Here is a 46,712-nt window from a genome sequence, read left to right as displayed (position 1 = left end):
AGCCCGCCCCGCCCTGTTGCGGCGAGGCCAAACCGGCTAAAAGGCGGACCGACCGCACAGCCGGCGCAGCTGCTTCGCGCGACAAAGCGGCCCGGTGGCCGACCATCGAACGGCCTCAATGTGAACCAATCAGAGTGGCCATGAAGCTGATCCGCCCCCTCGCCGCGCTCGCCCTCCTCGCCGTAACAGCGCTTCCGGCCTTCGCCGCCGACGTCGTTTTCCCACCCGGCTTGCGTCTCGGCATGGTGCCGCTGATCGGCCTCAGCACGGCCAAGACCTTTCCGGGCTTCGAGAGCGAGGACGGCAACGTCAAGGTGTTGGTCACCGAGCTGCCGCCGGCCGCCTATGGCGAGGTCGTGAGCGCCTTCAATTCCAATCCCGGCGGGACCGGCGGCGTCAAGCAGGACAAGGTCGAGACCCCCGCTGGCCTTGCCTATTTCACCACCGAAAGCGGCAAGGCCGGCGATACCCCGGTGAAGCGGTATTCGATGATCGTGCCCGGCGCCGGCTTCTCCGGCTATGTCGCGGTACAGATCCCGGAGAATGCGACCAAGATCTACACGGACGAGGCGGTGCGACAGATGTTCGCGAGCGCCACCACCCGCAGGCAGGTCTCGGCCGAGGAGCAGATCGCGCTACTGCCGTTCAAGATCACCGATCTCGCCGACTTCAAGGACATCAAGACCCTGGCACCGGGCTCGAGCATCATCCTGGCCGACGGCGATGAGAGCGTGGGCTACGAGGCGAGGCCGTTCATGATCCTCGGCCTGATCGGCGCCACCCCGCAGGCCGCCGACGACCGCGCCCGCTTCGCCCAGGAGGCGGCGCTCCAGATTCCCGGCGTGCGCGAGTCGCGCATCACCATGTCCGAGCCGATCCGCATCAACGGCCAGCAAGGCTTCGAGACCCGGATCGACGGCGTCAGCGGCAAGGACAAGGTCCCGGTGACGGTGGTGCAGTGGATCCGCTTCTCGAGCGGCGGCGCATCATTGCGCATCATCGCCAGCGCCCCGCGCGACCAATGGCAAGCCGCCTTCACCCGCTTCCGCACCGTACGCGACGGGATTCAGCCGAAGGGGTAGGGCGCATCCACGCGCGAGGTGCGCTCCCTCCCCCCGCCTGCGGGGAGGGTTGGGGAGAGGGTGTCTCCGCAATCGAGAACCCCCAAGAGGAGAAAGCCCTCACCCGCCGCGAGAGCCCAACTGCTCATCAAGCCCGGCTGCATTTTCAGGCTTCTGTTCGTATACGAACGGAACTAGGCTTCCTCCCGTTGGATCATCCTGGAGGGGAGGTAGACATGCTGGTTCGGCGACAGGTCTTGGCGATGCTTGGAACGACGGCGCTGGCGACGCTCGCGCCAAGCGCGCTGTTCGCGGCCGCACCGATCAAGCCGGACGAAGCGTCCGCGCTGCTCGTGATCGACGTGCAGAACTGCTTCCTGCCCGGCGGCAGCCTCGCGGTGAAGGAAGGCGAGCAAGTGGTGCCGGTCATCAACAAGATCTCGAAGGCATTTGCGAATGTGGTGCTGACGCAGGACTGGCACACGCCGGGCCACGTTTCGTTTGCGTCGGTTCATTCCGGCAAGAAGCCGTTCGAAACGGTCGACCTGCCCTACGGCAAGCAGGTGCTGTGGCCGGACCATTGCGTGCAGGGCACCGAGGGCGCGGCGCTGTCGAAGGACCTGTCGATCCCGCACGCCGAGCTCATCATCCGCAAGGGATTTCACAAGAACGTCGACAGCTATTCGGCCTTCCTCGAGGCCGACGGCAAGACCTCGACCGGGCTCGCCGGCTACCTGAGGGGCCGCAAGATCAAGCGCGTCTTCGTCGCTGGTCTTGCGACAGACTTCTGCGTCGCCTGGACCGCGCTCGACGGGCGCAAGGCGGGCTTCGAGGTCTATGTGGTGGAAGACGCCTGCCGCGGCATCGACACGCAGGGCTCGCTCGCCAAGGCCTGGGCCGACATGGCCAAGGCGGGCGTGAAGCGGATTCAGTCTGCGGATATCGCGGTGAGCGCGTAGGCGGCGCGCCATCTTCCGTCATTCCGGGGCGCGCTTCAGCGCGAGCCCGGAATCCATTGTGCGGTTGTCTCTGCTGTTCGATGGATTCCGGGTTCTCGACTTCGTCGAGCCCCGGAATGACGCCAACACTCAGTTCGCCGCGCTGCTCGATTCGTTGTTGTTCGCCGCGGGCGCAGTCTTCGCGCCGCCCTTGGCGACGCCGACCAGCGCCGGGCGCAGCACGCGGTCACCGATGGTGTAGCCGGCCTGCATGATCTGCACCACGGTGCCCGACGGCACTGACGCGTCAGGCACTTCGTACATTGCCTGGTGGAAGTTCGGGTCGAACTTCTGGCCCTGAGGATCCAGCTTCTTCACGCCGTGTTTTTCCAGCGCGTTGAGCAGCGCGCGCTCCGTGAGCTCGACGCCCTCGATCAACGAGACCAGGCCGGGATCGGCCGCAGCACGCGCCTCCGCCGGAACGGCATCGAGTGCGCGCTGGAGATTGTCGGCGATGTCGAGCACGTCGCGCGCGAAGCCGGTGATGCCGTAGAGGCGGGCGTCGGCAACTTCCTTGGCGGTGCGCTTGCGCAAATTCTCCATCTCGGCCAGCGTCCGCAGCATGCGGTCGCGCGCTTCAGCCGCTTCCTTTTGCAGGGTTTCGACCGAACCCGGCTCGGGATCGTCGGGCATGATGTAGGGTTTCGACACCACGGGCTCGCCGGTCGCTGCAGTCGTGTCTTGGGGTTGCCGGTCTTGCTCGGTCATCGGCTCTGATCTCGAACTCGTTTCAGGGATGTTGGCCCGGATATCGTGCTTAAGCCCGCGAAAATCAAGCGCCCGTGATCGGCAGAAAGGCCGGTCAGCCCCCCAACAGGCGGCTGACGATGCGGGCGGCGTAGTCCACGGTCGGGATCACGCGGGCATAATTCAGCCGCGTCGGGCCGATCACGCCGAGAACGCCGACGATGTGGCCGGCGGCATCCCGATAGGGCGAGATGATGGTGGAGGACCCCGACAGTGAGAACAGCTTGTTCTCACTGCCGATGAAGATGCGCACGCCTTCGGCGGTCTCGGCCCGGCCGAGCAGATCGATCACGCCGCGCTTGGTCTCGAGGTCGTCGAACAACAGGCGAACGCGCTCCAGATCCTCCAGCGCGTGCAGATCTTCGAGCAGATTGGCGTGGCCGCGGACGATGAGCTGACGGTCCTCGCTCTCGCCGCCGGACCAGCTGGCGATGCCGGCCGAGATCACTTTCTGTGTCAGCTGATCGAGCTCGGCACGGGCCTCGCCGAGTGCGGTCTCGAGCTCGAGCCGCGCTTCGGCCAAGGTGCGGCCGCGGATCCGCGCATTGAGGAAATTGCCGGCCTCTGTCAGCGCCGAAGAGGGAACTCCGGGCGGCAGCGTCAACACGCGGTTTTCAACCTGGCCGTCTTCGCCGACCAGGATCACCAGCGCTTTTTCCGGTTCCAGGCGGACGAATTCGATGTGCTTCAGCCGCGCATTGGATTTCGGCGTCAGCACGACGGCGGCGGCCCGGGTCAGGCCGGAGAGCCGCATCAAGGCCTGGTCCAGCGCCGCCTCGACCGATTGCGCCTCGCCGACGGACGAGAGCTGGCTCTGGATCGCCTGCCGCTCGGCCTCGTTGAGGTCGCCGACCTGCATCAGGGCATCGACGAAGAAGCGCAGGCCCAGTTCCGTCGGCAGCCGGCCGGCGGAGGTGTGCGGGGCATAGATCAGGCCGAGCTGTTCCAGATCGGCCATGACGTTGCGCACAGATGCCGGCGACAGCGGCATCGCGATCAGGCGGGAAATGTTGCGCGAGCCGACCGGCTCACCGGTCGCGAGATAGCTTTCGACAATTTGACGAAAGATGTCGCGGGAACGCTCGTTGAGCTGGGCAAGGCCTGCGCGCGGCGCGATCAGATGGATCGGATCGTGATGGGCCACAGACGGTAACTCCTCTCAGATCCTTATAATTTGTCCATCCGGGCCGCGTCTGACAAGCGTGGCGTTTGCAGGCCGACGGTCAGGGGGTGAATAAGCCCTTGCCGCCCACCCCCGCCCCACCTACAAGCACCGCGAACAGCCTATTTCCGTGAGTTTTGGAGATTTCCCATGCGGCCAAGCCGCCGTGCGCCCGACGAATTGCGCCCCGTGACGCTGGAGCGCGGCGTGGTCAAATATGCGGAAGGCTCGTGCCTCGTTAAATTCGGCGACACCCATGTGCTGGTCACCGCCACGCTTGAGGACCGCCTGCCGCCGTGGCTGAAGGGGCAGGGCCGCGGCTGGGTCACCGCCGAATACGGCATGCTGCCGCGCGCGACCTCCGAACGCACCCGCCGCGAGGCCTCCGTCGGCAAGCAGAGCGGCCGCACGGTCGAGATCCAACGCCTGATCGGCCGCTCGCTTCGCACCATCGTCGATCTCGAAGCTCTCGGCGAGCGCCAGATCACGGTCGATTGCGACGTGCTCCAGGCCGACGGCGGCACGCGCACGGCCTCGATCACCGGCGCCTGGGTCGCGCTTGCCGATTGCCTCAACTGGATGAAGGCGCGCAACATGCTGAAGGCGAACGTGATGCGCGACAACGTCGCCGCGATCTCCTGCGGCATCTACAACGGCACGCCGGTGCTCGATCTCGACTATGCCGAGGATTCGGAAGCCGAGACCGACGCCAATTTCGTCATGACCGGCGATGGCCGCATCATCGAGGTGCAGGGCACCGCGGAACGCGAGCCGTTCACGCAGGACGAGTTCCTGAAGCTGATCGCCCTGGCGCAGAAGGGCATTGCCCGCCTGGTGGACTTGCAGAAACTGGCCGTGGCGTAGTCAATAGGCCCATGCACCGCCGAATCACCGACAAGCTCGTCATCGCCACCCACAATCCCGGCAAGCGCGCCGAGATGAGGGAGCTGCTCGCGCCGTACGGGATCGAGGCGGTGTCGGCCGGCGAGCTCGGCCTAGACGAGCCCGAGGAAACCGGCAACGATTTCCGCAGCAACGCCGCGATCAAGGCGATCGCCGCGGCGGAGGCGACCAAGCTGCCCTCCTTCGCCGACGATTCCGGCATCGTCGTCGACGCACTCGACGGTGCGCCGGGAATCTACAGCGCGCGCTGGGCCGGCCCGACCAAGGATTTCAACGCGGCGATGGCGCAGATCGAGCGCCTGCTGCAGGAGCGCGGCGCCACCACGCCGGACAAGCGCAAAGCCCACTTCGTCTCGGCGCTTTGCGTGGCCTGGCCCGACGATCATCGCGAGGAGGTCGAGGCGCGCGTCGACGGCACGCTGATCTGGCCACCGCGCGGCACAGCCGGCTTCGGCTACGACCCGATGTTCCTGCCGGACGGGCACAGCCGCACCTTCGGCGAGATGACCAGCATCGAGAAGCACGGCCTGCCGCCGCTCGGCCTCGGCCTGTCGCACCGCGCCCGCGCTTTTCGGAAACTGGCGGAGATCTGCCTTGAGCCGCGCTAACAAGGATGCGTTTGGCGTCTATGTGCACTGGCCGTTCTGCCTGTCGAAGTGCCCCTATTGCGACTTCAACAGCCATGTCCGCCATGCCGCGATCGACGAGACGCGCTTCGCCGCCGCCTTCGCGCGTGAGATCGCAACGACCGCCGAGCGCGCGCCCGGCCGCGAGGTCACCTCGATCTTCCTCGGCGGCGGCACGCCGTCACTGATGCAGCCCGCCACCGTCGGCGCGGTGTTAGACGCGATCGGCAAGCACTGGACCGTCGCAGGCGACGTCGAGGTAACGCTGGAAGCGAACCCGACCAGCGTCGAAGCCACGCGCTTTGCCGGTTATCGCATCGCCGGCGTCAACCGCGTCTCGCTCGGCGTGCAGGCGCTCGATGACGCCTCGCTCAAAGCGCTCGGCCGCATGCACAGCGCGCGCGAAGCGCTCGATGCCGTCGCCATCGCGCGCCGCGCGTTCGACCGCTATTCGTTCGACCTGATCTACGCCCGCCCCGACCAGACGCCGGCGATGTGGGCGGGCGAGCTGCGGCACGCCATCGATGAAGCGGCCGAGCATCTGTCGCTCTATCAATTGACCATCGAGGAAGGCACGCCCTTCTTCGGCCTGCACCAGGCCGGCAAGCTGAAGACGCCGGACGAAGCGGTCGCCCGCGCGCTCTACGACGTCACGCAGGAGACCTGCGACAAGCTCGGGCTGCCCGCTTACGAGATCTCCAATCACGCGCGGCGCGGCGCCGAATGCCGGCACAATCTGGTGTACTGGCGCGGCGAGGAATATGCCGGCATCGGCCCCGGCGCACATGGCCGTCTCGACATCGACGGCGTGCGCCACGCCACCGCCACCGAGAAGCGTCCCGAGGCCTGGCTGATGCGGGTCGAGACCAACGGCGACGGTGTCGTCAGCGACGAGCTCCTCAACAGCGAGGAACGCGCCGACGAATTCCTGCTGATGGGATTGCGGCTCGCCGAAGGCATCGATCCCGAACGCTACAAGGCCCTCGCCGGCCGCCCGCTCGACCCCCGCCGCATCGCGCTCTTGCGCGAGGAAGGCGCGATCACCGTGGATGCAACGGGACGGTTGCGCGTAACCAGCAGCGGTTTTCCGGTGCTGGATGCCGTGGTCGCGGATCTGGCGGCGTAAGGAACTCTCGTAGGGTGGGCAAAGCGACGCGTGCCCACGCAACTTTCATTATCGAAAGAGATGGTGGGCACGGCGCAAGCGTGCCTTTGCCCACCCTACTGCACCGAGCTACGCCCCAAAGCTCTTCGGCGAGCCCGCCACCGCAACGCCGCCGCCTTGCGTCACCTTCATCACGGCAAGTCCGCGTTCATTCGTGCCATCAGCACGGAAGCGGAACAGGCCATCGATGCCGGCGAAGCCTGAGGGGTTGGTGAGCACGTCGGAGGAGAAGCGCTGGCCGCCTTGCGTGCGCGCCAGCGCGGCAACGAGCGCGACCGCGTCATAGGAAAGGGTCGCGGTGCGGATCGGCTCCGCGCCGTATTTCGTGCGGTAGCGGCCGGAGAAGGCGCGGAAGCCGGCCGGATCGGGCGCGGCGTAAAGGCCGCCCTGCAGCGCGGCGCTGGCATAGACGCGCGGATTGTCCCACAGGCCGGTGCCGAGCAGCTGGATGTTGCGCAGGTTCGCGCCCGCGGCAGTCATGGCGTCCGCGACTGACACGACGGCATCGCCGTCATCGGCAATGAACAGCGCGTCCGCACTGCCGAGCTGCTGCGCCACGGTGCGCGCGGGCGTGGCGCGATCGGCACCGTATTTCTCGAACGCAACGATGCGCCCGCCGCGCCGCGGCACCGCCGCCTTCACCGCGGCCTCGACGACATTGCCATAGGCGTTGTCGGGCACCAGCACCGCGACGGAGCGCTTTCCGATGCCGGCGGAATACTCGACGATGCGGTTGACGTCGGACTCCGGCAGGAACGAGAGCAGATAGACGCCGCGTCCGGCGATGCTGGAATCCGTCGAGAAGGCGATGACGGAAATGCCGCGCGTACGCGCGACCTGCGCCACGGCCGGCACCGATTGCGCGAACAGCGGCCCGAGGATGATCTCGGCGCCTTCGTCGACCGCCTGCTGCGCGCCGGCCTGCGCGCCTTGCGGGCTGCCATTGTCGTCCTTGATCAGGAGCTGGATGTTCGGGTTCTGGAACTCGGCCAGCGCCATCTCGGCGGCGTTGCGCATCGATTGCGCGGCGAGCCCGGCATTGCCGGCAGCTGAGAGCGGCAGGATCAGGCCGACCTTCACGCCGCCGGTGCCGGCGGTTGTCGCCTGCTGCTGCGGGCCTGCCGGCTGCGCCGGCGGTGCGGAGCTCGAAAACGGGTTGGAGAACTGGCTGAGGCTTTGCTGCACGCCGGCGCAGGCCGACAACACGGGCGCACTTAGCAACAGGCCGAGCGCAGCCCGCCGGGTCGCCCCTGGCGATCGGGGCTCCGGAAGGTGAGACTTTGGATGACGCGGGCCGACCATGGCAGCTTCTCTTCCGACCCGCCGTTCGCCGGCCGATCACGACATTGCTTTCCGCGACGGGGGGCCGCGGATTCAGGTAGTGTGTCGGCAAATAGTTAACCAAAACAAAAGGATAACAATCGCTTAACGCGGCCGCAATCCCGTCCCGGCTACTCTTCGCCGTCACTCATTCACTCATCAAGGCGGCGTTTCCGTCGCGAATATGGCGCGAGGGCCCCTCCTGCCTCCCGGCGCGATCTCGACCGATCACATTCCCGTCCGTTCCTCGCCCCTCACCCGGATACGATCTTTGGGCACGATCTTTTTCGGCGAGCCGGTTCCCAGCCTTAGCGATCGTGCCTAAGTTGGCTCCATTATGCGCGCAAAGCCGGCCCCGATAAATACGCCTGAAGCTCAAGACGCCGCCTCGCGCGGTTTCTCCATCGATGCCCATCGGCTCGCGGCGCCGAAGGCCGCGCCCGGCCTCCATCTGGTCGCGACCCCGATCGGCAATCTCGGCGACATCACCCTGCGGGCGCTGCAGACGCTCGCCGGCGTCGACGTCATCGCCTGTGAGGACACCCGCATCACGCGCCGCCTGACCGAGCGCTATGCGATCAAGGCCCAGCTCAAGCCATATCACGAGCACAATGCGGAGGCCGCGCGTCCCAAAATCCTGGAAGCCCTGGGACAGGGCGGCTCGGTCGCGCTGGTGTCGGACGCCGGCACGCCGCTGATCTCCGATCCCGGCTTCAAGCTGGTGCGCGAGGTCTGCGCCGCCGGCCATGCGGTGTATGCGCTGCCCGGCCCGTCCTCGGTGCTGGCCGCGCTGTCGGTCGCCGCGCTGCCGACCGACCGCTTTTTCTTCGAAGGCTTCTTGCCGGCGAAATCAGCCGCGCGGCGCAGCCGTCTTACCGAGCTCGCCCGCATCGACGCGACGCTGGTGATGTTCGAGTCAGGCAACCGCGTGCAGGATACGCTGGCCGATCTCGCCGAGATCATGGGACCGCGCGAGGCCGCGATCTGCCGCGAGCTGACCAAGCTGCATGAGGAGATTTCGCGCGCAACGCTGAGCGAGCTGGCGCGCGAGGCTTCAACGCTGGAGACACGCGGCGAATTCGTGCTGGTGATCGCTCCGCCCGCGGCCGACGCCGAGGTTCTGACATCGGACGCGCTCGATAGTCTGTTGCGCGAGCAGCTTGCCGCGCACAGCGTCAAGGATGCCGTGGCGCACGCGGTCGCGTTGTCGGGCCGTCCGCGCCGCGAGGTCTATGCCCGCGCGCTCGAGCTCGCAAAGGACTCGCGGGGCAGCGATGGCAAAGACTGAGATTCCTGCGGAACCGAAGGTCGCGTCGCCCGAGCGCGTCGCAGCGTTCCAGACCGGTCTTTCCGCGGAGAGCCGTGCCGCCGCCTACCTCATGGCCAAGGGCTACCGCATTCTCGCCAAACGTTACCGCACCCCGCATGGCGAGATCGACATCGTGGCGCGGCGCCGCAACCTGATCGCCTTCGTCGAGGTCAAGGCCCGCGCCACGCTGGACGAGGCCGCATTCGCCGTGACGCCGCGCCAGCAGCAGCGCATCATCGGCGCCGCCCAAGGCTGGCTCGCAGCGCATCCCGAGCATGCCGAATTCGAATTGCGATTCGACGCCATGCTGATTGCGCCGCGCTCGCTTCCGCGCCATGTGTTGGCGGCATTCGACGCCTCGACCTGAAAGGCAGCCCATGAAACTGAACGTCGCCGTCCAGATGGACCCCATCGCCCGCATCAACATCAAGGGCGATTCCACCTTCGCGCTGCTCTTGGAGGCGCAGAAGCGCGGCCATGGCCTGTCCTATTACACGCCCGACAAGCTCTCGATGGTCGGCGAGGAGCTGGTCGCGCCGGTTCAGCTCCTGACCGTGCGCGACGAGCCAGGCGACCATTTCACCCTCGGCGAGCCCAGGCGCGAGGCGCTGAACGCCTTCGACGTGGTGCTGCTCCGCCAGGATCCGCCGTTCGACCTCGCCTACATCACCTCGACGCATTTCCTGGAGCGCATCCATCCGAAGACGCTAGTCGTCAACGATCCCGCCTCGGTGCGCAACGCGCCGGAAAAGCTGTTCGTGATGAATTTTCCGCAGCTGATGCCGCCGACGCTGATCTCGCGCGACCTGGATGAGATCAACGCGTTCCGCGACAAGTACGGCGCGGTGGTCATGAAGCCGCTGCACGGCCATGGCGGCGCGGCGGTGTTCCGCGTGATGCCGCAGGACATGAATTTCGGCTCGCTGTTCGACATGTTCTCGGTGACGTTCAGGGAGCCCTGGGTGATCCAGCAATTCATCCCCGAGGTGAAGCACGGCGACAAGCGCATCATCTTGGTCGACGGCGAGTTCGCCGGCGCCGTGAACCGCGTGCCGGCCGCCGACGACCTCCGCTCCAACATGGTGCGCGGCGGCGCGGCGCAGGAGACGGAGCTCACCCCGCGCGAGCGCGAGATCTGCGCCACGGTCGGCCCGGCGCTGCGCGAGCGCGGCCTGCTGTTCGTCGGCATCGACGTCATCAACGGCAATCTCACCGAGATCAACGTGACCTCACCGACCGGCATCCGCGCCATCGCACGGCTCGGCGGCCCGGATGTCGCGGCGAAGATCTGGGACGTGATCGAAGCGAAGCGGAAGAAGTAGAGCTCTGCGCGCAGCCCGGATGGCGCGTCAGCGAAATCCGGGACGCTCCCCACTCGCACCGGCCCCGGATTACGCTTGCACTCCATCCCAGCTACGGACGACGCTAGCGGCCACCTCGCGCGCTAACGACGTATTCACCATGACGCCGCGCGCCTCGTGCAAACGGACGTGCCCTCGTAGGTGAAACTACGGGGCCGTTGGCCGACCCAATAACGCCGCGTTCACCATCTGCCGAAAACCAGCGTCGCGGCCGGCGATCACGTTCGGCCTCGCAACACCCCTTATACTTTTGCTGCCTACTCATCGATGCGGGGGAACACGCCAGGTGCGGTTCGAGTGCCCCGCGTAAGAGTAGAAGCGTATGAATACCGCACGCATTGTCGTTCTCGTCATCGCTCTCGGCGCCGGCGGCGTCGCTGCATATCTGGCGAGCGGCTATCAGAATCCGCCCGCGGCCGTCCTGCCCGTCGCCGAGAAGCTGCCGACGGTCGAGGTCCTCATCGCCAAGAACGACATCCAGCTCGGCCAGGCCGTCAAGCGCGAGGACCTGCAATGGCAGGCCTGGCCCGCGGCAACCGCCAGCAGCGCCTTCATCCGCCGCGACAGCAGGCCCGAGGCACCGACCCAGATCGCAGGCTCGATCGCGCGCGTGCCGTTGATGCAGGGCGAGCCGATCCGCGAGCAGAAGCTGGTCAAGGCCGAAGGCTCCGGCTTCATGGCCGCGATCCTGCCGTCCGGGATGCGTGCCGTCTCCACCGAGATTTCAGCCGAAACCGGCGCCGGCGGCTTCATCCTGCCGAATGACCGCGTCGACATCGTCCTGACCCGCCGGCTGAAGAATCCGGACGGCGGCAACACCAACGGCCCGACCGGCGGCAACGACCTCATCCTGTCCGAGGTCATTCTCACCAACATCCGCGTGCTCGCGATCGACCAGGCCCCGAAGGAAAAGGAGGGCCAGAACGCGGTCGTCGGCAAGACCGTCACGCTCGAGCTGCGGCCCGACCAGATCGCCACGCTTTCGGCCGCACGGCAGGGCGGCACTCTGACACTCGCACTGCGCAGCATCGTCGATGCCAACGCAGTCGACGGCACGCCCGAGGACCAGGCGATCAAGCGCCCGGGCGGCGTGAACGTAATCCGTTACGGCGTCCAGGCACGGCAACTGACGTCACAGAAGTGATGGGGATAGCATGAACTACGGGGGTGATCGGACGGGCTTACGCATTCGAGGGAAGCGCGCGCGCTCGGTCCTGGCGGGGACGATGTTGGTGCTGGGACTGCTCGCGGCTTCCGGCGTCCTCGGTGCTGCGGAGGCGCCGGTCGGCGACCAGGCGCCGATGCAGGCGTCGGATCTCGGCTTGTCGTCGGTTGGGACGATCGCACCGGCGCGGTCGCGCTTTCTGTCGCTCGGCATCGGCAAGTCCGTCGTCATCGACCTGCCGCGCGAGGTCAAGGACGTGCTGGTGGCCGATCCCAAGATCGCCAATGCGGTGATCCGCTCGGCCCAGCGCGCCTATATCATCGGCGGCCAGGTCGGCCAGACCAACGTCGTGTTCTTCGCGGCCGATGGCCAGCAGGTCGCCTCCTATGACATCGCGGTGAAGCGCGACCTCAACGGCATGCGTTCGGCATTGCGCCAGTCGCTGCCGGGCGTCCAGATCGAGGGCGTCGGCGACAGCGTGATGCTGACCGGCTCGGTGTCGAGCCCGGTCGAGGCCCAGCAGGCCGGCGACGTCGCCGCAAAGCTGGTCGGCGGCGCGGACAAGGTCGTCAACAACATCGTCGTGCGCGGCCGCGACCAGGTCATGCTCAAGGTCGTGGTCGGCGAAGTCCGCCGCGACATCGTCAAGCAGCTCGGCGTCGATCTCAGCGCCAGCCTGAATGCCGGCACGGCGGTGGTGAATTTCAACAATTCCAATCCGTTCTCGGTCTCTGGCGGACCGATCGTCAGCAGCAATGGGCTCGGCGTCACCGGCCTCGCCAAGGGCGTCGCCACCGTCAACGCCACGATGCGGGCAATGGAAAGCGCCGGCGTCATGCGGACCCTGGCCGAACCGAGCCTGACCGCGATCTCGGGCGAATCCGCCACTTTCATCGCCGGCGGCGAATTCCCGATTCCCGGGGGCTACGCCTGCGATCCGGTCACTCACGTCTGTACCACCCAGGTCACCTACAAGAAGTTCGGCATCTCCCTGAACTTCACCCCGGTCGTGCTCAGCGAAGGCCGCATCAGCCTGCGCGTGATGACCGAGGTCTCGGAGCTGTCGAACACCAACTCGATCACGTTGACGCAGGCCGTGACCGGGTCCTCGACCAACTCGATCACCATTCCATCGATCCAGACCCGCCGCGCCGAAACGACGCTGGAAATTCCGTCGGGCGGCTCGATGGCGATGGCCGGCCTGATCCAGCAGCAGACCAAGCAGGCGATCAACGGACTGCCTGGTGTCGACCAGGTGCCGATCATCGGCGCGCTGTTCCGCAGCCAGGACTTCGTCAACAACGAGACCGAGCTGATGGTGATCGTGACGCCCTATGTGGTGCGCGCGGTTGCCCAGAAGGAATTGTCACGGCCCGACGACGGCTTCGCGCCGGCCTCGGACGCACAGAGGGCGCTGCTCGGCAGGGTCAACCGCCTCTACGGCATCGCGAGCCGTGTCGATCCGGTGGCCGGCACGCCGGGCGATTTCGGCTTCATCATCGACTGAGACGAACGGTTTGGGACCGGGCAAGGCAGGGGCAGGAGGGATCAGGGGATGAGGACAACATCAGCCGATCGACGTCGCAATTTGCGGCTCGCGCTGGCACTGACGGGCCTCTCCGTCATGCTCGGCGCCTGCAACACCACCGAGATCGTCACCCAGACGGTGCCGACCGATTATCGCCAGCGCCACCCGATCGCGGTGCAGGAAGGCAAGAAGTCGATCGTGATCTTCGTCGGCAAGAGCCGAGGCGGCCTCTCGGCTGCGCAGCATGCGGATGTCGCGGGCATCGCGCGGGACTGGATGCGCGAAGGCACCGGCTCGGTCGTCATCGATGTGCCGGTCGACACCGCCAATTCGCGCGCGGCCGCCGCAACCTATCAGGAGATCCGCTCGGTGCTCACGTCCGGCGGCGTGCCGTCGCGCGCCATCGTCCAGCGGCCCTATCGCCCTGATGATCCCGGGCTGCTGCCCACCATCCGCCTGAGCTATTCCAAGATCACCGCGGTCGCCGGCCCCTGCGGGCTGTGGCCCGAAGACGTCGGCCCCAACATCCTCAACCCCGGCTACACCGAGAACCGCCCCTATTTCAATCTGGGCTGCGCCAGCCAGCGCAATCTTGCCGCGATGATCGACAACCCGGCTGACCTCGAGCAACCGCGCGCCGAGACGCCCGCCTATACCGCACGGCGCGAGATCGCGTTCGATCGCTATCGCAAGGGCACAACGACGACGACCACCTATCCCGAATCCGACAAGGCCAAACTCAGCGATACCGCCAAATGACAGGCATCCACGACGAAGACGCGGACGATCCGCAGCATCCCGAGGAACACATCGCGCCGGTTCCTCGCATTTCGGTGCAAGCCTTCTGCGAGACCGAGCAGACGCTCAAGGCGGTGACGGCGGCTGGTCAGGACCGCCGGCTCGCCAAGGCCCATCTCAGCGCCAAGGATGGCGGCCTCGCCGCGGCGATCGAGGCCTATGAATCGATGCCGACGCCGAACGTGATCGTCATCGAGTCCGACGGCACGCGCGACATCCTCGAAGGACTGGACGACCTCGCCGGCGTCTGCGATCCCGGCACACGCGTGGTCGTGATCGGCAGCCCCAGCGACACCGCGCCCTATCGCGAGCTGGTGCGCCGCGGCGTCAACGATTACGTCGTCGGCCCGGTCGAGACCATCGACGTGGTCCGCTCGATCTGCAGCCTGTTCTCGGCCTCGGAAGCCATCATCACCGGCCGCGTCATCGCCGTGGTCGGCGCCAAAGGCGGCGTCGGCGCGTCCACCGTCGCGCATAATCTGGCCTGGACCATCGCCCGCGATCTCTCGCTCGATTCCGTCGTGATCGATCTCGACCTCGCCTTCGGCACCGCGGGCCTCGACTACAACCAGGATCCGGTGCAGGGCATCGCCAACGCGGTGCTGTCGCAGGACCGGCCGGACACGGCGCTGATGGAGCGCCTGCTCGCCAAATGCACCGATCGCCTGAGCCTCCTGGCAGCGCCCGCCACGCTCGACCGCGTCTACGATTTCGGTGCTGAAGCCTTCGATGCCGTGTTCGACACGCTGCGCATGACGACGCCCTGCATCGTGCTCGACGTGCCCCATCAATGGTCCGGCTGGACCCGGCGCGCGCTGGTGAACGCCGACGACATCGTGATCGTGGCCGAGCCCGATCTCGCCAATCTACGCAACACCAAGAACATGCTGAGCGTGCTGAAGGCGGCGCGACCGAACGACCGGCCGCCGCTGTACTGCCTCAACCAGGTCGGCATGCACAAGCGTGCGGAGATCGAGGTCAAGGCCTTCGCCAAGACCATGGAGAGCCAGCCGATCGCGGTGATCCCGTTCGATTCGAAACTGTTCTCGACCGCGGCCAATAACGGCCAGATGATCGCGGAGGTCTCCAGGACCCACCGCACCACCGTTCTGTTCCAGAATATGGCGAACCGCCTCGCCGGCCGCGGCGAGGTGAAGAAGCCGAAGCGCTCGCTGCTCGAGCCGCTTTTGAAGAAGCTGAAGGGCAAGTCGGGGCGCAGCTCGGCCCCGCATCGCAAGGCGTCGTAGGCGTGGCTTATTTGAGCATGATCTCCGCGCAAACGCCTTCCGCGTTTGTCGCGAGGGAAAACCGCTTCACACTTTGCGCTGACGCGGCCCTTCGGGTCCGGATCATGCTCTAGGGCGGACTACCTGTCCGCCCGCTGCTGCTTTTTCGCCAGCAGCTGCTTCAGCGCCGCGACTTTGGCCGCGGCCTGGTCCGGCGGCAAGTCTGCCTTGACGAGGATTTCGGCCTCGGCCTCGCGACGCTGCAATCCCAGCACGAGCGCCAGATTGGCGCGGACCCGCGCATCGTTCTGATTGCGCTGATGGGCGCGGCCGAGCACCTGTTCGGCCTTCGAGAGATTATTTTGCAGCATGTAGGACAGGCCGAGATTGGACAGCACGGTCGGCTCGTTCGGCACGATCTTCAACGCCGCGGCGTAATATTGCTGGGCTTCCTCGTTGCGGCCGAGCTGATCGAGCACAGCCCCTTGCGCCGACAGGATGCGCCAATCGGGATCCTCGGGCGAATGCGCCCGGCCGAGGACGTCGAAGGCCTGCTGGAAATTGCCGTTGTCGGCGAGCGCGCGGCCGTAGCCGGCGAGCAGCGCCTTGTTGCCGGGACGGGCGAGCACGGCCTGCTCCAGCACTGCGACCGCCTGCGCGCGCTGGCCGCTGCCACGCAGCGCCTTGCCGTATTCGAGAGCAATGGCGGGATCGCTCGGCTTGGCGCGATAACGCTCGCGAAGTGCGTCCATCTCCGGCGTGGGGTCGGCCTTGCTGTCGGACTTGCCTTCAAGCTTGGCGGCGGACTCCCGCTTGCCGCCGAGCGCACCGGTGACGTCGTCGATGCCGGCCGTCTGACAGCCGCCGAGCGCGAGGATCAGGACGGCGGAACACAGATATCCCGCCGGGGATAAGGCGAGGAACGAACGCTTGGGCATACTCTGATCACTCGGCAACTGATCAGAGATGCTTACCCATTAACGCTAAAGTCCCGTTAAGGGAGGGCGCGTGTTGAGGTTCAGTCGACGAACTCGGCGCCGAATTCGCAGCCGATGCGCCAGCGCAGGCGGCATTGGCGGGAATAATCAGGCGCGAAGATGATGGTGAATTGCGGCGGCACTTCCAGAAATTCCGCCACCACTTTCACGCCGCCATCCGAAATGTCCGTGATCGTGCAATCCCGCGGCAGCGAGCCCGCGCCAAAATGGATCTTGGCGAGGCGGCTGCACACCCGACGTTCGCTTCTCCGGCGATTTGCAAGCATTTGAACTGTTCACCCGTTAGACCACGGCCCATCCCGCAGCCCTAGGAGTAGCGGACATTCGTTGGAATGTGCTGAGGAGAGAAGGTGGCATTCGAGACGTAGTGTCTGGGCTGCGTTTACGATTGGTTAGGATTTGACCGGCCGCCAAGCGATTGTTCCCGTATTGTTCTTGCGGAAACGGCCGAGCTCTGCTACCCCTAATTGCAGCAATGGGCAGGCTGGTTCGGCATGGTTCAGCGGGTTTCTACCGTGGCCTTTGAGGGGATCGAGGCCCGTGCGGTCGACGTGCAGGTGCAGGTCGCGCCCGGCCTGCCCGCCTTTGCCATCGTCGGCCTGCCGGACAAGGCGGTGTCGGAGGCGCGCGAGCGGGTGCGCTCGGCGCTGATCGCCTCGGGGCTGGCGCTGCCGGCGCGGCGGATCATCGTCAATCTGGCCCCGGCCGACCTCCCGAAGGAGGGCAGCCATTACGACCTGCCGATTGCGCTTGGGCTGATGGCCGCGATAGGCGCCATCCCGCCCGATGCGCTGACCGGCTTCACCGTGCTCGGCGAGCTCGGCCTCGACGGCTCGATCGCGCCGGTGGCCGGCGTCCTTCCCGCCGCGATCGGCGCCAATATGCGCGAGGAAGGACTGATCTGCCCGGCGTCCTGCGGCTCCGAGGCGGCGTGGGCGAGCCCGGACATCCAGATCATTGCCGCACACTCGCTGATCCAGATCGCCAACCATTTCAAGGGCACCCAGGTGCTGTCGCGGCCGACGCCGAAGGTGCACGAGGCCGCCGCCTCGACCCTCGACCTGCGCGACATCAAGGGCCAGGAAAGCGCCAAGCGCGCGCTGGAGATCGCGGCGGCCGGCGGGCATCATCTGCTGATGATCGGCGCCCCGGGCGCCGGCAAATCGATGCTGGCGGCGCGGCTGCCCTCGATCCTGCCGCCGCTGTCGCCGGGCGAGCTGCTCGAAGTCTCCATGATCGCCTCGGTCGCCGGCGAGATCGAAGGCGGCGCGCTGACGGCGCGGCGCCCGTTCCGCTCGCCGCACCATTCCGCCAGCATGGCCGCGCTCACCGGCGGCGGCGCGCGCGCCAAGCCCGGCGAGATCTCGCTGGCGCATCAGGGCGTGCTGTTCCTCGACGAATTGCCGGAGTTCGATCCGCGCGTGCTGGATTCGCTGCGCCAGCCGCTCGAGAACGGCGAGGTCGCGGTGTCGCGCGCCAATCACCGCGTCACCTACCCTGCCCGCTTCATGCTGGTGGCGGCGATGAATCCTTGCCGCTGCGGCAATGCGTTCGAGCCCGGCTATGCCTGCAAGCGCGGCCGCATCGACCGCTGCACCAGCGATTACCAGGCGCGCATCTCCGGTCCTTTGATGGACCGCATCGATCTGCGCATCGAAGTGCCGGCGGTGACCGCCGCCGACCTGATCCTGCCGCGCCGGCGGAAGGATCGGCCGAGGTCGCCGCCCGCGTGGCGGCGGCGCGCGACATCCAGCTGGTGCGCTATGCCGATGCCGGCCTGCCCCATGTTCGCACCAACGCCGAAGCCCCCGCCTCCGTGCTGGAGCAGATCGCAAAGCCGGATGCGCAAGGCCAGAAGCTGCTGCGCGACGCCGCCGAGACCATGCGCCTGTCGGCGCGCGGCTATCACCGCGTGCTGCGGGTGGCGCGCACGCTGGCCGACCTCGACCATGCCGACAAGATCGGCCGGCTGCACCTCGCCGAAGCGCTGTCCTACCGCGCACTCGCGGAGGATGTGCGCCAGCTGGCTTGATCATTCCACGCATCAACCCGGCGGTAACGACTTTCCTTTACGCTCTGCAAACCATAAGGCCCGACGCGTTTCGGTTGTGAGTTCCCGGGGCCTAGCGAGTAGAGCGTCATGTTGCGTTTCAAGTTCCTGGCCTCGGCTGTTCCCCTGTTGGCGGCTGCGGTGTTCGCCCGCGCCGAGATCGGATCGGGGTCGCATCCCTGCATCGCGCTGGGCGACACATCGGTCGAGCTCACTTCGCTGTTCTGGACCGCCGGCGTGCATGTCGCCTTCACCGACGATCCCGCGCGGGCGACGGTGCGGGTCCAGATCACCGAGGATGCCAACACTGCGGATTTCGCCGTGGTCGACGACGGCCTCGGCTCCGAGCCTGACACCTGCCAGGCCAGCCCTTCGACGCGTCTCGTCTCGATCGCCGCCCAGCCGGTCGACGGCGGCCAGGTGGTCTATCTCTCCAGCGAAGGACCGGCGGATTACCGCATCTATGTGCGCTCAAAGACGTTCTCGCCGCGCGAGGCGGCGGCGCTGATCGTCGGCGCGCGCGGCGGCCATGGTCGCTTCCAGGCGGCTTCGCTTTAGATCTCTATTTTTGAGCATGATCTGATCGGAAAACCGCTACACACTTTTCCGGATCATGCTCTGACCCGTTAACGTCTCGTCAACCCTGTTCGGAGGCGGCGCCACCGCCGCAATTTGTTCGCAAGGTCGGCGGGCCATCGTCGCACGCGGCGGCGGGGTTTCAGGCAAGGGTCGGTTGCGATGGGTCGGACGTTCCGGATCAAGGTGCGCATGCGTCGTTTCAGGCGACGGCATCCGAGGCTCGCTTTCGCGATCCGCTCCTTCATGATCTTCTCGGCGACGTTCGGCGGCGCCTATGGTTTCGTCTCAGGCAGCCGGTCCGACAATTCCGGCTACGATCCCCACACCTTTGCGATCGGCGCCAGCTTCCTGTTCGCGCTCGCCTGCCTCGGCCTTGCGACGCTGAGCATGCGCCTGCGCTTCGTCAATAAGCGGCTGCGGACGCTCGCCGCCCACAATGAGGCCTTGATCGACCGCAATTGGGAGCTGAAGGAAGCGGAAGAGCGCGCCCGCAGCCTGTTCGAGCAGCAGGGCGACCTGATCGTGCTGCGCGCTACCGACGGCCGCATCACCTTTGCCAACGAGGCCTATTGCGCGCTCGCAGGACAGGCGCGCAGCGCGCTGGTCGGCACGCGCTTCGATTTCGACGTGCTGGAGCAGGGCGACAGTGCCCGCGAGAGCAGCGGCACGCGCATCCACGACCAGAAGATCGCAACCCCGCTCGGCGCGCGCTGGATCGCCTGGCGCGAGGGCTATGTCCGCCTCGATGCCGGCCAGCCCGCCGAGTTGCAGAGCGTCGGACGCGACGTCACCGACCGCACCGAGACCGAGCGCGCATTGTCCGACGCGCGCGACCAGGCCGACGCCGCCAACCGCGCCAAGTCGCGCTTCCTGGCGATGGCCTCGCACGAGATCCGCACCCCCCTGAACGGCATCATCGGTATGGGCGGCCTGTTGCTCGACACCGATCTGACGCCGGAGCAGGCGACCTATGCCAGGGCGGTGAAAACCTCGGGCGAAGCCTTGATGGCGCTAATCGAGGAGCTGCTCGACTATTCCAAGATCGAGGCCGGCAAGCTCGACCTCGATCAACGTCCCTTCGCGCTCTCGACCCTGGTCGAGGAGATCACCGAGCTGCTCGCGCCGCGCGCGCAGGCGAAGTCGCTCGAGATCGCCGCCTATGTCGACGAGCGCCTGCCGCTCGAAGTGGTCGGCGACGCCGCGCGGCTGCGCCAGGTGCTGCTCAATCTCGCCGGCAACGCCATCAAGTTCACGAGCAGCGGCGGCGTGGCACTGATCGTCGAGCCCGGCATCTGGCCGAACGAGATCAGCTTCCTGGTTCGCGACACCGGCATCGGCATCGCAGCCGAAGCCCAGCAGCGCATCTTCCGCGAATTCGAGCAGGCCGACGAGCGCGTCGCCCGCACCTATGGCGGCACCGGACTTGGCCTCGCCATCAGCGAGCGCATCGTCAAGCGCATGGGCGGCCGGATCACGCTCACGAGCGAGCCGGGCAAGGGTTCGACCTTCGAGGTCGCGGTGCCGCTTCCGCCGTCGCAAGGCGGCGCCGGGCAGACCGCATTTCCGAGTCCCGACCTCACCGGCAAGTCGATGCTCCTCGTCGCCGACGGCATCGAAGCCTCGCTCATCGCGCGGCGCCTCGAACGCTGGGGCGGCCAGACCTGCCTGGTTGCAGATGCGGCGGTCGCCGAAGCATTGCTGCCGGAACGCTCCTGGCACACGGTGCTGATCGATCGGGCGATCGGCCCAGCCGCGGCCGATCAGCTCGGTGAGGCCGCCCGCGCGCATGCCTTGCAGCGCCTCGTTCTGCTGACGTCGAGCTCGCGCCACGAGAAGCTGTCGCCGGCTTTCACCGGCTTTCTGGTGAAGCCGCTGCGCGCGGCCTCGCTCGCCGCACGCCTTGCCCTGACGCCGGAGGTCGCCTCGCCCGATCTCGCTCCGGAGCCGCCGCCGGCCTTCGCCGGCCCCGCACCGGCGAAAGGCCTGTCGATCCTCGTCGCCGAGGACAACGAAATTAACGCCTTGCTGATGCGCTCGCTGCTGACCAAGCTCGGCCATCGCGTCGTCATTGCCGTCCATGGCGAGGCCGCGCTGGAATCCTGGCTCGCCGCCTCATCGGCCGGCACGCCCTACGATCTCGTGCTGATGGACATCCAGATGCCGCAGCTCGATGGCATCGAGGCGACAAAGCGCATCCGCGCGCACGAGGCCGCGCTGGGCGATTCCCAGACGTCGATCCTGGCGCTCACCGCCAACACGCTGGTGGAGGATCGTTATGCCTGCTTCGAGGCAGGCATGAACGGATTTCTGATCAAGCCGGTCGACCGTGAGAAGCTCGAGGAGGCGCTGGCGGGCTTTGCTGCGTCCCGGCACCAGACGGTTCCGGATCTCACGGGAACCTGATCTCGTCTGACGATCCCAATTGAAATCGAGCGCGTTGCGCGTCACGATCCCACCGGGGGCATTTTGCAACCAAAGGATTTTGCGCATGAACGTGATTTGCCGCCTCGCCATGATTGTTCTCCTGGCGGGAATCTCCCGCCACGCAGCCGCCGACACACCGGACCTCATCTCGTCCCTCAAGCAAGGCGGCTACGTCCTGATCTTCCGACACACCGCGACTGACGACAGCCAGAAGGATGTCTACCCCTTCAAGTTCGACGACATGAGTGCCCAGCGTCAGCTCAGCGAGAAGGGCAGGGACGCGGCGCGCCAGATCGGGACGGCGATCAAGGACCTCGCGATCCCTGTCGGTGACGTCTACACCAGCCGGCTGAACCGCGCGGTCGAGGCCGGCAAGCTGATCTCCGGCCGTGAGGTCAAGCCGGTCGATGCCCTGACCGACAGCAGCAACGCCAGCGCATCGGGAATGGCAAACCCGACCGGCGCCAATGCCAAGGCCGGGCAGGCCGTGCGTCAGCTCGTCGATGCGCCGCCGCAGGCCGGCACCAACACCGTCCTGGTCACCCACAAGACCAACATCGCCGATGCCTTCGGCAAGGACGCCGGCAACGTCGGGGAAGGCGAGGCCTTCGTCTACAAGGCCGGCAGCTCGGGCCCCGCCACCTTCGCAGGGCGCATCACGCTTTCGGATTGGATCGCGAAAGCGGGCAGGTGAGGACCTGCCGCTCCGCCACGATGTTGTGCTACGGACATCATCTGGCGAACGAGCGAAGAGCTGGCGAACACGTGAGAACATCGGAGAATCGTTCATTCCTCATCCTGCTCGGCGCGATCTCCGTCGCGTTCGTCTGGGTGCTTTGGCCGTTCTCCGGTGCCGTGTTGTGGGCCACGCTGCTGGCCATCATCTTCGCCCCGTTCTATCGACGGATCCTGAAATCCGTGCCCGAAAAGCACAACCTTGCCGCCCTCGTCACCGTCATCGTGGTGGTCGTCATGGTCCTGATCCCCGTGGCGATCATCATCGCGTCGCTCATCGACCAGGGCGGGGAGCTGTATCAGCGCGTTCAGAGCGGGGAGATCAGCCTCGTTCATCCCCTGCAGCAGCTGAAATCCGCGCTGCCCGCCTGGGCTGCATCGCTCGGGGACCGCCTGGCCAGCATCGATTTTTCGGCCCTGAGGGAACGCCTGTCGGGTCTAGTCGTCCCTGCAGGCCAACAGCTGGCCGGGCATGCGATCAACATCGGTCAGGTGACGCTGGAGTTCGTCGCAAGCCTGCTCGTGATGCTGTACCTGCTGTTCTTCCTGCTGCGCGACGGTGACGAGCTCAATGCCCGCATTCGCGAGGCGCTCCCGCTGAGCCCGAGCCATACCGCCGAAATTCTCGATGTCTTTACCCTGGCGGTTCGTGGAACGATCAAGGGGATCGTTCTCGTCGCTTTGATACAGGGAGCGCTCGGCGGGCTCATCTTCTGGCTGCTCGGCCTCGCAGGGCCGCTGCTGGCGGGCGCACTGATGGCGCTGCTCTCGCTGCTGCCGGTGCTCGGCTCCGCGCTGGTTTGGGTTCCGGTTGCGCTTTACCTGCTTGTTGCAGGTTCGGTCACGAAGGGCCTCATCCTGCTCGCTTTCGGCACCTTCGTGATCGGCCTTGCGGACAATTTTCTCCGCCCGATCCTGGTCGGCCAGTCGATCCAGATGCCGAGCTATGTCGTGCTGCTTGCCACGCTGGGCGGCCTTGCGACGTTCGGAGCGAACGGGTTCGTCATCGGCCCGCTCGTCGCCGCGATGTTTCTGACGACGTGGCACATCTTCGTCGGCTCAAAGTGGCGACAGGGGGCCCCGAAATAATCGTCATGCCGGGCCTGGAGCGGCCGATCCGGCCGACGCGGAATGTCATGCAGCAGAGGAAATAAAGCGCGGTGCGGACAGCCGGTCGGGCGTCGTCTGGCCTCGCCGGAAGACGGTGTTTGCCTGCGAAGCGCGCTTGCAATGCGGGCACACGAAGAGATGCGCAATGACCGGGGTCGGTTCGTCCGACAGCAGTTCCGAGCGGAACCACTTCATCTCGACATGGCAGTCCGGGCACATCGGAGCTTCCAGCTGCTCCGCAGCGCTCCTGAGACGATCAACCATGGTCTGCCCCCGCCGTTTTCCAAGGAATAGCGGAATACCCGTTGTTGGTCTGCATCAAAAGATACGCTGCCCGAGCGTTCAAGAATCCACGCTCACGGGGGCGCTTACAGCCGCCTGAGCGCCACGCTCTCCACCGTGTGGTCGGCGCCCTTCTTGAGGATCAACGTCGCACGGGGCCGGGTCGGCAGGATGTTGTCCTCGAGATTGGCGAGGTTGGTGCGCTCCCAGATCGCGATCGCGGTCGCGGTGGCTTCCTCGTCCGACAACAGCGCATAGCGGTTGAAGTATGATTTTGGATTGGTGAACGCGGTGTCGCGCAGCGCCAGGAAGCGCTTGATGTACCATTGCCGCAGCGCCGCCTCGTCGGCGTCGATATAGACCGAGAAATCGAAGAAGTCGGAAACCACCGGCACCGCCTTGCCATCGCGCGGCAGCTTGCCGGTCTGCAGCACGTTGACGCCTTCAACGATCAGGATGTCGGGCTGGTCGATCTCCGCCCATTGGTTCGGCACGATATCGTAGGTCAGATGCGAATAGACCGGCGCACGGACGTGGCGACGGCCAGCCTTGATGTCGGAGAGGAAGTTGAGCAACATCGGCAGATCGTAGCTCTCCGGAAAACCCTTCTTCTGCATGATGCCGTGCCGCTCGAGCACCGCATTGGGATAGAGAAATCCGTCCGTGGTGATCAGCTCGACTTTCGGCCGCGGCGACCAGCGCGCCAAGAGGGCCTGGAGCACGCGTGCCGTGGTGGATTTCCCGACCGCCACCGAGCCGGCGACGCCGATGATGTAGGGCACCTTGCGGTCCCTGATGTTGAGGAACTGGCGCTCGGCGTAATACAGCCGCTGCATGGCATCGACGTAGATCGACAACAGGCGCGACAGCGGCAGATAAATGTCCTCGACCTCCTGCAGGTCGAGGCGGTCGTGCAGCGAGCGCAGCCGGTCGAACTCGCCCGGCTCCAGGGTCATCGGCGTATCGTCGCGCAGTCGCGCCCATTCCTCGCGCGTATAAACGCGGTAGGGATTGTACTGCTGCTCGGGTGCGCGGATATCCATGACGCCGCCTTTCCGTTGCGATCTATTCGCCCTTGCCTAGCCGCCCTTGCGCGACGCCTTCTCTTCCAGCCCCGACATCGAGGTCCGCTTGTCCAGCGCGGCCTCAACCTCTTCCAGCTTTATGCCGCGTGCCTTCAGCAGCACAAGGAAATGATAGAGCAGGTCGGCACTTTCAGCGATCAGATGCGCGCGATCGTTTTCGACTGCAGCGATTACGGTTTCGACTGCTTCCTCGCCGAACTTCTTGGCGCAATGCTCGGGGCCTTTGTCGAGCAGCTTGCGGGTATAGGATGCTTCGCCGCCGGACGCTGCGCGGGCGTCGATGGTTTCGGCCAGATCATGGATCGTGAAACGCGGCATCGGACTCACTTGGAAACACGCTTGAAAGCAAGCTTGGCAACAGATTTGGCCACGGCGGCCATCCCCGTCCGCCAATGTTAGCATCGTTACGAACCGGAGTCGTCAGGCATCCAGGCGCATCGGCAGCCCACGCCGCGCCATGTGCTCCTTGGCCTCACGAATGGTGAATTCCCCGAAATGGAAGATCGAAGCCGCCAGCACCGCGGTGGCGTGCCCGTCGCGGATACCGTCGACGAGATGGTCGAGATTGCCGACGCCGCCCGAGGCGATCACGGGAACGGGAACGCTGTCGGCGATCGCGCGGGTCAGCGGAATGTCGAATCCCTGCCGCGTGCCGTCGCGGTCCATCGAGGTGAGCAGGATTTCACCGGCGCCGAGCGAAACCACCTCCTGCGCGTATTCGATCGCGTCGATGCCGGTCGAGTTGCGCCCGCCATGGGTGAAGATCTCCCAGCGGTCGCCGCCCGGACGCTTGACGCGCTTGGCATCGATCGCGACCACCACGCACTGCTCGCCGAATTTTTCAGCGGCTTCCTTGACGAATTCGCGCCGCGACACCGCGGCGCTGTTGATCGACACCTTGTCGGCGCCGGCGCGCAGCAGCGTCTTGATGTCGTTGACCTCGCGCACGCCGCCGCCGACGGTGACAGGCATGAAGCAGGCTTCCGCCGTGCGCCGGACCACGTCCAGCATGATGCCGCGGTTCTCGTGGGTCGCGGTGATGTCGAGGAAGGTGAGCTCGTCGGCGCCGGCGGCGTCATAGGCGATGGCGGCTTCGACGGGATCGCCGGCATCCCTGAGATCGACGAAGTTGACGCCCTTGACGACGCGGCCGTCCTTGACGTCGAGGCAGGGGATCACGCGCACCTTGAACATGGGTCAGCTCCTGCGCGTGTCGCGGATCAAGGTGAGGGCGGCGGCGGGATCGAGCCGGCCGTCATAGAGCGCGCGGCCGGCGATCGCGCCGGCGAGCTTCTTCGCGCGCGGCGTCAGCATGGCTTTCACGTCCTCGATCGAGGCGAGGCCGCCGGAGGCGATCACGGGAATCGAGATGGCATCGGCGAGCGCGATGGTCGCCTCTAAGTTCAAGCCCTTGAGCAGGCCGTCGCGCGCGATGTCGGTGAAGATGATGGCGGCAACGCCGGCATCCTCGAAGCGCTTGGCGATCTCGAGCACCGTGACCTGCGACGTCTCGGCCCAGCCCTCGACCGCGACCTTGCCGTCGCGCGCGTCGAGCCCGACCGCGACGCGGCCGGGGAATGTCTTCGCGGCGGACTTCACCAGCTCGGGATCGCGCACCGCGGCGGTGCCGATGATGACGCGGGTGATGCCCTTGTCGAGCCAGGCTTCGACGGTCGCGAGATCGCGAATGCCGCCGCCGAGCTGCACCGGAATCTTGATCGTCTTCAACATCGCCTCGACCGCCCCGGCATTCACCGGCTTGCCGGCGAAGGCACCGTCGAGGTCGACGACGTGGAGATATTCAAAACCCTGGGCGGCAAAGCTCTGCGCCTGGGCTGCGGGATCGAGGTTGAACACGGTCGCGCGCGCCATGTCGCCTTGCTCGAGGCGCACGCACTGGCCGTTCTTGAGGTCGATCGCGGGAAAGAGAATCACGGTTTCCATCGCAAGAAGTTCGAGATCAGGGCCAGCCCGAAGCGCTGGCTCTTCTCGGGGTGAAACTGCGTGCCGATGGCGGTGTCCTTGCCGACGATCGCGGTGACGGGCCCGCCGTAATCGGCGCGCGCAAGCACGTCCGCCTCGCTGGCGGCGTTGAGATGATAGGAGTGCACGAAATAAGCGTGCTGGCCCTTGGGACCGAGCGGCAGCTTGTTCAACACCGGATGCTCCTGCAGCAGGTCCAGCGTATTCCAGCCCATGTGCGGGATCTTCAGGCTTTCATCACGCGGCGTGATCTTCTCGACGTCGCCGCCGATCCAGTTCAGGCCTTCGGTGATGACGTGCTCCTTGCCGCGGCTCGCCATCAGCTGCATGCCGACGCAGATGCCGAAGAACGGCCGCGCCTTGACGCGCACCGCTTCGGTGATGGCCTCGACCATGCCGTTGACGGCATCGAGCCCGCGCCGGCAATCGGCGAAGGCCCCGACGCCCGGGAGCACCAGGCGGTCAGCCTCGTAAGCCTGATCGGGATCACTGGTGACAAAGACCTTTTGCGGGCTCTCGAGGCTGCGCGCGGCGCGCTCGAAGGCTTTCGCGGCTGAATGCAGATTGCCGGAACCGTAATCGATGATGGCGACGCTCATCTTGACCCTCCCGGTTCTGGAAACAACCCAATGATGCCGCCGGCCGGAATCGGCGGCGGGTTCGAGAATGGCTGACCCGGCACATTCCGGGTCGGCGGCGGGCCGCCGCGATCGACGGCCCATTGATCGCCAGCGATGCCGTTCTGCTTCTGGCTCCAGCGCTCGAAGAAGCGGCGCTCCGCAGTATCGCTGTCGTCGGCGACCACGATGTCGAGCTGCCGCCATTTGCCGCGCGACAAGGTCCAGCGGCGCAGGCTCGAAGCCTCGAGGCCCATCAGCAGCGCGACGATGCAATCGGCGAAAAAGATAGAGGAGCGCCCGACGCCGAGGCTCGACAGTCCCGCGTTGAACGCGGCCAGGAAGATCAGATAGCCAATCAGCGCCAGCCACAGCCGATTCCACAACAGCCAGAACGGACCGAAGATCATCGCCCAGAAATGAAAGCCGTCGCGCACGAACACGAACTTGTCGGTCGCGCGCGGGTCGGCTCCTGCGGGTGAGGGAGCGTGAACTGTGTAGACAGGCATGGTGATGCCCCGTTCTCGAAAGTCAGTGATGCCGCCAGCAGCGTTCGCCGCAAGACGGAAGATGTCAGCCGCCGAGCGAGCCCTTGGTCGACGGGATTTCGCCCGCCGCCTTCGGATCGATCGCCACGGCCGTGCGCAGCGCCCGCGCCAGACCCTTGAAGCAGGACTCGGCGATATGATGGCTGTTATCGCCATATAGGGTCTCGACGTGGAGAGTCACGCCGGCGTTGATGGCAAAAGCCTGGAACCACTCGCGCACCAGCTCGGTGTCGAACTCACCGATCTTGTGCCGGGGGAAGTCGGCCTTGAACACCAGGAACGGGCGGCCCGAGATGTCGATCACCACGCGCGTCAGCGTCTCGTCCATGGGCATGTGCACGCCGGCATAGCGGGTGATGCCCGCCATGTTGCCGAGCGCCTGCTTGACCGCCTGGCCAAGCGCGATGCCGGTGTCTTCGGTGGTATGGTGATAATCAATGTGCAGGTCGCCCACCGCCTTGACCGTGAGGTCGATGCGGGAATGGCGGGCGAGGAGATCGAGCATATGGTCGAAAAAGCCGATGCCGGTCGCGATATTGGCCACGCCGGTGCCATCGAGGTTCACGGAGACCTCGATGTCGGTTTCCTTGGTCTTGCGCTTGATCGTCGCGGTGCGCATTGAAATGCGGTTTCCATTCTAGCTTAGGAGCCGAAAACGCCAGTCTCTTAACAGCCAAATGACACCTTCGCTACTGCGGGAAGGGCTGGCCGGGCCTCTACTTCTGCCTATGGTGAGCGAAATTCGGCCCGGAACGGCCCGTTGTGCCCTTGGTCTCGACCGCCTAAATCAAGCCGGACAGTGAGGTATTCATGCAGGACTCCCAGAACAGCTCGCCGGGCTGGCACGGCACCACGATTCTAACGGTCCGCAAGGGCGGCAAGGTGGTGGTCGGCGGCGACGGCCAGGTCTCGATCGGCCAGACCGTGATCAAGTCCAACGCCAAGAAGGTCCGCAAGCTCGGCAAGGGCGACGTGATCGGCGGCTTTGCCGGCGCCACGGCTGACGCCTTCACGCTGTTCGAGCGGCTCGAATCCAAGCTCGAGCAATATCCGGGGCAGCTGACCCGGGCGGCGGTGGAGCTCGCCAAGGACTGGCGCACCGACCGCTATCTTCGGCGGCTGGAGGCCATGATGATCGTGGCTGACAGGGACGTCTCCCTCGTGCTGACAGGCACCGGCGACGTGCTCGAACCCGAGGCCGGCGTGATGGCGATCGGCTCCGGCGGCAATTACGCGCTGGCGGCGGCCCGGGCCCTGCTCGACACCGACAAGGACGCCGAGACCATCGTCCGCCGCTCCCTCGACATCGCCGCGGACATCTGCGTCTACACCAACCGGAATCTGACGATCGAGAGCCTGGCGACGGGATAGGTCATGGCGCCTGCCTACGCCTTCCGTCCCATGACCGCGGCCGACATGCCGCTGATCCGGCGCTGGCTCGCCGCACCGCATGTTGCCGAATGGTGGCATGATCCGGAGACGCTTGAATTCGTCGGCGGCGACCTCGATCATCCTGACCTGGCGCAGTTCATCGTCAGCCTTGACGGCCGGCCTTTCGCCTACCTGCAGTGCTACCGGCTCGGCGATTGGCATATCAGCTTCGGCCCGCAGCCCGTGGGCACTCGCGGCCTCGATCAGTTCATCGGCGAGGCCGACATGCTCGGACGCGGCCATGGCTCCGCTTTCATCCGCGCCTTCATCGACCAGCTCTTCGCGCGCGGTGTGCCGCGCATCGTGATAGACCCGAGTCCTTCCAATGCGCGCGCGATTCGTGCCTATGAGAAAGCTGGCTTCGTGCCGCGGCACGAGATCGTCACGCCCGATGGTCCCGCACTCCTGATGATCCGAGACCCATGACGCTCGCCGCAAGCCCCGCCGCCAAGACCACATTCCCGCCGCTCGCCTGGGTCGGCACCGCGCTGTTGCTGTTGGCGCTGCAGGCCGCGATCCTGCTGGCGATGGGGCGGGTGCCGATCTGCGCCTGCGGCACGATCAAGCTGTGGCACGGCGTGGTGAACAGCTCGGAGAATTCTCAGCAGATTGCAGACTGGTACACGTTCTCACACGTCCTGCACGGCTTCCTGTTCTACGGCCTGACCTGGCTGCTGTTTGCACGGTTTCCCTTGCTGCCTCTCTCCTGGCCCGCACGGCTGATCATCGCGATGCTGATCGAAGGCGCCTGGGAGATCGTCGAGAACTCGCCCTTCATCATCGAGCGCTACCGCGCCGGCACGATCTCGCTGGATTATTACGGCGACAGCATCCTCAATTCGGTCTCGGACAATCTGGCCATGATCTTGGGGTTCCTGGCCGCTCGCGCGCTGCCTGTCACCGCGACCGTGCTGCTGGGCATCGCCTTCGAGATCGTGCTGGCGCTCCACATTCGCGACAATCTGACGCTCAATATACTGATGCTGATCCATCCGATCGAGGCCGTGAAGCAGTGGCAATCCGGCCCGCCGATCATCTGACCCAAAATGCGGCTTGTCCTTGGCCGCCTCCCGCCCTAGCTAAGCAGACATGACAGACTTCTCGCCCCGCGAAATCGTTTCCGAACTCGACCGTTTCATCGTCGGCCAGGCCGACGCCAAGCGCGCCGTCTCGATCGCGCTGCGCAACCGCTGGCGCCGGCAACAGCTCGAAGGCTCACTTCGCGAGGAGGTGCTGCCGAAGAACATCCTGATGATCGGCCCGACCGGCGTCGGCAAGACCGAGATCGCGCGGCGGCTCGCCAAGCTCGCGAATGCGCCGTTCCTGAAGGTGGAAGCGACCAAGTTCACCGAGGTCGGCTATGTCGGCCGGGACGTCGAGCAGATCATCCGAGATCTCGTCGAGGTCGCAATCGCGCAAGTGCGCGAGCGGAAGCGCAAGGACGTGCAGGCGCGCGCCCAGCTCGCCGCCGAGGAGCGTGTTCTCGATGCGCTGGTCGGCGCCAATGCGAGCTCGGCGACACGGGAATCCTTCCGCAAGAAGCTGCGCGCCGGCGAGCTCAACGACAAGGAAATCGAGATCGAGACGCAGTCGTCGGGCGGCGGCATGCCGATGTTCGAGATCCCGGGCATGCCGGGCGCGCAGATGGGCGCGATCTCGCTCGGCGACATCTTTGGCAAGCTCGGCAGCCGCAGCAAGACGCGCCGGCTGACGGTGGAGAGCTCGCACGAGATCCTCGTCAACGAGGAATCCGACAAGCTCTTGGACACCGAGCAGCTGACGCTGGAAGCGATCAGCGCGGTCGAGAACAACGGCATCGTGTTCCTCGACGAGATCGACAAGATCTGCGCTCGCGACGGCCGCGTCGGCGGCGACGTCTCGCGCGAGGGCGTGCAGCGCGATCTCCTGCCGCTGATCGAAGGCACCACGGTCTCGACCAAGCACGGCGCGGTCAAGACCGACCACATCCTCTTCATCGCCTCCGGCGCCTTCCATGTCGCCAAGCCGTCCGACCTGTTGCCGGAATTGCAGGGCCGCCTGCCGATCCGGGTCGAATTGCAGGCTCTGACCCGTGACGACATGCGCCGCATCCTGACCGAGCCCGAGGCCTCGCTGATCAAGCAATATGTGGCCCTGATGCAGACCGAGGGCGTGACGCTCGACATCACCGACGGCGCCATCGACGCGCTCGCCGACATCGCGGTCGCCGTCAATTCCACCGTCGAGAACATCGGCGCAAGGCGGCTGCAGACCGTGATGGAGCGGGTGCTGGACGAGATCTCCTTCACCGCCCCCGACCGCAACGGCGAGACCGTCCGGCTCGATGCGGATTACGTGCAAAAGCACATCGGCGACCTCGCCAAGAATGCGGATCTGAGCCGCTTCATTTTGTGATTCGCAGCGGTCACGCTATTGATGCGGCGTGACCGTACGCATCCTGCAAAATCCCTGGCGGCTCCTGCTCGCGATCAACGCGGCGGTCATCGTTGGCGTCTTTCTTCACAAGATCCAGCTGCCGCCTTACGTCCCCTACATCCATCTCCTGGTCGATTATCATTTCGGCTTCATCAAGCGCGCGCTGATCGGGGCAATCGTCGCGCTGTTCACCGACAAGGTGCCGGTCTGGCTGGTGTTCGCGCTCGGCGGGGCGACGTGGCTTGCAACGCTGGGCCTCTATGCCAGGCTCTTCCAGAACACGTTCGGCTTCTCTGCGAAAACGCTGCCTCTGTTCGTCTTCATCGCGGGTTCGCCGTTCTTCCTGAAGAACTTCATGCACACGCTCGGCCATTTCGATATCTATGGCTGCGCGCTGGCGATCATCCTGCTGCTGATGCCGGCGGGCTCGCTGGTCTTCGTGGCCATGGCTGCGCTGTTCTCGATCGTTCTCGTGCTGATCCACCACATTCATCTCTTGATGTACGTGCCGACGATCATCACCATCGTCGTGATCCGGCATTACCTTGCTTACGGTTGTGACCGCAGCAATGTTGTCTTCGGCGGGGTCGCTCTCGCCATTGTCTCCGCGCTGTTCTTCGCCGCGCAGTTTCTGGGAACGATGCCGGTCCCCGAAGCGGACTTCGTCGCCTACCTCAAAAGCCGGATGGCCGATCCTGCGCGCATCGACCTCTTGCAATTCGCCTACATCTGGTACCAGCCGCTGGCGAAGGAGGTTGCCGACACTTGGGGCCGCCTGCCGCACAACATCCTCGGCGTGCCCGTGTTCGCGCTTCTGATCTGGCTGCACGCGCCGCTGTGGCGCTTCTTTGCCAGCCTGATCGGCGCGCTCGCCAGCGATCTGCACAAGCGGCTCGTCATCGCAGCACTGGTCGGCATCAGTGTCGCCTATCTCGTGATGTTCGCGATGGTGTTCGACTATTCACGCTGGATCTCGAACTGGGCAGTCTGCATGTTCCTGATCCTGCACGCGGTGAAGATGCTGCCGGCCGCACGGGAGACAGCGCTGATCCCGGCGGAGGATCGGAAGACAAATATCTTCGGTTTGATCCTCACGCTGATCCCGCGCGTCGGAATCATCCGGCCGTTTTAGCGCTCTGCTTAGGCGGCATCGGAGGTGCGCTCCCTCTCCCGCAAGCTTTGTGGGAGAGATGTAGTGCCATTACCCTCTCGCCCGCCTGATCCGCACATAGAGCGCCCCCTCGCCGCCGTGGCCGATCGCGGCTTCCTCGAAGCCGACCACGAAGGCGCGGAATTCCGGCAGGCTGAGCCATTCCGGCACTTGGCGGCGGAGCACGCCGCTTTCGCCGCCGCTGCGTCCCTTGCCGGTGATGACGAGCACGAAGGTGAGGCCGTCCTGATGGGCGCGGTGCAGGAAGCCGGCCAGCGCGCGATGGGCGCGCATCTGGGTCATGCCGTGCAGATCGAGCCGCGCCTCGATCTCGCTGCGGCCGCGCGACAGCTTGGTCCGCTCGCGCTTGCCGAGCGGCGCTAGCGGCGGAATCGACGGCTTTGCAACGCGCGGCGCCGGTGCAGCGGCAACCGGCCTTGACGGTGGCGAAGTCCTCGTCACCTGGGACCCGGGCGAAGATTCGGCGCGCGGGGTAGCATGCGCCTTGGCCGCGCGATGCTTCCGCAGCGGCTTGACATGCTTTGCGACGAGATCCCACAGCTCGCGCTCCTCCTCGCTCAGCGCGCGACGGCGCGGCGAGGGGCGAGGCTCCAGCACGGGCGGACGGGACGGCCGTTTCATTGCGGGCGATGAGGACGATTCTTTGCCGGACGGCGCGGCTCAGGGGCAGGCTCGATCGCGGGACGCGGCACCGGCAGCGGAACCGGGCCGGCGACGGCAATCGTTTCGGTCTTGCCTTGCGCCGCCGCGGCGACGGGCGTGCCGGTCTTTGCCGGATCGGTCTGCGGAAACAGCTTTGCGATCTTCTCGGCGGGCCTTGGGTCCGGGATCGGCAGCTTTGCGGCGCGCGGGGCGGGATCGAGGCTCTTCGGCACCAGCATCACGAATTGCATGGGGTGGCGCAGCCGGCCGGAGACACGGCCGGCATCCGCGCCGGCGCCGAAAAACAGATCGGCCCGTGCGGGCCCGATGATGGCAGAGCCGGTGTCCTGCGCGATCATCAGCCGGCGGAACGGCGTCTTGGCGCGTTCTGACTCGATCGGAAGCTCGCCCTCGATGAAGAACGGCGTGCCGTAGACATGCAGCGATTTGTCGACCGCGATGGAGCGCCCCGCGGTCAAGGGAATGCCTTGCGCGCCGACTGCCTCCTCCTTGTCGGAGAGGTTGACCTCGCGGAAGAAGATGTAGGCGCGGTTCGCGCGGCGCAGCTCCTTGGCGCCGTCGGGGTTCTGCGCCATCCACTCCCTGATCTTCTGCATCGACATCTCCTCTCTCGGGATGATGCCGCGCTCGATCAGGATGCGACCGACCGCCGTGTAGGGATAGCCGTTATAGGCGTCGTAATTGAGTCGAACCGAGCTGCCGTCGTCGAACTTGATGCGGGCCGAGCCCTGGATCTGCGCGAACAACAGATCGGTCGGATCCTTCAGCCAGGCGATCTCGAGCCCCCGGCCGGCGATCTTGCCGTCCTCGATCTCGCCGCGGTCGTAATAGGGCACCAGCTTGCGGCGGCCGATCTTGCGATAGACCGGGCCCTTGTTGGGCAGGCTGAGCGAATCCTGCTTGTAGCCGCGCACGAACAGGTTCGAGGGACGGCGATAGACCGGCACGTTGTAGACATCGGTCTGCGTGCGCGACCCCTCCAGCACCGGCTCGTAATAGCCGGTGACGAAGCCTTCGGGCTCGCCGAGCCGCGAGATCCGCAGCGGCGTGAAGTTTTCCTCGAAGAAGGTCTTCGCTTTGCCGTCGTCGGCGAGATCGAGGGTTTTGGCAACCCGGCAGGGCTCGCCCAGCGAGGCGCCCAAAGCTTTGGGCTCGGCCTTGGATTCGGCCTTGGCTTCGCCGTTCTGCGCATTGATCGGCTTGCAGCTGGCGCGGAAGGTCTTGTACGCGGCGAGATGATTGTCGTCGCCCCACCCCTTCACGTCCGCCCAGGCCAGCGGCAGATATTGCGCGCCGGGAATTTCGAACGGCAGGGAGAGCTGCGGATAGGGCAAGGCCCGCGGCGGAGCGGCAGGCGTTCGCGGCAGATGGTGGTGGTGGCTGCGATGGTGACGCCGCGCCGCCTCGGCACCGAGCGAAAACGACGACAGCGCGACGGCGGCTGCGCAAAGCGCCGTCGCGCCGTTCTTCAGGAAGATCTTAATTCGCGCTTCCGGTGCCAACCAGCTTCCAGTTCGGATCGCGAGAGGAGGTGTCGCGGGCGAAAGTCCAGATATCGGTGATGTCGGCGACCGTGTCGGCGCTGCCGTCGACGATGTTGCCGGCCTTGTCGCGGGTGGCCGAGATCATCTGCGAGACGAAGCGCACGGTGAGCTGCGCACTGCGATCGCGCAACTCGGCGCCGACGAGCTCGGCCTTGTCGATCGACACGAACCGCGTCTCGGTCTTCTGCTCGTTCTTCTCCCGCTCCTTGATCGCGGCGTCGAAGCTGTCATAGACGTCCGACGACAACAGATCGCGCAGCGCGCGGCGGTCGCCATTGGCAAAAGCCAGCACGATCATCTCGTAGGCGCCGCGCGCGCCCGAGAGGAAATGGCGCGGGTCGAAGCTGGAATCCTTCTCGACGATGGCATCGAGACCCTGCGCCAGCGGCGTGCCCGGCTCGGTCAGCCCCTTCCAGCGATCGGCCGGCGCGGTCGGCTCGGCCGTCGGCGCCAGCGGCGCCTGGTCGATCACCTTGCCCGGCATGGTCACGACGTTGTTGTCCTGGGCGCCTCCGAGCGCGTTGCGGGCGGCGGTGCGATCGAACGGCGGCCGCTCGTTGCCGGTGCGCTGCCCCAGCACGCTACGCAGCCGCAAGAAGATGAAGACGGCCAGCGCCAGGAATATGATGGTGTAGATGTCCACGTCGTATTCGCTTTCTGGTCTTTGCAGGGCTCGTTGCCGGGAAAATCAATCCGGCCAGTAGACCGTTCCTTACGGAAACGGCAAGTCTACATCACCATTTTGGGTCCACGTCAGGTCCGTGGGATGTAGGCACGAAATCTGGCCCGGCCAATGGCGCCTTTTGGCACAGCGTCAAGTGTAGCGCGTTTTATGCTTAAGGGGAAACCCGATCCTGCCCGGAAATGGCGCATCTTCAATCGTTTAAGGCGAAATTTCGCGGAAAAGGCAGGAGGAACGTCAAAGGCGCGATTGCGGCCCGAATTCCCGGTCCGGGACCGTTCGTCCTTGTGGAACGAGCCGGCCCTATGTTAGCCAACCGCCGCGAAATTCAGCCCCAATCGGGTAAGGAGACACTTCATGACCAACGGTAACGGCACCCCTCCCGAGGCGGCCCAGGCTCCCCAGCTCAACGTGCTGGCGCAATACACCAAGGACCTCTCGTTCGAAAATCCCAACGCGCCGAGCTCGCTGCAGCCGCAGAGCCAGCCGCCGCAGATCAACATCCAGATCAACGTCAACGCCAACAATCTCAGTGAACAGGAATTCGAGGTGACGTTGTCGGTCGAGGGCAAGGCCGAGACCGCCGGTAAAGTGATGTTCTCGTTCGAGCTCGCCTATGCCGGCGTGTTCCGGATCGTCAACGTGCCCAAGGAGAACCTGCACCCGCTGGTCATGATCGAGTGCCCGCGCCTGTTGTTCCCGTTCGCACGCGAGATCATTGCGACGGCGGTGCGCGATGGCGGGTTCCCGCCGCTGATGCTGGATCCGGTCGACTTCGTCGGTCTCTACCGCCAGAACATGGAGCGGCAAATGGCCGCTCAGGGCGGACAGGCCGGTCAGGCCTGAGCCGCAGCCAGCGCGGCTGGAGCGGGCAGGTACTCGTTCCAGATCGCCTTGTCGCCGAGCGTTGCGATGAAGGCCCGATGGGCCTCGCGCTCGGCTTCGGAAATCCGCGGCGCGAGCGGCACCGGGCGTTGCCGCCGCGGCGCGTCGCCGGCGCTATTGACCCTGATCTCCTCGGCGTCCGAGGCCAGCAGCAGCTGCGACTGCCGCGCTCCAACCAGATCGACATAGACCTCGGCGAGCAGCTCGGCATCCAGCAGCGCGCCGTGCTTGGTACGGTGTGAATTGTCGATCGAATAGCGCGAGCAGAGATCGTCGAGCCGGTTGGACACGCCGGGATGCTTGCGACGCGCCAGCAGCAGCGTATCGACCAGACGCTCGCGCGGGATCGCAGCGCGCTTGATGCGGTCGAGCTCGGCATTGATGAAGCCGATGTCGAACGAGGCGTTGTGGATCACCAGCGGGGCGTCGCCGATGAAGGCGAGAAAGTCGTCGGCGACCTCATGGAACAACGGCTTGGTCGCCAGGAATTCGGACGACAATCCGTGCACCGCAAACGCTTCCGCCGGCATGTCCCGCTCGGGATTGATGTAGACGTGATACGTCTGTCCGGTCGGCATGCGGTTGAAGATCTCGACGCAGCCGATCTCGACCAACCGATCGCCGCGCAGCGGATCGAGGCCGGTGGTTTCGGTGTCGAGGACGATTTCGCGCATGTCTCTTGGAAGCCGTGTGAGGCGGCGAATCAGGTCCGCCGCTGCGGCATCTTAACGACCTCGGCCAGGATGTGCGCGATTTGGGCCCGCACGGGGTCAAGTCCGTGTGAGGTATCCACCACGAAATCGGCCCGCTTGCGCTTCTCGGCATCCGGCATCTGCTTGGCGATGATGGCATCGAGCTTGGCCTCGTCCATCGTGCCGCGCGCCAGCACTCGCTGGCGCTGCAGCTCGGGCGAGGTCGAGACCACGACCACGGCATCGACCCGCTTCTCGCCGCCGGTCTCGAACAGCAGCGGGATGTCCAGCACCACGACCGGCGCCTTGGCGGCCTCGGCGTCGGCAAAGAATTTCTGCCGGGAAGCGCCGAGCATGGGATGAACGATCTGCTCGAGCTGCTTGATCGCGGCGGGATCGTGCACGACACGCGCCGACAGCTTTTGCCGGTCGACCTTGCCATTCGCGGTGGTGCCGGGGAAAGCGGCCTCGATCGCGGGGGCGGCCTCGCCCTCATAGAGCTGATGCACGGCGGCATCGGCGTCGTAGACGGGGACGCCGGCCTCCGCGAACAATTTCGCGGTGGTGGATTTGCCCATCCCGATCGAGCCGGTCAGTCCGAGAATCCGCATCAGCACCCAGCCTTCTCTCGCATCTACACCGCAATTAGCTGCTCGCGGCGCAGATACGCAAGCAGCGGCAGCAGCGGCAGGCCGAGAATGGTGAAATGGTCGCCCTCGATGCGCTCGAACAGATGGATGCCGAGGCCCTCGAGCTGATAGGCGCCGACGCTTCTGGTCACAGCGTCGCCCGCGGCGTCGAGATAGGCCGAAAGCTCGGCTTCGCTCATTCCCCGCATGGTCATGCGCGCCACGGAAACGTCCTCGAAGAGAATCCTGCCATCCTGCGCCACGGCGACGGCGGAATTCAGCTCGTGCGTCTGACCGGCGAGATCGCGCAATTGCGCCAGCGCCTGGGTGCGGCCTGCCGGCTTGTTGAAGAGACGGCTCCCGAGCGCCAGCGTCTGGTCGGCGCCGATCACATAATGTCCGGGATAACAGGCAGAAACAGCCTTGGCCTTTTCGCGGGCCAGCAGCAGGGCAATCTCGCGCGGGTTGGAGAGCTTTGACGCGGCCTGGATGCCACGCTCGTCGATATCAGCGGTGACGGCTTCGAATTCGAGCCCGGCATTGGCCAGCAGCATTTTGCGCGCGCTGCTTTGCGAGGCCAAGATCAACGGACTTTTGCCGCGCCACAGACTCATCGGCGAAACTTACTCGGACGGCCGGTTGCGCTGGCGATCGCTATACAGCTTCATGATCGCCGCCGCGGTTTCCTCGATGGAGCGGCGCGTGACGTCCAGCAGCGGCCAGTCATGCTTGGCGCTCAGCTTGCGCGCGAACGCGACCTCCTCCGTGACCGACTGCTTGTCGGTGTAGGTATCGCTGCCGCTGCTGGACTCGGCGCCCATGGACAGCAGGCGGTTCTGCCGGATCTGAATCAGGCGTTCCGGCGTCGCGTGCAGGCTGACCACCAGCGGCCGCGTCAGCGTCTCCAATTGCGGGGGCACCGGAATGCCCGGCACCAGCGGCACGTTGGCGGTGCGAATGCCGCGATTGGCGAGATAGATCGATGTCGGCGTCTTCGATGTCCGGGACACCCCAACCAGTACCACGTCGGCCTCGTCGAGACCTTCGACGTGCTGACCGTCGTCATGGATCATCGTGTAGTTCAAGGCATCGATGCGCTTGAAATATTCCGCGTTGAGCACGTGCTGGGCGCCGACACGGCCGGTGGTCGCTGCTCCCAGATAGGCCTCGAACAGCTGCATCACCGGCCCGATGATCGACAGGCTCGGAACATTGATCTGCTTGCACTTATCCTCGAGTCTGGCGACCAGATCCTTCTCGAGCAGCGTGAACAGCACGATCCCTGGCGCTTCCTCGATCTCATCGAGCACGCGGTCGAGCTGCTTCTGGCTGCGCACCAGCGGATAGACGTGCTCGACCGGCGTCACGTTGGCGTATTGGGCTGCGACCGCGCGCGCCACGGTGATGAGCGTCTCACCCGTGGAGTCCGAGACCAGGTGGAGATGGAAATAATTGTTCGAGGTCGGCACAAAAACCCTTTGAATTTCGTTGGGGTGGTTTGTGGATTTCTGTGGAGCTTAACCTCTCGGAAAGGGATGTGCGACACCAGGGGCGGGACAAGGCGTGATTTTCTTCACACCGCTGCCGGTCAGGACAAATCCGACGCCCCGCCGAGAGGGAAGCGGGATTGCGCGGACAAGTCCCTTGATAAGCTGCCGATACAATCGCGCAAGCCTTTGAAGCCGGCTGACTTATCGGAAGTCGACAAAGGCTGTCCGGAATATGTGGATGGATGTGAACAAGCGCGCGTGAACGCGCGGACGGACTTGCGTGAGTCCAATCCACGGTCACATAGACTCAAACCTTAAGAATCTAAGATTCTAGATTTGAGGAAGGCGCTACGGAGGGATATGTGTGCGGGGTAAGACCTTAACGGGTTCTTACTATCCCCAGCGTTCCCCGCGCTGGGCAGCAAGCCGGACCCCCGAAAATGTTCGAAGACGTCTATCTCTGGATCAAGGCGCTGCACGTGATCGCCGTCATCTCCTGGATGGCCGGCATGCTCTACCTACCGCGGCTGTTCGTCTATCACTGCGAGGCCGAAATCGGCTCGAAGCAGTCGGAGACGTTCAAGGTGATGGAACGCCGGGTGCTCAAGGCAATCATCAACCCCGCGATGATGGTCACCTGGCTCGCCGGGCTCTATCTCGCCTGGTCCGGCCATTGGTTCTCGTTCGGCTGGCTGCACGTCAAACTGGCACTGGTCCTAGTGCTCTCGGCGGTCCACGGCTATTTTTCACGCTGGGTCAAGGATTTCGCCGCCGATCGCCGCCCGCGAAGCCAGAAATTCTATCGGATTATCAACGAGGTGCCGACCGTCCTGATGATTTTCATCGTTATCATGGTGATCGTGAAGCCGTTCTAGGCAGACTGCGCGACGATTCGCTCAGCGCTTCGGCTTGCGGAGCGCTAGGCGATTTTCTATATTATCGATATCCCACCCAACGCAGGCGGATGTGGTTGTGTCCGAGCCTTCCAGAGGCCGGACCCCGCATCAGGATTGAAGCCTCACCGGCGTTCACCTTGCCAGACCTGCGGACCTTACCTGCACCTGCTCGCGTCCGCATTTCAGAGCCTCCTCGCACCCCCTCTTTTCAGGTTACCCCACAGGACCACCCCAATGCGGGAAATCAAACTCGAAGACCTCAAGTCCAAAACGCCGGCCGAGCTCGTCTCGTTCGCGGAGGAGAATGGGGTCGAGAATGCCAGCACCATGCGCAAGCAGGAGCTGCTGTTCGCCATCCTCAAGCAGCTGGCGCTCGCCGAGACCGATATTGTCGGCCAGGGCGTCGTCGAAGTTCTCTCTGACGGCTTCGGCTTTCTCCGCTCGCCCGACGCGAATTATCTGCCGGGCCCTGACGACATCTACGTGTCGCCCTCGCAGATCCGCCGTTTCGGCCTGCGCACCGGCGACACCATCGAAGGTCATATTCGCAGCCCGAAAGAGGGCGAACGCTACTTCGCGCTGCTGAAGGTCAACACGCTCAATTTCGAGGATCCGGAAAAGGCCAAGCACAAGGTCAATTTCGACAACCTCACGCCGCTGTTTCCGAATCAGCGTTTCCGCATGGAGATCGATGATCCCACGCGGAAAGACCTGTCTGCACGCGTGATCGACATCGTCGCGCCCATCGGCAAGGGCCAGCGCGCCTTGATCGTGGCGCCGCCGCGCACCGGTAAAACCGTGCTGATGCAGAACATCGCGCATTCGATCACGCACAATCACCCCGAATGCTATTTGATCGTGCTCTTGATCGACGAGCGTCCGGAAGAAGTCACGGACATGCAGCGCTCGGTGAAGGGCGAGGTCGTGTCCTCGACCTTCGATGAGCCGGCGGTCCGCCACGTTCAGGTCGCCGAGATGGTGATCGAGAAGGCAAAACGCCTGGTCGAGCACGGCCGCGACGTCGTGATCCTGCTCGATTCGATCACGCGCCTCGGCCGCGCCTACAACACCGTGGTGCCGTCATCCGGCAAGGTGCTGACCGGCGGTGTCGACGCCAACGCGCTGCAGCGTCCGAAGCGCTTCTTCGGCGCGGCCCGCAACATCGAAGAGGGCGGCTCGCTGACCATCATCGCGACCGCGCTGGTCGATACCGGCAGCCGCATGGACGAAGTCATCTTCGAAGAGTTCAAGGGCACCGGTAATTCCGAACTGATCCTGGACCGCAAGGTCTCGGACAAGCGCACCTTCCCGGCGATCGATATCTCGCGCTCCGGCACCCGCAAGGAGGAGCTCATCACCGATCCGCAGGTGCTCAAGAAGATGTACGTGCTCCGCCGCATCCTCAATCCGATGGGGACGATGGACGCGATCGACTTCCTGCTCGACAAGCTGCGCTCGACCAAGAGCAATTCGGAGTTCTTCGACTCCATGAACACCTGAGTGCACTGCAATAAAGAATTTGGGGGCGCCTTCGGGCGCCCTTTTTGTTGCGGGTTTGCTGCAGCGAAGGTGCAGCATGAGCAGCAGCCGGTGCCCGACCTTGGTCGCTTATTAAGCTATTGAGATTAAAAATTAATCGCTTAAATTCTGGTCGGCCTCTCCGTTTCCGGTCAGGCAATCTGCAGCGAAATGCTGCGGTTGTGTTGCAATGCAACATTGGATTTGCTGCAGAGTCTGGTGCAGCGAAACCTGGTTGGCTCGATTGCGAGAAACGGACGTTTGCGTTTTCGGCCGCAGCCGGACAAATAGGCTATGCATCCGCGAGACCAGACCATTTTCGCGCTGTCGTCCGGGCGGGCACCCAGCGCGATCGCCGTGGTCCGCGTCTCCGGCGCGCAAGCCGGCCTCGTGCTGATCGCGCTTGCGGGCCGGCTGCCGGCGCCCCGACAGGCGAGCCGTCGGCTGCTTCGGGACGGCGCGGGCCAGCCGATCGACGATGCGGTCGTGCTCTGGTTTCCAGGACCGGCCAGCGCCACCGGCGAGGATGTTGCCGAGTTTCACGTTCATGGCGGCCGGGCGGTGCTGGCGGCGCTCTTCGCTGCAATTTCCGATATCCCGAATACGCGTGCGGCCGACCCCGGCGAGTTCACGCGCCGCGCCTTCGAGAATGGCAAGCTCGACCTGACCGAGGCCGAGGGGCTCGACGACCTCATTCACGCCGACACCGACCGCCAGCGCCGCCAAGCGCTGCGCCAATTGCAGGGCCTGCTTGGCGACCGCGCGCGCGACTGGCGCGAGCGCATCATCGAGGCCTCCGCGCTGATCGAGGCCGGCATCGATTTTTCCGATGAAGGCGACGTGCCGGCGGAGCTGCGGGCGCCGGCGGTGAAAGCGATCAGAGCGCTTCACGACGAAATCACGAAAGTGCTTGCGGCACAGGGGCATTCTGAACGGCTGCGCGAGGGCCTTGTAGTTGCCATCGCCGGCGAGCCGAATGTCGGCAAGTCGACGCTGATCAACCAGCTCGCGCGCCGCGAGGTCGCGATCGTCTCGCCGCATGCCGGCACCACGCGCGACGTGATCGAGGTGCAGCTCGATCTCGACGGCTATCCCGTCACGGTCATCGACACCGCTGGCATCCGCGAGACCGACGATCCGGTCGAGCAGGAAGGCGTGCGACGCGCCCGCGCGCGCGCCGAGGACGCCGACCTGGTGCTGTGGCTGGTGGAGGGCGGACAAGCCGTCGATCCAGATACAATTCGCTCGCGCGGGACATCGGCGGACGGCGCTGCTTCGCCCGGCGGCTCAGTCTGGATCGTGCGCAACAAGATCGATCTCGGCAGGGGCGAAGGAGCCAGGCCGAGCGAGTTCGGGATCTCGGCAAGCCGGGGCGACGGCATCCCCGACCTGATCGAGGCGCTGGTGAAATTCGCTTCGGAGTTCTTCGGAACCACTGAGGGCGCCATGGTGACCCGGGCCCGCCAGCGCGAATTGTTGAGCCGGGCCTCAGACAGCTTGCGCCGGAGTCTGGACCTTGTCGACCACGGCGAGGAGCTCGCGGCCGAAGAGCTGCGGGCGGCCGCCTATGCCTTGGGCCGGCTCTTGGGCCGGGTGGACGTCGAGGACGTCCTCGGGGCCATCTTCCAGAAGTTCTGCATCGGAAAGTAGCGCTAGTTCGTTATTGTAGAACTAGCGCTTGTTCCAATTCTTCTGTTTCACGTGAAACGGGGGCTTCGGTCCGCGCGGTGTTTCTGGTTGTTTCACGTGAAACAGCGTAGGGGCCCAGTGTCGGCCGGCCGCTCCGATCTACAGAGAGAGCGCCAAGGCGACGACAGCTTCGAATCTCGTCATTCCGAGGAGCCCTTGCGACGAAGCAATCCAGACTGTCTCTGCCACGAGATTCTGGATTGCTTCGCTGCGCTCGCAATGACGGAGTATGGTGCGGTTCCCCCCGCGTTCGACTGGCAGCTCGGGTAACCAGGCAAGGGGCACGTGATAGGGCACGTGTGCTTGGCCATCTCGCCGCCGTGAGCTCCCGATCGTGTTTCACGTGAAACACCATATGGGTCAGTGCCCCTCCTACTGTGCATGGGGTTGTTTTCGCAAAAGTGCTGCCGCCCTGGGCCCGCTTGTTCACGTGAAACAGGGCCCACAGAGTTTCCACTTCCGGCTTTCTCACCGCTAAGCTAGAAGTCCGTCCATGCGAACAGAGCGAGAGAGCTTCGACGTCATCGTTATCGGCGGCGGCCACGCCGGCTGTGAGGCCGCGGCTGCTTCTGCCCGGATGGGTGCGACCACCGCTCTGGTAACGCACCGTTTCTCGACCGTTGGCGCGATGTCCTGCAATCCCGCCATCGGCGGGCTCGGCAAAGGCCATCTGGTCCGCGAGGTCGATGCGCTCGACGGCCTGATGGGCCGTGTGGGCGATGCCGGCGGCATCCAGTTTCGCGTTCTCAATCGTCGGAAAGGTCCTGCCGTCCGCGGTCCGCGGGCCCAGGCCGACCGCAAGCTCTATGCGGCGGCGATGCAGGCCGCGATCCGCCAGACCGAAGGTCTTTCCGTCATCGAGGGCGAAGCCGATGAGCTGGTCGTAGTCGATGGCCGGGTGACCGGGCTTCGCCTGGCCGACGGCCGGGAGCTGCGGGCAGGGGCCGTTGTCGTGACCACCGGCACCTTCCTCCGCGGTCTCATCCATCTCGGCGAGAAGAACTGGCCCGCCGGACGCGTCGGCGAGGCGCCTGCGATGGGCCTTTCCAGCTCCTTCGAGCGCGCCGGCTTCATTCTTGGACGTCTCAAGACCGGGACGCCGCCGCGTCTCGACGGCACCACCATCGACTGGTCCGCAGTCGAGATGCAGCCCGGCGACGAGCCGCCGGAGCCGTTCTCGGTGATGACCGAGCGGATCACGACGCCGCAGATCCAGTGCGGGATCACCCGGACCGCGCCCATCACCCATGAGGTGATCCGGGCCAATGTCCATCGCTCCCCGATGTACTCCGGCCAGATCAAGAGCTCCGGTCCGCGCTATTGCCCCTCGATCGAGGACAAGATCGTCCGCTTCGGAGACCGCGACGGTCACCAGATCTTCCTGGAGCCGGAAGGGCTCGACGACACGACCGTCTATCCCAACGGCATCTCGACCTCGCTCCCCGAGGAGGTCCAGCTCGCGATCCTCGCCAGCATCCCCGGCCTGGAGCGGGTGAGGATGGTCCGCCCCGGCTACGCCATCGAATACGACCACATCGATCCCCGCGAGCTTGACCCGACCCTCCAGACCAAGCGTCTGCGCGGTCTTTTCCTGGCCGGGCAGATCAATGGCACCACCGGATATGAGGAAGCCGCCGGGCAGGGCATCGTCGCCGGTCTGAATGCCGCGCTCTCCGCCAGCGGTGCCGCGCTCACCGTGTTCGACCGTGCCGACGGCTATCTCGGTGTGATGATCGACGACCTCGTCACCCGCGGGATCAGCGAGCCCTATCGCATGTTCACCTCCAGGGCCGAGTACCGTCTGACCCTGCGGGCCGACAATGCCGACCAGCGTCTGACCGAGAAAGGGATCGCTCTGGGATGTGTCGGCAGCGCCCGGATCAGGCATCATCGCGCCAAGATGGACGCGCTGAACGCTGCCCGGACGTTGTCGAAGTCCCTGACCATCACCCCGAACGAAGCCATCAAGCACGGGCTGTCGCTGAACCGGGACGGCCAACGCCGCTCGGCGTTCGAGCTGATGGCCTATCCGGAGATCGGCTGGAGCCAAGTCCGCGCGATCTGGCCTGAGCTGTCGGCCATCGATCCCGTCATCGCCACCCATCTCGAGATCGACGCCAAATACGACGTCTACCTGGAGCGCCAGAGCGCCGACGTCGAAGCCTTCCGGCGAGACGAGGGCATGGTGCTGGCGGATGTCGATTACCAGCTCGTTCCCGGTCTCTCCAATGAAGTGCGCGCCAAGCTGCAGAAGGCACGACCGTTCACCGTCGGCCAGGCCGGCCGGATCGACGGGATGACGCCGGCGGCGCTCGGCATTCTCGCGGCGTATCTCCGCCGCGAGGCACGAAAGACTTCCAAAGCAATCGCATAGGCGTTTCACGTGAAACAGCGCGGATCGGGCGGCGATCGACCGCCATCGCGACGACCCGGAGCGGGCGAGGGTGCCGGGCGGCGAACTGGACCTGGAGCGGCCAGCCCAAAGATCAGCAAAGCTGAGGCCAACGACAGGGCGCTCGATTCCATCATCGCCGCTGACAAGACCGCCGCTATGAGGCTCGCTCCCGTTTCACGTGAAACCGAGGAGCGGCTTGATCGCTACATCGCGCTGCTGCGGGAATGGCAGGCCAAGACCAATCTCGTCGCGCCCTCAACCCTGCCAAACCTCTGGACCCGGCACATCGCCGACTCGCTCCAGCTGGTCGATCTCGCGCCGATCGCAAAACGCTGGGCCGACTTGGGGAGCGGCGGCGGCTTTCCCGGAATCGTGCTCGCCTGCGCCATGGCCGGCACCCCTGGCGCGAGCGTCCATCTCGTGGAGCGAATCGCCAAGAAGGCCGCCTTTTTGCGCGAAGCGATCCGCGTCACCACATCTCCGGGAGTCGTACATCTCGCTGAGATCGGGGATAATGTGGATAGAATCACCGGCCCCGTCGATTGCGTCACCGCGCGTGCGCTGGCTCCGCTACATCAACTCATCGGCTTTGCGGAGCCGCTGATGCGCGAGGGCGCGAAGGCGTTATTTCTCAAGGGTCAAGATGTAGAGGCTGAATTGACCGAAGCCGCTAAATATTGGAATATTCGGCCGCAGCTCCACCAAAGCCGCACGGGCGACGGCTGGATCGTGGAGCTCGATGCCGCCGAACGGCGCAGCTGAGGCGTTGAGGGGTGAGTGGGGAATTGCGATGAGCGTGATTGACGAACCGCAGCAAGAACAGACGGCCCAA

The 46,712-nt window shown here is 65.3% G+C and carries 48 protein-coding genes and 1 pseudogene (1 of these 49 running past the window's edge); 29 read left to right on the top strand and 20 right to left on the bottom strand.

Features of this window, described 5'->3' with window-relative positions; translation table 11 throughout:
• Nucleotides 1–140: 140 nt before the first annotated feature.
• A complete protein-coding gene (locus I6F17_RS27355) occupies nt 141–1,082 on the top strand; it encodes a hypothetical protein (protein WP_225132269.1) in 942 nt (313 codons plus the stop codon).
• Nucleotides 1,083–1,297: 215 nt separating this feature from the next.
• Nucleotides 1,298–2,020, top strand: coding sequence for a bifunctional nicotinamidase/pyrazinamidase (gene pncA, locus I6F17_RS27350; RefSeq protein WP_036003240.1), 723 nt, complete (start codon nt 1,298–1,300; stop codon nt 2,018–2,020).
• Nucleotides 2,021–2,149: 129 nt separating this feature from the next.
• Here the strand turns inward: pncA and grpE are convergent, their stop codons facing one another.
• Nucleotides 2,150–2,767 (bottom strand): nucleotide exchange factor GrpE, encoded by a 618-nt coding sequence (gene grpE, locus I6F17_RS27345; RefSeq protein WP_036003237.1) that lies wholly within the window; start codon nt 2,765–2,767, stop codon nt 2,150–2,152.
• Between the two features lie 94 nt (nt 2,768–2,861).
• Nucleotides 2,862–3,950, bottom strand: coding sequence for a heat-inducible transcriptional repressor HrcA (gene hrcA, locus I6F17_RS27340; protein WP_036003234.1), 1,089 nt, complete (start codon nt 3,948–3,950; stop codon nt 2,862–2,864).
• Nucleotides 3,951–4,118: 168 nt separating this feature from the next.
• Between hrcA and rph the strand changes: the two genes are divergently transcribed.
• The 3 genes from rph to hemW are packed head-to-tail and all read left to right on the top strand — an operon-like array spanning nt 4,119 to nt 6,623.
• Nucleotides 4,119–4,832, top strand: coding sequence for a ribonuclease PH (rph, locus tag I6F17_RS27335; RefSeq protein WP_225127311.1), 714 nt, complete (start codon nt 4,119–4,121; stop codon nt 4,830–4,832).
• An 11-nt stretch (nt 4,833–4,843) separates the two neighbouring features.
• Nucleotides 4,844–5,479 carry an RdgB/HAM1 family non-canonical purine NTP pyrophosphatase gene (gene rdgB / locus I6F17_RS27330; protein WP_225127314.1) on the top strand — a complete coding sequence of 212 codons (636 nt, stop codon included), beginning with the start codon at nt 4,844–4,846 and terminating at the stop codon, nt 5,477–5,479.
• Nucleotides 5,466–6,623: a radical SAM family heme chaperone HemW gene (hemW, locus tag I6F17_RS27325; protein ID WP_036024335.1), complete on the top strand. Its 1,158-nt coding sequence runs from the start codon at nt 5,466–5,468 to the stop codon at nt 6,621–6,623. Before rdgB ends, hemW begins: the two co-directional genes overlap by 14 nt.
• Before the next feature lie 108 nt (nt 6,624–6,731).
• On the opposite strand, the gene I6F17_RS27320 is transcribed toward hemW, so the two are convergent.
• Complete coding sequence (locus I6F17_RS27320) at nt 6,732–7,964, bottom strand: penicillin-binding protein activator (protein ID WP_225127316.1); 1,233 nt, start codon at nt 7,962–7,964, stop codon at nt 6,732–6,734.
• Between the two features lie 355 nt (nt 7,965–8,319).
• Here I6F17_RS27320 and rsmI point away from each other — a divergent pair, with 355 nt between their 5' ends.
• The 7 genes from rsmI to I6F17_RS27285 all read left to right on the top strand — a co-directional run bounded on the left by rsmI (nt 8,320) and on the right by I6F17_RS27285 (nt 15,390).
• Complete coding sequence (rsmI, locus tag I6F17_RS27315) at nt 8,320–9,270, top strand: 16S rRNA (cytidine(1402)-2'-O)-methyltransferase (RefSeq protein ID WP_225127318.1); 951 nt, start codon at nt 8,320–8,322, stop codon at nt 9,268–9,270.
• Nucleotides 9,257–9,658 carry a YraN family protein gene (locus tag I6F17_RS27310; RefSeq protein ID WP_225127320.1) on the top strand — a complete coding sequence of 134 codons (402 nt, stop codon included), beginning with the start codon at nt 9,257–9,259 and terminating at the stop codon, nt 9,656–9,658. The genes rsmI and I6F17_RS27310 overlap by 14 nt, the downstream gene beginning before the upstream one ends.
• Nucleotides 9,659–9,668: 10 nt before the next feature.
• Nucleotides 9,669–10,613 carry a glutathione synthase gene (gshB, locus tag I6F17_RS27305; RefSeq protein WP_036045008.1) on the top strand — a complete coding sequence of 315 codons (945 nt, stop codon included), beginning with the start codon at nt 9,669–9,671 and terminating at the stop codon, nt 10,611–10,613.
• 361 nt (nt 10,614–10,974) lie between these two features.
• Nucleotides 10,975–11,796 carry a Flp pilus assembly protein CpaB gene (gene cpaB / locus I6F17_RS27300; RefSeq protein WP_036045006.1) on the top strand — a complete coding sequence of 274 codons (822 nt, stop codon included), beginning with the start codon at nt 10,975–10,977 and terminating at the stop codon, nt 11,794–11,796.
• Nucleotides 11,797–11,806: 10 nt separating this feature from the next.
• Nucleotides 11,807–13,324, top strand: a complete 1,518-nt coding sequence (locus I6F17_RS27295) for a type II and III secretion system protein family protein (RefSeq protein WP_036045005.1) — start codon at nt 11,807–11,809, stop codon at nt 13,322–13,324.
• 48 nt (nt 13,325–13,372) lie between these two features.
• Nucleotides 13,373–14,104: a CpaD family pilus assembly protein gene (locus I6F17_RS27290; RefSeq protein WP_036045003.1), complete on the top strand. Its 732-nt coding sequence runs from the start codon at nt 13,373–13,375 to the stop codon at nt 14,102–14,104.
• A complete protein-coding gene (locus tag I6F17_RS27285) occupies nt 14,101–15,390 on the top strand; it encodes an AAA family ATPase (protein WP_036003204.1) in 1,290 nt (429 codons plus the stop codon). Before I6F17_RS27290 ends, I6F17_RS27285 begins: the two co-directional genes overlap by 4 nt.
• 119 nt (nt 15,391–15,509) lie before the next feature.
• On the opposite strand, the gene I6F17_RS27280 is transcribed toward I6F17_RS27285, so the two are convergent.
• Nucleotides 15,510–16,307 (bottom strand): tetratricopeptide repeat protein, encoded by a 798-nt coding sequence (locus I6F17_RS27280; RefSeq protein WP_225127322.1) that lies wholly within the window; start codon nt 16,305–16,307, stop codon nt 15,510–15,512.
• Nucleotides 16,308–16,387: 80 nt separating this feature from the next.
• A complete protein-coding gene (locus I6F17_RS27275) occupies nt 16,388–16,633 on the bottom strand; it encodes a PilZ domain-containing protein (RefSeq protein ID WP_018644993.1) in 246 nt (81 codons plus the stop codon).
• A gap of 228 nt (nt 16,634–16,861) precedes the next feature.
• On the opposite strand from I6F17_RS27275, the pseudogene I6F17_RS27270 reads away from it, so the two are divergent.
• From I6F17_RS27270 to I6F17_RS27250, 5 genes and pseudogenes are all read left to right on the top strand, one after another.
• Nucleotides 16,862–18,399: pseudogene (locus I6F17_RS27270) on the top strand (YifB family Mg chelatase-like AAA ATPase).
• Nucleotides 18,400–18,507: 108 nt separating this feature from the next.
• The gene (locus tag I6F17_RS27265) at nt 18,508–18,975 is read left to right on the top strand and encodes a hypothetical protein (protein WP_225127333.1); all 468 of its coding nucleotides are present in this window, start codon (nt 18,508–18,510) and stop codon (nt 18,973–18,975) included.
• 180 nt (nt 18,976–19,155) lie between these two features.
• Nucleotides 19,156–21,399, top strand: coding sequence for a PAS domain-containing hybrid sensor histidine kinase/response regulator (locus I6F17_RS27260; protein ID WP_225127335.1), 2,244 nt, complete (start codon nt 19,156–19,158; stop codon nt 21,397–21,399).
• An 85-nt stretch (nt 21,400–21,484) separates the two neighbouring features.
• The gene (locus tag I6F17_RS27255) at nt 21,485–22,114 is read left to right on the top strand and encodes a histidine phosphatase family protein (RefSeq protein ID WP_225127337.1); all 630 of its coding nucleotides are present in this window, start codon (nt 21,485–21,487) and stop codon (nt 22,112–22,114) included.
• Between the two features lie 71 nt (nt 22,115–22,185).
• Complete coding sequence (locus tag I6F17_RS27250) at nt 22,186–23,244, top strand: AI-2E family transporter (protein WP_225127339.1); 1,059 nt, start codon at nt 22,186–22,188, stop codon at nt 23,242–23,244.
• Between the two features lie 45 nt (nt 23,245–23,289).
• On the opposite strand, the gene I6F17_RS27245 is transcribed toward I6F17_RS27250, so the two are convergent.
• The 8 genes from I6F17_RS27245 to hisB form a co-directional block, all read right to left on the bottom strand.
• Nucleotides 23,290–23,529 (bottom strand): hypothetical protein, encoded by a 240-nt coding sequence (locus I6F17_RS27245; protein ID WP_036044995.1) that lies wholly within the window; start codon nt 23,527–23,529, stop codon nt 23,290–23,292.
• Nucleotides 23,530–23,633: 104 nt separating this feature from the next.
• Nucleotides 23,634–24,590 (bottom strand): type I pantothenate kinase, encoded by a 957-nt coding sequence (gene coaA / locus I6F17_RS27240; protein WP_036003185.1) that lies wholly within the window; start codon nt 24,588–24,590, stop codon nt 23,634–23,636.
• Between the two features lie 36 nt (nt 24,591–24,626).
• Entirely contained in the window at nt 24,627–24,950 is a 324-nt protein-coding gene (locus I6F17_RS27235) for a phosphoribosyl-ATP diphosphatase (protein WP_036044993.1), read from the bottom strand.
• A gap of 102 nt (nt 24,951–25,052) precedes the next feature.
• The gene (gene hisF, locus I6F17_RS27230; RefSeq protein ID WP_018646048.1) at nt 25,053–25,826 is read right to left on the bottom strand and encodes an imidazole glycerol phosphate synthase subunit HisF; all 774 of its coding nucleotides are present in this window, start codon (nt 25,824–25,826) and stop codon (nt 25,053–25,055) included.
• Nucleotides 25,827–25,829: 3 nt separating this feature from the next.
• On the bottom strand, nt 25,830–26,576 hold the full coding sequence (gene hisA, locus I6F17_RS27225) for a 1-(5-phosphoribosyl)-5-[(5-phosphoribosylamino)methylideneamino]imidazole-4-carboxamide isomerase (RefSeq protein ID WP_225127341.1): 747 nt from the start codon (nt 26,574–26,576) through the stop codon (nt 25,830–25,832).
• On the bottom strand, nt 26,564–27,214 hold the full coding sequence (gene hisH / locus I6F17_RS27220) for an imidazole glycerol phosphate synthase subunit HisH (RefSeq protein WP_036044991.1): 651 nt from the start codon (nt 27,212–27,214) through the stop codon (nt 26,564–26,566). The genes hisA and hisH overlap by 13 nt, the downstream gene beginning before the upstream one ends.
• Nucleotides 27,211–27,741 (bottom strand): DUF2628 domain-containing protein, encoded by a 531-nt coding sequence (locus tag I6F17_RS27215; RefSeq protein WP_036044989.1) that lies wholly within the window; start codon nt 27,739–27,741, stop codon nt 27,211–27,213. Before I6F17_RS27215 ends, hisH begins: the two co-directional genes overlap by 4 nt.
• A 64-nt stretch (nt 27,742–27,805) precedes the next feature.
• Nucleotides 27,806–28,399, bottom strand: coding sequence for an imidazoleglycerol-phosphate dehydratase HisB (gene hisB, locus I6F17_RS27210; protein ID WP_036044988.1), 594 nt, complete (start codon nt 28,397–28,399; stop codon nt 27,806–27,808).
• Between the two features lie 191 nt (nt 28,400–28,590).
• On the opposite strand from hisB, the gene hslV reads away from it, so the two are divergent.
• From hslV to I6F17_RS27185, 5 genes are read left to right on the top strand one after another with little or no spacing between them, the layout of a single operon-like run.
• Complete coding sequence (gene hslV, locus I6F17_RS27205; RefSeq protein ID WP_036003154.1) at nt 28,591–29,151, top strand: ATP-dependent protease subunit HslV; 561 nt, start codon at nt 28,591–28,593, stop codon at nt 29,149–29,151.
• Nucleotides 29,152–29,154: 3 nt separating this feature from the next.
• Nucleotides 29,155–29,637, top strand: coding sequence for a GNAT family N-acetyltransferase (locus I6F17_RS27200; RefSeq protein WP_225127343.1), 483 nt, complete (start codon nt 29,155–29,157; stop codon nt 29,635–29,637).
• Nucleotides 29,634–30,251 (top strand): DUF2585 domain-containing protein, encoded by a 618-nt coding sequence (locus I6F17_RS27195; RefSeq protein WP_225127345.1) that lies wholly within the window; start codon nt 29,634–29,636, stop codon nt 30,249–30,251. Before I6F17_RS27200 ends, I6F17_RS27195 begins: the two co-directional genes overlap by 4 nt.
• A gap of 49 nt (nt 30,252–30,300) precedes the next feature.
• Complete coding sequence (hslU, locus tag I6F17_RS27190) at nt 30,301–31,605, top strand: ATP-dependent protease ATPase subunit HslU (RefSeq protein WP_225127346.1); 1,305 nt, start codon at nt 30,301–30,303, stop codon at nt 31,603–31,605.
• A gap of 28 nt (nt 31,606–31,633) precedes the next feature.
• On the top strand, nt 31,634–32,758 hold the full coding sequence (locus tag I6F17_RS27185; RefSeq protein WP_225127348.1) for a hypothetical protein: 1,125 nt from the start codon (nt 31,634–31,636) through the stop codon (nt 32,756–32,758).
• A gap of 69 nt (nt 32,759–32,827) precedes the next feature.
• Here I6F17_RS27185 and I6F17_RS27180 read toward each other — a convergent pair whose 3' ends face one another.
• Genes I6F17_RS27180 through I6F17_RS27170 form a run of 3 tightly spaced genes read right to left on the bottom strand, consistent with a single transcriptional unit; the run spans nt 32,828 to nt 35,647 of the window.
• On the bottom strand, nt 32,828–33,418 hold the full coding sequence (locus tag I6F17_RS27180; RefSeq protein WP_225127350.1) for a Smr/MutS family protein: 591 nt from the start codon (nt 33,416–33,418) through the stop codon (nt 32,828–32,830).
• Complete coding sequence (locus I6F17_RS27175) at nt 33,415–34,962, bottom strand: MltA domain-containing protein (protein WP_225127360.1); 1,548 nt, start codon at nt 34,960–34,962, stop codon at nt 33,415–33,417. Before I6F17_RS27175 ends, I6F17_RS27180 begins: the two co-directional genes overlap by 4 nt.
• Nucleotides 34,940–35,647, bottom strand: coding sequence for a Tim44/TimA family putative adaptor protein (locus tag I6F17_RS27170; protein ID WP_036044972.1), 708 nt, complete (start codon nt 35,645–35,647; stop codon nt 34,940–34,942). Before I6F17_RS27170 ends, I6F17_RS27175 begins: the two co-directional genes overlap by 23 nt.
• A gap of 396 nt (nt 35,648–36,043) precedes the next feature.
• Between I6F17_RS27170 and secB the strand changes: the two genes are divergently transcribed.
• Nucleotides 36,044–36,532, top strand: coding sequence for a protein-export chaperone SecB (secB, locus tag I6F17_RS27165; RefSeq protein ID WP_036003132.1), 489 nt, complete (start codon nt 36,044–36,046; stop codon nt 36,530–36,532).
• Here secB and dnaQ read toward each other — a convergent pair.
• The 4 genes from dnaQ to I6F17_RS27145 are packed head-to-tail and all read right to left on the bottom strand — an operon-like array spanning nt 36,523 to nt 39,361.
• Nucleotides 36,523–37,245 (bottom strand): DNA polymerase III subunit epsilon, encoded by a 723-nt coding sequence (gene dnaQ, locus I6F17_RS27160; RefSeq protein ID WP_036044964.1) that lies wholly within the window; start codon nt 37,243–37,245, stop codon nt 36,523–36,525. The genes secB and dnaQ overlap by 10 nt on opposite strands.
• Before the next feature lie 29 nt (nt 37,246–37,274).
• On the bottom strand, nt 37,275–37,874 hold the full coding sequence (gene coaE, locus I6F17_RS27155; RefSeq protein WP_109141967.1) for a dephospho-CoA kinase: 600 nt from the start codon (nt 37,872–37,874) through the stop codon (nt 37,275–37,277).
• Between the two features lie 23 nt (nt 37,875–37,897).
• Nucleotides 37,898–38,506: a Maf family nucleotide pyrophosphatase gene (locus tag I6F17_RS27150; RefSeq protein WP_225127362.1), complete on the bottom strand. Its 609-nt coding sequence runs from the start codon at nt 38,504–38,506 to the stop codon at nt 37,898–37,900.
• Nucleotides 38,507–38,515: 9 nt separating this feature from the next.
• A complete protein-coding gene (locus I6F17_RS27145; protein ID WP_036003121.1) occupies nt 38,516–39,361 on the bottom strand; it encodes a pyruvate, water dikinase regulatory protein in 846 nt (281 codons plus the stop codon).
• Nucleotides 39,362–39,822: 461 nt separating this feature from the next.
• On the opposite strand from I6F17_RS27145, the gene hemJ reads away from it, so the two are divergent.
• The 6 genes from hemJ to I6F17_RS27115 form a co-directional block, all read left to right on the top strand.
• Nucleotides 39,823–40,257 (top strand): protoporphyrinogen oxidase HemJ, encoded by a 435-nt coding sequence (hemJ, locus tag I6F17_RS27140; RefSeq protein ID WP_225127372.1) that lies wholly within the window; start codon nt 39,823–39,825, stop codon nt 40,255–40,257.
• Nucleotides 40,258–40,512: 255 nt separating this feature from the next.
• Nucleotides 40,513–41,778, top strand: coding sequence for a transcription termination factor Rho (rho, locus tag I6F17_RS27135; protein WP_008133567.1), 1,266 nt, complete (start codon nt 40,513–40,515; stop codon nt 41,776–41,778).
• Nucleotides 41,779–42,090: 312 nt separating this feature from the next.
• Complete coding sequence (mnmE, locus tag I6F17_RS27130) at nt 42,091–43,446, top strand: tRNA uridine-5-carboxymethylaminomethyl(34) synthesis GTPase MnmE (RefSeq protein ID WP_225127374.1); 1,356 nt, start codon at nt 42,091–42,093, stop codon at nt 43,444–43,446.
• A gap of 532 nt (nt 43,447–43,978) precedes the next feature.
• Nucleotides 43,979–45,859, top strand: coding sequence for a tRNA uridine-5-carboxymethylaminomethyl(34) synthesis enzyme MnmG (gene mnmG / locus I6F17_RS27125; protein ID WP_225127376.1), 1,881 nt, complete (start codon nt 43,979–43,981; stop codon nt 45,857–45,859).
• Nucleotides 45,860–46,036: 177 nt separating this feature from the next.
• Nucleotides 46,037–46,642, top strand: coding sequence for a 16S rRNA (guanine(527)-N(7))-methyltransferase RsmG (rsmG, locus tag I6F17_RS27120; RefSeq protein WP_225127523.1), 606 nt, complete (start codon nt 46,037–46,039; stop codon nt 46,640–46,642).
• Nucleotides 46,643–46,670: 28 nt separating this feature from the next.
• Nucleotides 46,671–46,712 carry the 5' portion of a ParA family protein gene (locus tag I6F17_RS27115; RefSeq protein ID WP_036044952.1) on the top strand. It continues 825 nt past the right edge of the window, so the window shows 42 of its 867 coding nt (coding positions 1–42); its start codon is at nt 46,671–46,673; its stop codon lies beyond the right edge, outside the window.

Origin of the sequence: Bradyrhizobium sp. NBAIM18, assembly GCF_020193825.1 — a bacterium.
GTDB lineage: Bacteria > Pseudomonadota > Alphaproteobacteria > Rhizobiales > Xanthobacteraceae > Bradyrhizobium > Bradyrhizobium yuanmingense.
Note: the sequence above shows the minus strand (reverse complement) of the source record. Positions and strands in the feature narration are given on the sequence as shown.

What these genes read in the sequence shown, in the direction of transcription:
- I6F17_RS27355 (WP_225132269.1), top strand. Translation starts at nt 141, where the DNA reads ATGAAGCTGATCCGCCCCCTCGCCGCGCTCGCCCTCCTCGCCGTAACA.
- pncA (WP_036003240.1), top strand. Translation starts at nt 1,298, where the DNA reads ATGCTGGTTCGGCGACAGGTCTTGGCGATGCTTGGAACGACGGCGCTG.
- grpE (WP_036003237.1), bottom strand. Translation starts at nt 2,767, where the DNA reads ATGACCGAGCAAGACCGGCAACCCCAAGACACGACTGCAGCGACCGGC.
- rph (WP_225127311.1), top strand. Translation starts at nt 4,119, where the DNA reads ATGCGGCCAAGCCGCCGTGCGCCCGACGAATTGCGCCCCGTGACGCTG.
- rdgB (WP_225127314.1), top strand. Translation starts at nt 4,844, where the DNA reads ATGCACCGCCGAATCACCGACAAGCTCGTCATCGCCACCCACAATCCC.
- I6F17_RS27320 (WP_225127316.1), bottom strand. Translation starts at nt 7,964, where the DNA reads ATGGTCGGCCCGCGTCATCCAAAGTCTCACCTTCCGGAGCCCCGATCG.
- rsmI (WP_225127318.1), top strand. Translation starts at nt 8,320, where the DNA reads ATGCGCGCAAAGCCGGCCCCGATAAATACGCCTGAAGCTCAAGACGCC.
- I6F17_RS27310 (WP_225127320.1), top strand. Translation starts at nt 9,257, where the DNA reads ATGGCAAAGACTGAGATTCCTGCGGAACCGAAGGTCGCGTCGCCCGAG.
- gshB (WP_036045008.1), top strand. Translation starts at nt 9,669, where the DNA reads ATGAAACTGAACGTCGCCGTCCAGATGGACCCCATCGCCCGCATCAAC.
- cpaB (WP_036045006.1), top strand. Translation starts at nt 10,975, where the DNA reads ATGAATACCGCACGCATTGTCGTTCTCGTCATCGCTCTCGGCGCCGGC.
- I6F17_RS27295 (WP_036045005.1), top strand. Translation starts at nt 11,807, where the DNA reads ATGAACTACGGGGGTGATCGGACGGGCTTACGCATTCGAGGGAAGCGC.
- I6F17_RS27290 (WP_036045003.1), top strand. Translation starts at nt 13,373, where the DNA reads ATGAGGACAACATCAGCCGATCGACGTCGCAATTTGCGGCTCGCGCTG.
- I6F17_RS27285 (WP_036003204.1), top strand. Translation starts at nt 14,101, where the DNA reads ATGACAGGCATCCACGACGAAGACGCGGACGATCCGCAGCATCCCGAG.
- I6F17_RS27280 (WP_225127322.1), bottom strand. Translation starts at nt 16,307, where the DNA reads ATGCCCAAGCGTTCGTTCCTCGCCTTATCCCCGGCGGGATATCTGTGT.
- I6F17_RS27275 (WP_018644993.1), bottom strand. Translation starts at nt 16,633, where the DNA reads ATGCTTGCAAATCGCCGGAGAAGCGAACGTCGGGTGTGCAGCCGCCTC.
- I6F17_RS27265 (WP_225127333.1), top strand. Translation starts at nt 18,508, where the DNA reads ATGTTGCGTTTCAAGTTCCTGGCCTCGGCTGTTCCCCTGTTGGCGGCT.
- I6F17_RS27260 (WP_225127335.1), top strand. Translation starts at nt 19,156, where the DNA reads ATGGGTCGGACGTTCCGGATCAAGGTGCGCATGCGTCGTTTCAGGCGA.
- I6F17_RS27255 (WP_225127337.1), top strand. Translation starts at nt 21,485, where the DNA reads ATGAACGTGATTTGCCGCCTCGCCATGATTGTTCTCCTGGCGGGAATC.
- I6F17_RS27245 (WP_036044995.1), bottom strand. Translation starts at nt 23,529, where the DNA reads ATGGTTGATCGTCTCAGGAGCGCTGCGGAGCAGCTGGAAGCTCCGATG.
- coaA (WP_036003185.1), bottom strand. Translation starts at nt 24,590, where the DNA reads ATGGATATCCGCGCACCCGAGCAGCAGTACAATCCCTACCGCGTTTAT.
- I6F17_RS27235 (WP_036044993.1), bottom strand. Translation starts at nt 24,950, where the DNA reads ATGCCGCGTTTCACGATCCATGATCTGGCCGAAACCATCGACGCCCGC.
- hisF (WP_018646048.1), bottom strand. Translation starts at nt 25,826, where the DNA reads ATGTTCAAGGTGCGCGTGATCCCCTGCCTCGACGTCAAGGACGGCCGC.
- hisA (WP_225127341.1), bottom strand. Translation starts at nt 26,576, where the DNA reads ATGGAAACCGTGATTCTCTTTCCCGCGATCGACCTCAAGAACGGCCAG.
- hisH (WP_036044991.1), bottom strand. Translation starts at nt 27,214, where the DNA reads ATGAGCGTCGCCATCATCGATTACGGTTCCGGCAATCTGCATTCAGCC.
- I6F17_RS27215 (WP_036044989.1), bottom strand. Translation starts at nt 27,741, where the DNA reads ATGCCTGTCTACACAGTTCACGCTCCCTCACCCGCAGGAGCCGACCCG.
- hisB (WP_036044988.1), bottom strand. Translation starts at nt 28,399, where the DNA reads ATGCGCACCGCGACGATCAAGCGCAAGACCAAGGAAACCGACATCGAG.
- hslV (WP_036003154.1), top strand. Translation starts at nt 28,591, where the DNA reads ATGCAGGACTCCCAGAACAGCTCGCCGGGCTGGCACGGCACCACGATT.
- I6F17_RS27200 (WP_225127343.1), top strand. Translation starts at nt 29,155, where the DNA reads ATGGCGCCTGCCTACGCCTTCCGTCCCATGACCGCGGCCGACATGCCG.
- I6F17_RS27195 (WP_225127345.1), top strand. Translation starts at nt 29,634, where the DNA reads ATGACGCTCGCCGCAAGCCCCGCCGCCAAGACCACATTCCCGCCGCTC.
- hslU (WP_225127346.1), top strand. Translation starts at nt 30,301, where the DNA reads ATGACAGACTTCTCGCCCCGCGAAATCGTTTCCGAACTCGACCGTTTC.
- I6F17_RS27180 (WP_225127350.1), bottom strand. Translation starts at nt 33,418, where the DNA reads ATGAAACGGCCGTCCCGTCCGCCCGTGCTGGAGCCTCGCCCCTCGCCG.
- secB (WP_036003132.1), top strand. Translation starts at nt 36,044, where the DNA reads ATGACCAACGGTAACGGCACCCCTCCCGAGGCGGCCCAGGCTCCCCAG.
- dnaQ (WP_036044964.1), bottom strand. Translation starts at nt 37,245, where the DNA reads ATGCGCGAAATCGTCCTCGACACCGAAACCACCGGCCTCGATCCGCTG.
- coaE (WP_109141967.1), bottom strand. Translation starts at nt 37,874, where the DNA reads ATGCGGATTCTCGGACTGACCGGCTCGATCGGGATGGGCAAATCCACC.
- I6F17_RS27150 (WP_225127362.1), bottom strand. Translation starts at nt 38,506, where the DNA reads ATGAGTCTGTGGCGCGGCAAAAGTCCGTTGATCTTGGCCTCGCAAAGC.
- hemJ (WP_225127372.1), top strand. Translation starts at nt 39,823, where the DNA reads ATGTTCGAAGACGTCTATCTCTGGATCAAGGCGCTGCACGTGATCGCC.
- rho (WP_008133567.1), top strand. Translation starts at nt 40,513, where the DNA reads ATGCGGGAAATCAAACTCGAAGACCTCAAGTCCAAAACGCCGGCCGAG.
- mnmE (WP_225127374.1), top strand. Translation starts at nt 42,091, where the DNA reads ATGCATCCGCGAGACCAGACCATTTTCGCGCTGTCGTCCGGGCGGGCA.
- mnmG (WP_225127376.1), top strand. Translation starts at nt 43,979, where the DNA reads ATGCGAACAGAGCGAGAGAGCTTCGACGTCATCGTTATCGGCGGCGGC.
- rsmG (WP_225127523.1), top strand. Translation starts at nt 46,037, where the DNA reads ATGAGGCTCGCTCCCGTTTCACGTGAAACCGAGGAGCGGCTTGATCGC.